The sequence below is a fragment of the Arthrobacter sp. UNCCL28 genome, from assembly GCF_900102805.1.
Classification (GTDB): domain Bacteria; phylum Actinomycetota; class Actinomycetes; order Actinomycetales; family Micrococcaceae; genus Arthrobacter; species Arthrobacter nicotinovorans_A.
Genome location: NZ_FMWE01000001.1, coordinates 114,675 through 161,881, shown reverse-complemented (window position 1 = coordinate 161,881; position 47,207 = coordinate 114,675). Strand labels below are relative to the sequence as shown.

The following is a 47,207-nucleotide window of genomic DNA, read 5'->3' as shown; positions in this document are numbered from 1 at the left end:
GCTTGAGCGTGACCCCCTTCCACCTCCCCCGGGCTTGAACCAAACCCTCTTCCACATCCCCCAAGGTGGCGGGCGTGGCGAAGCCAGGTGCCGTCGTCGTCGTGTTGTTCCTCCTGACTACCTTCAGGCGGAACGACGAAACGCCTTTCCCCATTGAAGGGGAAAGGCGTTTTGTCGTTGCTGCAAGAGGGACCGGCCAACCCGGGGGGATGTGATAGATGGACCGGCCCAAACCCGGGGGACGTGAGAGAGCGATCCCCCACACCCCACGGGACATGAGAGAGCGATCCCCCACACCCCACGGGACATGAGAGAGCGTCCCGCTCAAGTCCACGGGACATGAGAGAGGGCTACTTCTCCACGAGGGTGAGGACGTCGTACGTGGCCACGATTTCCTCGCTCTGGTTGGTCAGGACGGCATCCCAGGCCACCTCGCCGTACTCATCAGTCTCACGAGGCGTGATCTTTTTGGCCGTCAGGGTGACCCGGATGGAGTCGCCCGCAGCCACGGGGGTAGTGAAGCGCAGGTTCTCCAAGCCGTAGTTGGCCAGCACAGGGCCCGGAGCCGGCTCCACGAAGAGCCCGGCAGCCCAGCTCAGCAGCAAGTAGCCGTGGGCCACGATGCCCGGGAAGAACGGGTTGGCTTCGGCTGCTTCCTGGTTGGTGTGCGCGTAGAACGTGTCGCCTGTGGAGTTGGCGAAAGCCGTGATGTCCTCAAGCTTCACTTCGCGCAGTTCGGAGCGAATGGCATCCCCGATCCGCAGGGTCGCCAACGACTTCCGGAACGGGTGCTCGCCTTCGGTTTCCACCGTGAAGTTGCGGTCGGCGCCGGTGTGCCACTGGCCCGTGACGGCAGTCAGCATGTTCGGCGAACCCTGGATGGCGGTGCGCTGCATGTGGTGCAGCACGGAGCGGATGCCACCCAGCTCCTCGCCGCCTCCGGCCCGACCGGGTCCGCCGTGAACCAGGTGCGGCACGGGGGAACCGTGACCGGTGGAGGAGCGGGCATCTTCCCGGTTGAGCATGTGCACGCGGCCGTGGTGGGCGGCAATGCCAAGCACGAGCTCCTGGGCAACTGAAGGATCGTTGGTGCATACCGAGGCCACCAGGGAACCGGAGCCGCGGGCTGCGAGGCGGACTGCGTCGGCCAGGTCCGAGTAACCCATCACGGAGGAAACCGGGCCAAAGGCTTCGAGCGAGTGGACTTCTTCGGCTTCGGCGTTGGACCAGCTCAGGAGCACGGGCGACATGAACGCACCGTCCTCCACTACGCCCACGGCACCGCCAACCGAGGTGACCGACGGCGCATCGAGGGATCCGTACGCAAGTTCCCCACCGGCGTCGAGCATTGACTGCACTGCAGCGCGGACATCCGCGAGTTGCTCCAGGGATGCAAGCGCACCCATGGTGACGCCCTCGGCGCGGGGGTCACCTACGACGACGCGCTCGTTGATGCGGGCTCCGACGGCGGCAGCAACGTCTGCGGTCAGGGCCTGCGGAACGATGATGCGGCGGATGGCGGTGCACTTCTGGCCAGCCTTGACGGTCATTTCTGTGACCACGGCTTTGACGAAGGCGTCGAACTCGGGCGTGCCGGGAACAGCATCGGGCCCCAGAATCGCGGCGTTCAGGGAGTCGGTCTCAGAGGTGAAACGGACGCCGCCCTGAACCACGTTCCGGTGGCCCTTCAGCGAGTTCGCCGTGGACGCCGAGCCTGTGAAGGATATGAGGTCGCGGTAGTCGAGTTCGTCCAGGATGGTCCGCGCGGAACCGGAGATCAGCTGGAGCGAGCCGGCCGGAAGAATGCCCGATTCCACCATGGCTTTGACCGCAGCGGCGGCAACATAACCGGTCGGCGTCGCAGGCTTCACGATCGTGGGGACGCCGGCGAGGAACGCGGGTGCGAACTTCTCCAGCATGCCCCACACGGGGAAGTTGAAGGCGTTGATCTGCACGGCAACGCCCGGAATGCGGGTGTAAATGTGCTCGCCGGCGAACGAACCGTCCTTGGAGAGCACCTCCAGGGGGCCGTCCACCACCACCTGCGAGTTGGGCAGTTCACGGCGGCCCTTGGAGCCGAACGTGAAGAGCACGCCGATGCCGCCGTCGATGTCGATCATGTTGTCGATCTTGGTGGCACCGCTCTGCGACGAGGATTCGTAGAGTTCCTGGCGCCGCCCGTTGAGGTACTGGGCAAGCTCCTTGAGCTTGAGGGCACGCTGGTGGAAGGTCAGCTTCCCGAGTTCGGTTTGGCCCGTAGTCCGCCCGTAATTTACGACGGCGGCAAGGTCCAGACCGTCGGTGCTCACGTTGGCCAGGACTTCTCCGGTGCTGGCATCGCGGACCGGGACTTTCCTGGCGTCAGGGGCCGGCGTCCACCAGGCATCCTGAACGTAACTGGGCACGGTTGCAACGGCTGTGGTTTCCGGGGCGACTGCTGTAGTGGTCATCGTCGACGGGTCCTTCCAAGGCACGTGAAAGCGGCACGGTCCCTGCTGACTGGAGCCAACATTACTGACCGGCCGTTCGGTAATATATACAGGGTACATGAATGCCCGGAAGAGTACAGCAGGTATTTCGTGAGGGACCTTAGCTCCGGCCGCCCAGCTTCTTCGCCAGCAACAACGGCTTCTTCAGGAACTCCCCCACGCTCGTCCGCGAAATGACAGTCTGATTCAAGGCATCGAGCCGCTCCAGCACATGGTCAAGCTTGGCCCCGGTCTCGTCGAGGCGACGCTGCTGGTCCCGGATCAGCTCCTCCTGCTCAGCCAGGACGCGGGTCAGGTACAACATCCCGCCCAGCCCACCCTGGGTAACACCATCCCGGAGATGCTGGTCGCGGACCAAGGCATCGTAGCGGGCATGCTCCGCGGCCTTTGCGAAAATACTGTTGCCGTCATGCCCCTGGGATTCGGGGCGCTGCGACCAAAACGCAAGGGGTTCGCCGTCGAGGAAGCCGACACGCGAGTGGCTAAGGACGCGCAAGTGGAACTCCCAGTCGCCCACCACGGGAAGGTCTTCGTTGTAGTAGCCCACGGCGTCGTGCAGTTCCCGGCGGTACAGGAAGGAAATGGGAACGGCCCGGTTGATTTTCAACATGTCCGCAAGGGTGATCTGCTGCATGTCCGCCCAGAAGATCTCCCGGCGGATCGGCTCAATGCGATCCCCCTTCAGCTCCTCAATGACGATCTCGGTGCGGACCATCACACCGCTTTCGCCCCCATGGGCAGGCTCATCCAGGTACGCCACGGTGCTTTCGAGGAAGTTCGGAGCCCAAAAATCGTCGTCGTCGTGGATCACGATGAACTCGCCCGAACCGGCCTTGATTCCCGCATTCGACGCCGCCTCCATGCCAACGGATGCGGAATGGTGAAGCGTGGTGATGCGCTTCCGCTCGTCATCCGCCCGCTGGGCGGTGAGATGGTCGACGTCGGCCGGGTTGCCGCCGTCGTTCACAATCACCAACTCGAAATCCTGGAACGTCTGGGCGAAGATGTCATCCAGTGCCCTGGCCAGGAAGATTGGGCGGTTCTTGGTTCGGGTCACGATGGTGACGCGGGCACCGGCGTTCATGGCGGGTCCATTCCGTTGGGAAAGTGTGATCAATCCTGCATGTTAGCAGCGGCGATGGCCCCGGAACCGAGCTTGGACTTCAACGCGCCCACCTCGTGTTCCGAGACCCCGTTGGCCTTCAGGAATTCCAGGACATCCAGCCCTTCGAGGAACCTGAGCAGGCCCGCCCTCTTCTGTTCCAGGATGGCCTCGAGCTCGTCCTCAGGAAGGAACGGATCATGGGCATGCGGGGCTCCGTGCGTGCGATGCCGCTCATTGATTCCCCTGGCTGCGAGCTCATAGCCCCGCACAATGGCCTCGTCACTCATACCCGCAAGCCGCTGCAGCATCAGCGCGATCACCCCACTGCGATCCCGCCCCGCCGAGCAATGGACCACCACCTTGCCGGGCGAGGCCGCGATGGCTTTGAAGACCGGGGCGATCCTGTCCGCGAACAGGTCCACGTAATCGCCATATTGCGCCGGATCCTTCAGATACGGGCCGAACAGCTCGCTGAAGCGGCGATGGTCCGGATCCTCCGTAGGGCAATGTACGACGTCGATACGCGCCTTCACGTCTTCCGGCACCTCAGGATCGGTGTCGCGTTGGTGACGTTCGCGGTCGGCACGGAGATCGATCACGGTGCGGACGCCGTCGTCGTACATCTGCTGCCAACCGGCCTGGGTGACCCACTCGTGCCGGCCCATCCTGTAGACATCGCCGGCGATCCGCCACGCATTCACGGCGCCGTCCCAGTGGACGCTTTGTTGAGCTTCAGGTGTCCCCTCCATAGGAGCCAGCTAAGCACATGCGCGGGTGGGCGCGTGAGTGGTGGGGCGCGCCGAGGGGTTAGCTCTCACCCCTCCTGGCCGCCGAGGGGTCAGCTCTCACCCCTCCTGGTCGCCGAGGGGTTAGCTCTCGCCCCTTTGAGGCCCGCCGAGAGGTTAGCTCTCGGCACATCGAGGCCCGCCGAGAGGTTAGCTCTCGGCACATCGAGGCCCGCCGAGAGGTTAGCTCTCGGCACATCGAGGCCCGCCGAGAGGTTAGCTCTCACCCCTCCTGGCCGCCGAGTGGTTAGCTCTCGGCACATTCAAGCTCGCATATTGCCGAGAGCCCGCCCCTCGGCGAACGGAATGGCCTTACCGCTTCGTGAGTTGGGCGGGTTTGACCGTCGAGACCAATGCCGCTGCGTAGGCCTGGTGCCCGGCGACATTCGGATGGAAGTTGGCGTCAGGGAGCGGCAGCCGGAAGTCCAGCACTATCCATGGATCCAACGAATTCGCTGCATGCCCGGCGAACCTCTTGGTAACGTCAACAAACTTGGCGTTGGTCCGGCTGTCAGCGACTGCTTTGGCGATGGCAGAGTTGAGGGCGTCAGTGGCCCTGTTGACGTTTGCCTGGTTCTCAACGGGAATGACCGGCAGACCATTGACGGGATCGAAGAGACGCGGGTAACCCATCACAGCAATGGTTGCCCGTGGAGCAGAAGCGCGGATGGTTTGGTAGACGCCCTCAAGGCCGGCCTCCAGTACGGGAAGGTTGGCAATAATTGCGTTGACGGTGGCCGCGCAACCCGCATTATCCGTTGATGCGCACGCTTGGAGCGCCAAAAGGCTTCCCGCATCAATGGCACCGGCGGAGAGGCTCACCAATTCCGCTTCTCGGAGCACGGATTGGCCGACGGCGATCTGCTCCAGAACCGTTGGTGCGCCGTTATAGAAGGGACTCGGAAATTCCGGATCAAAGGTCAACAGTGCCCCGTGGCAGGCGAGGTTGGCCAGTAGATTGACCCGGCCAGTATCAGCAACCACGTCCACATAGCCAGGGTGGCTCTGCCAGCAAGGCGCGTCCCTGTACAGGCCACCAGCTCCCGTACCTGCAGTGTAAGAATCGCCAAGGGCCACATAGTCAACGGATGGCGGCGGAGCCGCGGTAGCCGGACTCCCCACGAACCCCAGCGAAAGTCCCAGGACAGCGAGCCCGCCCGCCAAAGCAGCCAGCCGTCGTCGTGCTTGATGAGTTGCCATGACGTTCCCCTTCATACTGCTCAAATGGGGCTCCGGCACTCCGAAAGTGCGGAGGTCACGGCTCGCCCCACCATTCGGCCGCATACCGGGGCAATGTGTGCCCAGAGTACGCCTGCGGGAGAGCTGCGAACAGACCTCCCTGGCCGCCGAGGGGTTAGATCCCGGCACAATCCCCTACCCCATAAAGGCGAGAGCTCACCCCTCGGCACACGTAAAAGGGCGAGAGCTCACCCCTCGGCACACGTAAAAGGGCGAGAGCTCACCCCTCGGCACACGTAAAAGGGCGAGAGCTCACCCCTCGACGTACAACCCCCTCCACGTGGCCGCCGAGGGGTTAGATCCCGGCACAATCCCCAACCCCATAAAGCCGAGAGCTCACCCCTCGGCGCACACAATCAGGCGAGAGCTCACCCCTCACCGCACGCACTCCCCCACCACGCTCGCCGAGGGGTTAGATCCCGGCACATTGAGCGCCAGGATACAGGCGAGAGCTCACTCCTCGGCGGGGTGGCAAGAACCTACGCGCCGTACTTGGCCAGCCGGAACTCCAACCCGTTGCGCACAGCGGGCCACTCGTGCTCGAGGATGGAGAACACCACGGTGTCGCGAAGGGCGCCGTCCTTGCTGCGGGAGTGGCTTCGGAGCACGCCGTCCTGCTTGGCGCCGAGCCGGGCAATGGCTTCCCGGGACTGCTGGTTCATCCAGTGCGTGCAGAATTCAACAGCTACACAACCCAGTGTTTCGAAGGCATGCCCCAGAAGCAGCAGCTTGGAGTCCGGATTGGTCCCCGTACCGTGCGCCGACGCGGCGTTCCAGGTGGAGCCGATCTCCAACCGCGGAGTGGCAGCGTCGATGTTCATGTACGTGGTCATGCCGATGACCTTGCCCGTGGCGTTGGATCGCGTAGCAAAAGGCAGCATGGACCCCTCCGCTTGGAGGCCCAGGCGGCGATCGATTTCAGCAGCCATGCCCTCCGGCGTCGGCACGGAGGTGTACCAAAGCTTCCAAAGGTCGCCATCGCGGGCCGCCTCCACCATCCCGTCATGGTGTTCCTGGCTCAAGGGTTCCAGTGTCACGAATTTTCCGGTCAGGGTGATGGGTTCAATTGAGGTCACCCGGCTAGCCTAACCGCCCGCGGCAAGCCGGAGGTCAGTCGTTCCAGCCGAAGAAACCCTTGCCCGTCTTGCGCCCGAGTTCACCGCGAGCCACTTTGTCCCGGAGGATCTGCGGCGGAGCGAAACGGTCACCAAGAGTCGAGTGCAGGTATTCGGCAATGCCCAGCCGGACGTCCAAGCCCACAATGTCCGTGGTCTTCAGCGGGCCCGTGGGGTGCTTGTAACCGAGGACCATGGCGGCATCGATGTCCTCGGCCGATGCCACGCCCTCCTCCACCATGCGCATAGCTTCAAGGGCAATGGCGACGCCGAGCCTTGAGGACGCGAAGCCGGGAGCGTCATTGACGACGACGGCGGTCTTGCCGAGTGCCTCAGTCCAGTTTTTGGCCGCAGCAGCGAGTTCGGGAGACGTCTCCTTGGCCAGCACCACCTCAATGAGGGTGGATGCGGGCACCGGGTTAAAGAAGTGCAGCCCCACAAAGTTGGCGGGCCGGCGAAGTTCGTTGGCCAGTCCAGTGACGGAAAGCGAGGAGGTGTTCGATGCAAGGAAGGCATCGGCGGATAGGTGTTCCTCCACAGCCTTCAGCGCCTTGACTTTGAGATCGTAATCCTCCGGCACCGCTTCCACCACCAGTCCGCAGTGGATGAACGAGGTGTAGTCCGTGGAGGTGCTGAAACGGGACATCGCCTGTTCATGAGTTTCATTCAGGGTGCCGCGAGCGGCGGACTTGGTGACGGCGTCAGCAACGCGATCCTGCGCTCCGGCTGCTGCCTCGTGGTCGCGTTCCACCACGATCACGGTGGCACCTTTAGTGAGGAATGCGTGTGCGATTCCGGCACCCATCCGGCCACCACCGAGGACTCCAACGACGTGCGGGATGGCGGGAACAACGGTCATTTCTGGGTCCTGTCGTGAGTCGGGTCGGCATCATCGGTTGCGGAATCTTGCGAAGCCTTGGCCGACTTTTTGTCGAGGAACGCCTGCATGCGGTCGAACTTGGCCTGGGACTCGAAGAGAATTCCCTGGGCGAGGGTGTCGATCAGGGGGTGGGCCTCGGCGGGGGCATGGAAGACGGATTTGGTGATGCGGACCGCCAAGGGATCCTGGCGGCCGATCCGGTCGGCCAGCTTGTGCGCCGCATCCATCAGCTCCGGAGCTTCATGAATCTCTGTGATGAGGCTGATCCGGAGGGCTTCTTCTGCCCGCAGCACAGTCCCGGCCAAGAGGATTTCCTTGGCTTTGGGCTCACCCACGAGCTCTTTGAGCCGCCAGCTGGCACCGGCTGCGGCGAGGATTCCGAGTCCCGTCTCCGGGTTTCCAATCCGGACACTCGGAGTACCAATGCGGAAGTCCGCTGCATAGGCGAGCTCAGCGCCACCACCCAGGCAATAGCCATCCAAGGCCGCGATAACGGGCATGGGAAGTTTGGCGATCCGCACAAAAATGGTGGAGTTGATTCCTTGCAGGGCGTCATCGCGGCGACGTTCGCGCAACTGCCCAATATCGGCTCCGGAGGCGAAAACACCGTCGGTCCCGGCGATGATCAGTACTTTGGGGTTCCGTTCCAGCTCGGCGCAGACCTGGTGGAGTTCGTCCACCATGGTCTGGTCGATCGCGTTACGGACCTCGGGGCGGTTCAGCAGAACCGTGAGGCGGTCTTCGCGGTCCTCGAGCAGGAGGGTGGTGAAGTCTTCCGGGTTCAGTGCCATTACATGCCTTCCAGCAGCATCGCGGTTCCCTGTCCGACGCCGATGCACATCGTCGCCAGTCCAAGCTTCGGTCCCGTAGTGGAGGTGAGCTCGCGTTCCATCCGGCCCAGCAGCGTGATCGCAATCCGTGAGCCGCTGGAACCGAGGGGGTGCCCCAAACTGATGGCACCGCCGTCGTTGTTCACAATCTCCGGGTTCAAGCCGAGGCGGCGCATGCTGGCAAGCGACTGCGTGGCGAAGGCTTCGTTGAGTTCCACGGCCCCCAGTTGGTCCACGGTGAGGCCGGTGCGGGCCAGGACCTTTTGCGTGGCCGGAACCGGGCCAATGCCCATGATTTCGGGCTCACACCCGGCAGATGCGCCGTCGATGATCCGTGCGCGCGGCGTCAGGCCGAACCTCTTGATGGCCGCTTCGGAGGCGACGATGATGGCTGAGGCGCCGTCATTGAGCGAGGAGGAGTTGCCAGCAGTGACCACGGATCCACCGGGGACAACGGGTCGCAACCCAGCCAGGACGTCCATGGTGGTGCCCTCGCGGGGGCCCTCGTCGGTGTCCACCACGGTCTCGGACTTCCTCGTCTTGACGGTCACGGGAACGATTTCATCCTTGAACCGTCCGCCGGCGATGGCTGCGAGGGCCAGCTGATGGGAGCGGACAGCAAAGGCGTCAGCGTCTTCCCGGGAGATGTTGTCCACGCGACCCACTTCCTCCGCCGTTTCGGGCATGGAGTAGGTCATCTTGCCGTCCCGGGAGAGCTCGCCCTTGCTGAAGAGCGGGTTGGCGAAGCGCCAGCCGATGGAGGTGTCGAAGATCTGGCCGGGCTTGGCGAACGCGGTGGTCGGCTTCTCCTGCACCCAAGGGGCCCGGCTCATGGACTCAACGCCACCGGCCACCACGATGTCCGCCGCTCCGGACTTGATCATGTGGCTGGCCATGATGATCGCGCTGAGGCCCGATGCGCAGAGCCGGTTCACGGTGATGCCGGGGATGTGGAGGGGAAGTCCGGCCAGGATCGTGGCCATGCGGGCAACGTTCCGGTTTTCCTCGCCGGCGCCGTTGGCGTTGCCGAGGATCACCTCATCGATGGAGTCAGGGTCGACGCCGGCACGCGCCACTGCTTCCCGGACCACCAGTGCAGCGAGGTCGTCGGGACGGACCGAGGACAGAGCCCCACCATAGCGACCTACAGGCGTTCGTGCGCCGCCAACAAGAAAAGCCTCGACCATGAGAACATCCTTCGCGAAAAGTGAAAGGGACCGGCGCGGAATAATATACCGACCGTTCGTTCTATAAAGGTTACACGGCCAGGCGGACCGGTCAACAGCTGGCGTCATCTGCTGCACCGGCCCACAGCCGGATCAAACCACCCGGATCCCCAGGTGGCCCGCCAAAAGGGGCGCCATGAGGCTCAGTTGATAGTCGTCAATAATGACGCCCGCCAACCCGGCCAGTCCGTTGATGCCCCGGAACCCGGAGGTCCGCAGATCCACGTCCTTCAGCTTGGCTCCCGTGACATCCAAGGTGCCGATGGTGCAGTTCTTCAGAGCGATTCTGGTCCCGGCGCAGGCACCGAGGTCCAACTCATTGATGATGCAATCGGAGATCTGCACATCCATCACCTTGGAGCCCCGAAGGTTTACATAGTCCAGCTTGCCGCCGTCGATCCGGACGGAGCGCCAGTTTCCCTCGTAGAGTTCGGCCGAACCCCATCGCGGGTTGCTGATCTCCACGTCCTGCCACGAACTCCGCGCCGCAGTGAAGATGGGCGCGTAAGGTTCGGCCAGAATGCACTCACGGAACGTGGCCCCGCGCAGCTGGGCTTCATTGAAGGAGACGCCGTTCAGCTCACACTCGATAAAGTCCGAACCACTCAGTTCCTCCCCGTCAGCGGAGACCTTGGTCCACCGGACACCGTCATACCGTTCGCCGCGCTGGAAGTCGGGGGCGTCGTCGTCGCGCAGTTCCTCCAGGCGGACAGGGGAAATTTTGGGTGCTGCAATCTTCGCAGCCGCCATCAGAGGGATACCGCCTTCGCAGAAGAGCTGCAGGGCAGGGCGCCGTTATTGTGTTGCGTCAGGGTGGTGGTGAGTTCCATACATCGAGCCTAGACCCGACCCCTGACAGTCCCCACCAAGGCAGTCAGCCAAGTGACAACGGCGCAGACTCCCACGCCCCAGAGGATATCCGTCACGGCCACCAGTGCAGGGAAGTCCTTAAGGATGGCGAGCGCAGTCAAAGCCCAGGTGGAGTAGGTGAAGAACCCGAACAGGGCTCCACCGAGGATCCTCCTGCGCAGGGTGATGTCAGCTTTCCCCGGCCTCACCCCGTAGTGGACAATGCCGGCGACGAAGACCAGATAGAACAGCACTGCCCCCACCGGGTGCGGGCTGGACGCCAGGAGGTGCCCAATCTGGCTTTCATATTGCCGCTGCGCCACAGTGAGGATCCAGACGACGTCGATCGCGGCAAAGACCACCGCGGCCAGGGCATAGGACAGAAGCCAGCGTTTCAGGCCCGCGTTCATCCTTGGCGCCGGGGGTCTGCATAGAGGTTGTCCACAATGTGCCTGGCGCGTTCGGTAAAGGCGCCACGTTTGAGCTTCATGGTGGGTGTCACGATCCCGTTGGCCTCCGTGAGGTCGGTCAGGAGCAGGACGAACCGCCTCACCTGCTCCGAGCGGGCAATTTTCGAATTGGCGTCACTAACGGCCTGGCCAATGAGCGCAAGAAGCCGGACGTCCTCTATTTGGACAGCGCCGCCGTCCTCTGGAATCCGCAACCCCTTGAGGTCGGCGATGCCCTCGCGCTCCGCCCACGCTGCCAACGATTCGGGGTCCAGCAGCACCAGTCCGCCCAGATAGGGTTTGCCCTCCCCCACCATCACGGCGTGGGCTACCAATGGATCGCCTTCAACGTAGCCTTCCCAGATGGATGGCGAAATGGTCTTTCCACCAGCGGTGACAATCACATCCTTGATCCGGCCTTTGAGGGTGAGCCTTCCCAAGTGATCCAGCTCGCCCAGGTCACCGGTCCGAAAATACCCGTCCACGAACGCTTCGGCGTCGTCCGACGCCCGGCGGTAGCCGGCGAAGACACCAACGCCGCGGGCCAGCACCTCCCCCTCAGCCGAAAGGCGCACGGTGGTTCCGGGCATCGGGACGCCCACGGATCCGGAATTGATGGACCCCGGCAGGTTTCCCGTCAACGGGGCCGTGGTTTCGGTGAGGCCGTAGCCCTCGATCACCGGAAGTCCCAGTCCACGGAAGAAGAGGGACAGTTCAGCATCGAGCGCACCGGCGCCGGACAGCAGGTAGTCGAGCCGCCCGCCCACCAGGTTCCGGAGCCGGGCATAGAAGAGGCGGTCGAACAAAGCCCGCCGGATGCGGAGGCCGGCGGTGGCACGCAGGCGAGGGTCGGCGTCGTGCGCTTCAGCGAACCGTCCCCACTCCACAGCGGTTCGCTGGGCCGCCGCCCACACACGGCCGAGCTTTTTCTGCGTGGCAGCGGCAGCGGCGGACGCCTGGATCTTCTGCAGCACGCGCGGGACCACCACCAGGAACGTGGGCTTAAGGGCTCCCAGCGCAGGGACGACGTCCCGGGGATCTGAAAGGTGCGCGATCCTCATGCCGTTGGCCAGGCAGATCAGTTGGAGCCCGCGCGCCAAAACGTGCGCCATGGGCAGGAAAATGATGGTGTTGCCGCCCTCGCGGACTACCTCGGTGTAGGCACCTGCCACGTTCAGCACTTGTCCCACGAAGTTGCCATGCGTGATGAGGGCACCCTTGGGCGCCGCGGTGGTGCCGGAGGTATACACAATGGTGGCCACGGAATCGAGGTCGGCCAGCAGGCGCCGATCCTCCACAACACTGTCCGGGACTTCAACACCGCGCGACACCAGGTCAGCGATGTCGGCGCCAGGGCTGGCATCGAGGGTCCATATCCCCAGCGGATGGATGCCTGCCTGGTTGAACCCTTGTTCCAGCAAGGCCGCGTGCTCTGCGCTGCCGCCCACGGCAAGGCGGACATCGGCATCGGCCAGGATCGCCGTTACCTGCGGGGCCGCTGAGGTTTCATATACAGGAACCACGACGGCGCCGGCGAACCAGGCTGCCATGTCGGCCAGTGCCCACTCGTACCGGGTGGGGGACATGATGGCCAAAGACTCACCCGGCTGGATTCCCGCAGCAATGAATCCCTTGGCCAGCGCCCGGACTTCGTCCACGAACTGCCCGGTGGTTACCTGCCTCCACGGCCCGGTGATCGCCGCCTCCCGGACCTCGAAGGCGATGTGGCCTGGATTGGTCCGGAAACGGTGCATCAGCAGTTCTGTGGCATTGCGGTGGTTGGCGGTGTCGACGAGCGGCGGCGATGTAAATTCCCTCAACGGGTGTCCGCCATGGAGAGGGACTGCAAGTGATCCTCCATAAGGTTCCGGACGGCGTCGAGGAATTCCGCGACGACGACCTGCTGGTCGGTGGGCAAAGCGTCCAGTTGGGCGTTGGCGGCAGAGAGGAGGGGCCGCATCAGGTCTTTGATCCGGCGTGATGCGGCCTCGGTGACGTTGACGTGCACTTGGCGCCTGTCCTCCGTGCTGCGGAGCCGTTCCACGTAGCCGTGGGACTCAAGGCGACTGACCAGGGCCGTGGTGGTGGCCGCCGTCGCACCCAGCTCCGAGGCGAGGGATCCGACCGTGACCGGGCCGGAGTCGGCCAGCACGGTGAGAGCCCTGTAATCGGTGAGGTTGAGCTCCAAGGCGCGGGCAACTTTCCGCTCGGTCTCATTGGCGAGCCCAAACAAACCCTGCAAGGTCCCGGCGGCTGGATGGCCGAACCCGCCGGTAGCCTTTTCATCGTTTTGCATGGTTATATAGTAATCAAATAAGTTTGAACATCAAACAGGCTAGGTATCAGCGTCTGCAAAAGGCAGCGCTTTCAGCCAGCGAAAGGGAGCCCCATCGTGAAGGATTCAGACAGGAAGGGCCTGATTGCCCTTCCCGTGGTGGTACTGCTGGGCGCGCTCGTCGCCGTGGCCGGAAGCCACCATGGGGCAAGCGTGGCCGGAATTCCGCTCTTTGCGGCAGCAGTCGCCGGAGCGTTCATCATTCAATGGCTGGTGTTCATCCCCTCCTTCAAAGCCCAGACGGAGAAGTACTTTGATCTCACCGGCTCCCTGACATATGTGGCCATCACCGTTCTTCTGGTGATTGCCACGCCCGGGATCGATGCCCGCTCGCTCCTCCTCGCCGCCATGGTTGCCGCCTGGGCGCTGCGGCTGGGCACCTTCCTCTCCCGCCGGATCCACAAGGCCGGCAAGGACGACCGCTTCGACGACATCAAGCCATCGTTGGTTCGCTTCCTCAACGTGTGGACCATCCAAGGACTCTGGGTAGTCTTCACGGCGGCTGCGGCATGGGTGGCCATCACCAGCACCAACCGGGTAGGGCTCGACTGGCTGGCGATCCTCGGATTCCTGTTGTGGGCCGCAGGATTCGCCATTGAGATCGTGGCCGACAAGCAGAAGAGCCGCTTCAAGTCCGACCCCGCCAATAAGGGCAAGTTCATCTCCACAGGGCTGTGGGCCAAATCCAGGCACCCGAACTACTTCGGAGAGATCCTCCTGTGGACCGGCGTGGCCATTATCGCCATCCCCGTGCTCCAAGGCTGGCAGTGGGTGGCACTGATTTCCCCGGTATTCGTCACCCTCCTGCTCACCAAAGTCAGCGGCATCCCCCTCCTGGAAAAGAAGGCCGACAAAACCTGGGGTGGCGAGGCCGGGTACGAGGAGTACAAGAAGAGCACTCCGGTGTTGATCCCCAAGTTCGGTTAGGCAGCACAGCAGGCCCCGCAACGCGAGGTCCGTTCCTTGCGAGGCCCACTCTGCCCGCATCACACCCCGTTTACCCAGCACAGCAGGCCCCACAACGCGAGTTCCGTTCCTTGCGAGGCCCACTCTGCCCGCATCACACCCCGTTTACCCAGCACAGCGGGCCCCACAACGCGAGGTCCGTTCCTTGCGAGGCCCACTCTGCCCGCATCACACCCCACTTACCCAGCACAGCGGGCCCCGCAACGCGAGGTCCCACCAACGCAAACGGCGCGTGCCCCCGGAAGGAGGCACGCGCCGTCGTACGTTTGAACGCAGGACCCAGCGGAGTCTTAGCTGAAAAGCTCGCTCTTGGGCTGGTTGTTCTTGACCTTCTGCCACCCGAGCCACAGGACCAGGGCGAAGAACGGAATGGTGGCGAGGGTCCACAGGCCCAGCAGGAAGACCTCGCCGGTGGCTTTGTCGGTCATGGTGTCGAACCCGATCAGCACCGTGATGGCCAGCAGCGCGATAAGTCCGAGCCAGCTGGTCCACGGCGAACCGGGCATCGGCAGGCTGGAGACATTGCCGCGCTTTTTCCGCAGGGCAATCTGGCTTGCGAAGATCGAACCCCACGTGAAGATCACGCCGATGGAGGCCGTGTTCAACGCGAGGTCGAAGGCGTGCGAACCACCCAGCCAGATGTTCAGCAGGATGCCCACGAGGTAGACGCCGCCGATCGCAAGAATGGCAGCATACGGCACATGGCGGGTGGACATTTTGGTGAGCCACTGGGGTGCATGGCCGTTGTTGGCCATGGTGCGGAAGATGCGGCCGATCGAGTACAGGCCCGAGTTGCAGGAGGACAGTGCTGCGGTGATGACGATCATGTTCATCACATCACCCATCCAGCCCAGGCCCATCTGGCCGAAGACGGTAACGAACGGCGAGGTGCCGGCAACGTACTGGTCAGAGGGCAGGAGCATGGCGAGCAGCGTCACCGAACCGACGTAGAAAACCACAATGCGGATCACGACGGCGCGGATCGCCTTGGGAACTTCGCGTTCCGGATTTTCCATCTCGCCTGCGGTAATGCCGACCAGTTCGATGGCGTTGTAAGCGAAGATCACGGCGTTCAGGACCAGGATCATCACCAGGCCACCCTTGGGGAACATGCCGCCGTCTTCGTGGAAGAGGTTGGCCACGGATGCATGGCCATCCCCCACCTTGGCGTTGGTGACCACCATGAAAGTGCCCACGGCAAGGAAAATCAGGATCGCGGCGACCTTGAGGCAGGACGCCCAGAATTCGAACTCGCCGAACGCCTTGACACTGAACAGGTTCACGGCCACCAGCAGCACCAGCGCAGCGATGGCGGACAGTTCAATGGGGACATTCGGGAAGAAGAACTGGAAGTACAGGCCAATGGCAATCAGTTCGGCGATGCCTGTCATGGCCCAGTTGATGAAGTACATCCAGCCTGAAAGGAACGCGCCCTTCTTGCCGAACATTTCACCGGCGTAGCTCACAAAAGAGCCCGAGGTCTGGCGGTACATGATGAGTTCACCGAGCGCGCGCATCAGCAGGTAAGCGATGACGCCGGCAATGGCATAGGAGAAGATCAGGGCAGGACCGGTGGAGGCCAGGCGCCCACCGGCACCCATGAAGAGGCCGACGCCGATGGCGCCGCCCATGGCGATCATGGTGACATGGCGGCGGCTCAGGGTCTTCTGGTATCCCTCAGCGCTGAGGGTTGAGCCCGAGGCGGCGGATGAGGCCTTGGAGCTCTGGAGATCTGTGGGAGTACTTTGCGGCACAGCTGTTCCTTGTGGGTTGGGGTATTGCTGTAGGTGTTACGCCCATGCCGGAACACAGGCGGCTTTGGCACACAAAATTCGAGTTTTCCCTCCTTTGAGGACCCGAAGTGTGACAAAGAACGCAGAACGCCGAAGCTTCGCGCAACCCGTCTATCTTACGGGATTAACCGGAATGCCCGTGACGCAGGCAACAGGGGGCTGTGGACAAAGGACGGAGGACCCGAGATACATCGAACGCCAATCCACGCCCGTGAGCTGGTCAGCCAGCACGGCGGCCTGCTCCCACACAGGTGCCAACTGCCCATAGACCTCACCGCGGTGCTGCGCGCACTCCCCCACAGCATGGATTCCTTCCTCATCCAAAACCCGCATATGGTCATCAACCACGATCCCCCGCTCCACTGCCAAACCGCTCACGACGGCGACATCGACCTTGGGTCTTTTCCCTGCGGCGAGCACCACCATGTCGCAGTCGAGGTCCGGCTGGTCGTTCAGGCCCACCCCGGTGATCCTGTCCGACCCCCGGATCGCGGTGGTCCGGCTTCCTCGGTGCACCCTGATTCCCAGCGCCTCAACGCTTCGCCGCAGTATTGCAGCGTCGTCGGGACCCAACTGCGCGCTCATCAGATGGCTGCCCGAGTGGACCACGCGGACATCCATGCCGGCTGCACGCAATCCCCGGGCTGCCGCCAGACCTGAAAAACCGCCACCAACCACCACTGCCCTGCTTTGCTCATCACTGCGCTGCCCGAGCCCGGCGAACTTCATGATCCTGCGGGTATCTTCCATGTTCCGGAAAGTAAAAATGCCCCGCCGGAGCGTTCCGCTGGGCGAATACAGCCCCTCCATGGATGGCAGGTAAGGGCGGCTGCCGGTAGCGATGATCAGGTGGTCGTACTGGACCACCCGGCCATCGGCGGCGAAGACGTGCCGGCTGAACTTATCGATCCGGTCCACCCGGACCCCGGCATGGAGCGTGATGTTGTTCGCCTGGTACCAGGGCAGGGAGTTGAGGAAAATGTCCGCCACGCTCTCCTCCCCCGAGAGGACATGGCTGAGCATGAGCCTGCTGTAGTTTCCATAGGGCTCCTCGCCGAACATGGTGATCTCAAAGAGATCGGCACCGCCCCTTGCCAGAATTTCTTCTACAACCCGGGCGCCGGCCATACCGTTTCCGACCACTACCAGTTGCTTCTTCATCAGTGCTCCACCATGCCAAGGTCCACCACCACGTAACCCCGAACGCCGGCCGGGGCCACGATGAACAGTTCGATCACCGAGCCGCCCTCAGTGTCCTCCACTACCCGCAGCGGAATGTGGACATCGCTCTTGGCCCCGATCGGAAAATAGCGCAGGGGAACGCGGTCGCGCATCAGCACCACGGTGATCAGTTCCGCGCTCGAATTACCGCCGCGGAAGTAGAGCGTCTGGTTGATCACGCCGTCCGGGACAAAGTGTGAGAGCTCGGCGTGCAGCGGAATCGGCTTATCCAGCCCCGCGCCTTCGAAGTTGTAGATGCCCTGCAGGAAGAGGTTCTGGATGATCACGGGACAAGTCCTTTCGGCCGGTGCCCTTTCCATGGTGCTCTGCCGATGTTTCAGGACGTCCGCCGCCGTGTTTCCGAAGGCAGGACAGAGGGTAACGATCACTTTGCCAACAGCTCACCGGCGCGGCAGGCCGGTGAGGGAACGCGCAGCACGGGACATACGGCAAGGAATGCGCCCTAGGAGACGCGCAGCACGGGACGCCCGGAAGGGAAGGAGCCCCACTGTGAAGCCAACCATAGCGGCTACCGCAGTTCGCCGCCCTGCATCCCGTAGCGGACCCATGAACCCGCCGAAGAGTTCCGGCCAGTCCCGCCAACGCGGGCGCAGTGATCGAACCACTCCCCGAGGGCACGGTCATGGCTCACGATCACCAAAGTCCCGGCAAACGAGGCCAGCGCGGACTCCAGTTGTTCCACCAGGACGGGCGCCAGATGGTTGGTGGGCTCGTCCACGATCATTGTTTCGAATCCGCCCAGCAGGAGCCGGGCGAGGGCGAGCCGGCGTTGTTGTCCTGCCGAGAGGCCACCGACGGGGACATGGAATTCGGCCGGCCGGAAGAGGCCCAGGCGGAGCAAACCCTCAGCGTGTTCATCGATGTTTCCGCCCAATCCTGCAGCGAACGCCGGAAGCAACCGCAGTGACGGGCGCGTCGGGACCTCCAACTCCTGCTGCAGATAACCCACGGTCCCGTTAACGGCTACGGAGCCGGTGGTGGGCTCCACGTTCCCCGTCAGCACCGACAGCAGCGTGGATTTACCTGCGCCGTTGGGCCCGGTGATGAGCACCTTTTGGCCGGTCTCCACCCTCAGGTCGGTGCGTTCGAGTCTTCCCGGGACACTGACGCCCCGGGCTTCGAGCGCAGGATCCCCTGTTTCCACGGCAGTGGCTCCCACAGGTGCCGCCAGCTTCAGTGGCACCGGTGGCCGGTCCACGGGGTTCTCTTCAAGCCTGCGGAGCCGTTCCTGGGCGTTGCGGACTTTACTGGAGACCGCGCTCTGCAATGTGCCGGCTTTGAACCCGAAAGCCATCTTGTCGTTGTCGCGTTTGCGTCCGTAGCCCATGCGGTCACCCACAGTGGCGGCCTGGAGGCGTTCGGCGGCCATGGCATCAAGCCATTCATCGTATTGCTGGATCCACCGCGCACGTTCGGCGGCCTTCTCATGGAGGTAGCCTTCATAGCCGTTCCCGTAACGGTTCACGGAGCGACGATCGGCGTCCACTTCGATGATGGTGGTGGCCACCTTCCGCAGCAGGACACGGTCATGCGAGACCACCACCACGGTGCCCCGGTGCGCGGCCAGCCGCGATTCAAGCCATGCGGTTCCGTTCGCATCCAGGTGGTTGGTTGGCTCGTCCAGGAGCAACGCCTCGGCGGGATCAGCCAGCAAGCAGGCCAGCGCCACGCGTTCCTGCTCGCCGCCGGACAAAGATCCAAGCGTTCGACGCCGGTCCAAGCCTCCCAGCCCCAACTTGTCCAGCGCTGCTTCCACCCGGGATTCGGCAGCGTAGCCCTCACGGAGTTGGTACTCCGTTTGCAGGCTTCCGTAGAGCTCAAGTTCTTCACTGCCGGCATCGGCGAGGCCTGATTCGAGGTCGAGGATTTGGGCTTCAAGGGAACGCAGCGAAGCCAGGGAGGAATCGATGGCGTCCCCAACGGTTACGGACTCGGAGAAGCCGTGGGTCTGGGCGAGGTAACCCACGCGATAGCCGGGGTTACCGCTCAAGCCGGCAGCGCCGTCGTCGGGGGTTTCCACCCCGGACAGCAGTCGCAGCAGAGTGGATTTTCCAGCGCCGTTTTCGCCGACGATTGCTACATGCTCGCCGTGGTGGATGGCGAGGTCAACGTTGTGGAGAAGTTCGCGGTCCCCATAGCCATGGGAAACGCCGGAAAGGTAAAGGTGGTCAGTCAAGAGGAATCCTCGCAAGTCCGCAGTGGGTGGCCTAAAGCCATGTGGGTACTGGGGATGCAGCCGCAGGAAGGGGGCTGCGCTCAAGACTTCATGGCTCCAGCCTGCCCATGGATCCCGGCCGCGTCAAGTTCGCGGCGGAGATGTCCCACGAAAACCGGATGCCCTAAATAAAACTTTTCGGTATGCCTAAATTTCGGTATTCTCAGAAGGAGAACCCCCAACGATGAGGATCCCCAATGGCTGCACCCGCACTGGAAAAACGTGCCACACCCGGCAAAGTATGGTCACGGCTTTTACTGCTGGGGCCCGCCTTCGTGGCCGCGATCGCCTACGTTGACCCGGGAAACGTCGCCGCCAACCTCACTGCGGGTGCAAACTACGGCTACCTGTTGGTCTGGGTACTGGTTGTGGCGAACGCCATGGCCGTCCTGGTGCAGTACCAGTCGGCCAAACTTGGCCTCGCTACCGGGATGAGCCTGCCGGAAATCCTGGGGAAGCGGCTGGGAAACACGCGCCGGCGCCTCTACTGGGTGCAAGCCGAAGTTGTTGCCGGAGCTACGGACATGGCAGAGGTCATTGGTGGGGCTGTGGCTTTGAACCTGTTGTTCGGGCTCCCCTTGTTGGCCGGCGGAGTCATAGTGGGCATTGCCTCCATGATGTTGCTGGCTCTCCAGTCCCGGCGCGGGCAACGGTCCTTCGAGTACGCCATTTTGGTGTTGCTGGGAGTGATCGCAGTGGGATTCGTCTCCGGGCTGTTCGTCAACCCGCCCGATGCCGCGAGCGCACTGGGTGGCCTGGTTCCGCGCTTTGAAGGCACCGACACCATCCTTTTGGCAGCCAGCATGCTCGGGGCCACGGTGATGCCCCATGCGATCTACCTCCACTCTGCACTGGCCCGCGACCGGCACGGGTTCTCACCTGACCCGCTGGTCCGGAACCGTTTGATCCGGGCCACCCGGACGGACGTTGTTGGCGCCCTGCTGCTGGCAGGGGTAGTGAACATCTCTATGCTGCTCCTTGCTGCCTCAAGCCTCCGCGGCATCGAAGGTACCGATACCATCGCAGGCGCCCATGCGGCGGTGACATCGGCCCTGGGCCCCTCGATCGGAGTCATTTTCGCGATCGGCCTGCTGGCCTCAGGACTGGCCTCCACGTCCGTTGGCTGTTATGCCGGGGCGACCATCATGGGTGGCCTCCTGAAAGTCCGCATTCCGCTGCTGACCCGGCGCGTCATCACCCTGATCCCCGCCCTGATAGTCCTGGGTGCCGGCATCGAGCCGACGCTGGCCTTGGTACTTAGCCAGGTTTTGCTCAGCTTCGGCATCCCGTTCGCCCTGATTCCGTTGATCCGCCTCACAGGCAAGAAGGAGGTCATGGGACTGCACACGGACTCCATGCCGCTTCGCATTGCGGGCTGGACCAGTGCTGTGCTGATCGTGGGATTGAACTGCGTGCTCATCACGCTGACTTTGACGGGCCAGTCCTGACTGGGCCCGCACTAATGCCGGGGCCACGCAAAGCTAGGCTGTTCACATGGGCACACCACTTTCCACCAAGGCACGTCTGTACAGGTTCACCGCCCTCGACGCCCTGGCAGTAGCGGTCTACCTCGGCTTCACTGCCTACTTCACTTTCGCGGGCGAAGCGGTGGAGCGGCTCATGCTCCAACTGTTCCCCGAGCCGGCCACCGCCTCCTATGCCGTCAATGCCCTCTTTTATGCCGGCGTCGGAATATTTGCAGTGGCCTCCGCGTGGCGCGTCGCAGGGCGCGACCTCAAGATCCTGGCCACCCGCCCTTGGTTCACCCTCGGGATGATCCCGCTGGCGATCGTGGTGATGCTGATCCTCACGGCCGTCCTGGTGGCGGCATTCGGTACGGCACAAAGCTCCGAAAACCAGTTGGGTATCCAAGGCCTGCTGCAGCAAGTACCGGCATGGCTGATGGTGCCGCTGCTGGTACTGCTGGGCCCGTTCGTGGAGGAGTACCTGTTCCGGCACCTACTGATCGGCAAGTTGTCGCAGTACGTGAACATCTGGATCTGCTGCGTGATCTCCGTGGTGGTTTTCGCCTCCATCCATGTGGTGGGCCGTGAAGGACTGGTGTTGTCCGCTTTGGCGCCGTACCTGGGAATGGCCGTGGTCTTGGTGGCGGTGTATGTCTGGACAGGGAAGAACCTGATGTTCTCCTACTTTGTCCATGCGGCGAAGAACCTCATGGCAGTAGTGCTCATCTACGCCATCCCGCCCGAAATGTTGCCCAACTAAGTCACCTTTTTGAGCCTGGCAAGCGCGCTTGAACGCGACTCAAACACGCTTGAATGCGCCCTAGGCGTGCAATCCGGACCAAAAATGACCGCATCCACCTACCGGCCACCCGTCGCCGGGAATAGCGTGGTGGGCATGACACTGAACATCCAGGTAGTAGTCGATTGCAACAAGCCGCATGAGCTCGCCGATTGGTGGGCCGAAACGCTGGAATGGAACGTGGAGCCCCAGGATGAGGCCTTCATCCGGTCCATGATCGAGCAGGGGTTCGCCACCGACGACCAGACCATCACCCACAACGGCAAGCTGGTCTGGGCCGAGGGCTGCGCGATCGTGCCTGCCGAGGACACCGATCCCAAGACCGGCCGCCGCATCCTGTTCCAGACAGACCCCAACCAAAAGTCCGTCAAGAACCGAGTGCACTGGGACGTCAGGCTGGACGGCCGGGACAAGGATGAGGTGCGCAAAGAACTTGAAGCCCGCGGTGCCAAACACCTGTGGACCGCCAATCAGGGACCCCACGAATGGCACACCATGGCAGACCCCGAGGGCAACGAGTTCTGCATCAGCTAAGGCCATTACTAGACTCGGAGTGTGAACAACCAACTCCCTGCCAAGGTTTCCGACGTCTTTGACCCCTCACGCTGGCGCACGGTTTCCGGCTTTGACGACTTCAAGGACATGACCTACCACCGGCAGGTAGAGCGCTCCGCTGACGGCACGGTCAAGGACCTCCCTACGGTCCGGATCGCCTTCAACCGCCCCGAAGTCCGCAACGCGTTCCGCCCGGGCACCGTGGACGAGCTGTACCGCGCCATGGACCACGCGCGCATGACTCCGGACGTCGCCACCGTGCTGCTCACCGGCAACGGACCTTCGGAAAAGGACGGCGGCCACTCGTTCTGCTCAGGCGGGGACCAACGCATCCGCGGGCGCGACGGCTACCGCTACCAAGTAGAAGGCGCTGCGGGTGACTCCGCTGAATTTATCGACCCCGCCCGCGCCGGACGGCTCCACATCCTGGAAGTCCAGCGGCTCATGCGGACCATGCCCAAGGTGGTCATCGCCGTCGTTAATGGTTGGGCGGCAGGCGGCGGCCACTCACTGCACGTGGTCAGCGACCTCACCATCGCCTCGCGCGAGCACGGCAAGTTCAAGCAGACCGATGCCACGGTGGGAAGTTTCGACGCCGGATACGGCTCTGCGCTGCTGGCCCGCCAGATCGGGCAGAAGGCCGCCCGGGAAATCTTCTTCCTGGCCCGCGAATATTCAGCAGATGACATGGTGCGGATGGGTGCGGTGAACGAGGCCGTGGACCACGCACGGCTGGAAGACGTCGCCCTCGAGTACGCCGCTGATATCGCCCGCCAGTCGCCGCAGGCCATCCGCATGCTCAAGTTCGCCTTCAACCTGGCCGACGACGGACTGGCAGGCCAGCAGGTCTTCGCCGGCGAAGCCACCCGCCTGGCGTACATGACGGACGAGGCCGTGGAAGGCAAGGAAGCGTTCCTCCAGAAACGCGATCCCGACTGGTCCAGCTTCCCCTACTACTTCTAGGACTCACCCTGTGGACATTGATCCCGTACTCAAAGCCCTGATGGCCGCCCTCCACGGCGAGGGTCCCGCCGTCGAAATCGTCCTGGACGAGAGCGGCGCGCCGCAAGCAGTGCCGGTGGAGACCGGCGTCGAGGACGCGGCAGTGGTGGTGCGCACCTCCGGTTCGACCGGGACGCCCAAGGCCACCATCCTGACCATCGACGCCCTTGCAGCATCCTCGGTCTCTACTGCCATGGCCCTGCGCGGTGAAGGCCAGTGGTTGCTGGCGCTCCCCCTGCAGTACGTGGCCGGTGTCCAGGTGCTGGTCCGCTCGCTCTATGCAGGCACGCGCCCGTGGGTGATGGACCAGTCCAACGGCTTCACACCGGAGGCCTTTACCGCTGCCGCGGAGGAACTCACGGACAAGATCCGCTTCACGTCCTTGGTACCCACGCAACTGCAGCGCCTCCTGGACTCCCCCGCGCCGGAAACCCTTGCCGTCCTGCGCCGCTTCAACGCGATCCTGCTCGGCGGCGCTCCCGCCTCCCCCGATCTCCTCGCCGCCGCGCACGCCCAGGGACTCAAGGTGGTGACCACCTACGGCTCAGCCGAGACTTGCGGCGGGTGCGTGTACGACGGCGAGCCGCTGGACGGCGTCGAGGTCCGGATCGGCGAAGGTGATCTGGAAGGACGCATCCTGCTCGGCGGCGACACCGTTGCTGCCGGTTACCTCGATGCGGCCCGGGCTTCCAAAGCAGCCTTCTTCGAGGAGGACGGCGTCCGCTGGTACGTCACCGGCGACCTCGGGGAGCTGTCCGACGACGGCAAGCTCACCGTCCTGGGACGGGCCGATGACGTGATCATCACCGGTGGCGTCAAAGCCTCCGCGGCCTACATCCAAGGCAAGCTGGAAGAGCTCGACGGCGTCACCGCGGCTTTCGTGACCGGCGTCCCGTCGCGCGAGTGGGGGCAGGCCGTGGCAGCTTACGTGGCGGTGACGGATCCGAGCCCCGAAGGCATCAAGGGCTTCACGTCCCGGCGCGAGGCAGCACTGGGCGTCCTGGCGCCCAAGACGGTGCTGGCGGAGAACGAGTTGCTCATGCTCCCCAACGGAAAACCGGACAGGCTGGCCATGATTGAACAGCTTTCCGAACTGCATCAGGGACAATAGACACGTTCTTCCCTCCCCGAACCGACTCAAGACAACCGCGAAATACACGAGGTACTACACGTGGCGACAGCTGCACAATGGATCCAAGGAGCCCGGCTCCGCACACTGCCCGCGGCGATCGCGCCCGTCCTGATCGGTTCGGCAGCGGCGTACGAGCTCCATGCGTTCCGGCTGCCCAACGCGATCCTGGCTGCGCTCGTCGCGCTGCTGCTCCAGATCGGCGTCAACTACGCCAATGACTACTCCGATGGCATCCGCGGCACCGATGAAGACCGGGTAGGCCCACTGCGCCTTGTGGGATCCGGGGCTGCGTTGCCTGAGCAAGTGAAGTGGGCAGCGTTCGGACTGTTCGGCGCCGCGATGATATGCGGCTTGATCCTGGTCATCATCACCCAGGCATGGTGGCTGATTCTGGTGGGCATCGGCTGCGTCCTGGCGGCCTGGGGCTACACCGGTGGCAAGAACCCCTACGGTTACATGGGGTTGGGCGATGTTTTCGTGTTCGTATTCTTTGGGCTTGTAGCCACGCTCGGCACCACCTACACCCAGGCCGGCCAGGTCAGCCTGGCCGCGGTGATCGGTGCGATTGGTACGGGGCTCATCGCATGCGCCCTGCTGATGGCCAACAATGTCAGGGACATTCCCACGGATACGGCTGCGGGAAAGCGGACCCTGGCGGTGCGTCTTGGGGACCGCCACGCCCGTGAAAGCTACGTGTTGATGCTGGCCGTCGCCATTTTGCTGGTCATCGTCCTGGCTCCCACCAAGCCGTGGATGCTGATCGTCCTGCTGCTGATCCCGGCATGCTTGATGCCGGCCTGGCTGATGGTGAACGGGAAGAAGCGCAAGAGCCTCATCCCCGTCCTCAAGCAGACCGGCATGATCAACCTCGGATACAGCCTGCTGTTCTCGCTGGGCCTGATCCTGAGCCGCGGCTTCTAAGTTTTTGTACAGCTAACGCCCCCAAGAAGGCTTCTTGGGGGCGTTAGCTGTACAAAAACTCCTAGAGGGAACCCGGGCGTTTGTCGTTGTTCACGGCGATGTCCGGGTTCTTTTCCACCAGGCCATCTTCCGCTTCGGCGTCCTCGACCTCGCCCGCCGTCCTGATGGGCTTGGCCCTCCCGGAGAAACGTTCGCGCATGGCTGCCGTGGCGGCGTCGCGCTGTTTCTGGAAGAACAAATAGCTGATGGCAAACGCCATCAAGCCGGCGAAGATCACCGCCGGGATCAGTCCGACCCCCAAAAAGTAGAAGAGTACGAGCAACGGCACGAACAGCGCCAGACGAATGAGGGAATACTTCAGGAAAGCCACCATCCAAGTTTAGCCGCCCCAATGGTTGCACTCTGGTCACGGGCAAAAGAGGGCGTCCAGCGAATGGCTTCCGGCGACTAGACTTGGTGCATGCTCCGCGTTGTAGGCGTCGTCGTTGTCCTGGTCATCTTCGTCTATGCCCTGGTGGATGTTATCCGCACGGACAAACACCAAACACGCGGTATTTCCAAACCCGCGTGGATCATCGTGATGATCGTCCTGCCGTTGCTGGGTGCCGTTCTCTGGTTCATCTTCGGCCGGCCCTATGGCAAGCCCACCGCCAAAACCGTTCGCCGCTATCCCACAGCACCGGACGACGACCCCGAATTCCTCCGCAACCTGGAAACCCGCCGCCGCAACCAGGCCGAGGATGATCGCCTGAAGAAGCTCAAGGCCGAGCTCGAAGCCAAGGAACGCGAACTCGGCGACAAGCCTTCCGATGGCTCCGGTGAGGCAACGGGCAACGGTTTCAAGCCTGGCGATGCCAAACGCAGTGAGCCGGATCCCCATGACACCGACGAGCTGAAGTAGGTAAACATGGCCCAACAAGCCGATGGTTCACGGCAGTCACCTTCCACCACACCATCAGCCAACGGGCCATCAGCGCCTCCCCCACCGCCACCCCGGCCGGGTATCTCCCTTTCCGTTCCACCGCCCATCGCCGCAACTGTCCAGCCACCCGGTATCGCACGGCTCGCCCGCTCCTTGTGGATTGCCGGCTTCGCGGCAGGAATCGCCGTGGTGGTCTTCGGCTTCCTTGACCGTGATGCACACTTTGAGCGCCTGAAGGGTGTCATTTCAGGCATGGTTGCCGACGGTGACGCCCAAGCCGTTGACGGGGCCACCGCCGTCGTATTCCTGGGCAGTCTGGCCATGATCGCCCTGGTTGTGGCCATGGAAGCGGTGCTGCTCGCGGTGCTTTTCAAACGCAGCGTCTGGGCACGGTGGGCTTTGGCTCCCCTGGTGCTCCTGCACGCAGTGGTGACCGTGATCACCGCCGACTTCGTGGTGGCTCCCGGAGCGGACGGCGTTTTGGCCACAGTGCTGTTGGCGGCCCAGTTCATCCTTGCTGCAGCGGGCCTGATCCTGCTGTTTTTCCCCTCCACCACCGTCTGGCTGCTGAGCGAGAAGTTCAGCGAACGGCTCGGTGAACGGCCGGCGTAGCAGCCAGCATCCCCTCGCAGCTTCGCGTCACTACACGGCAGGCCTCCAGCGCGGAGGACTCGGTCAGGGGATTCTCAGCGATCAGCCGCCAACGGTTCAGGCAGGTCCTGGCTGCCTCGCTGACTTCCCCGGGATCTGCGTCCGGCGCCAGGCCCAGCCTCAGCGGGGAAGTGCTGCCGCGGCCGCCCACCAACCGTTCCGCCTCAGCTTCCTGCTCCTCGTCCAGTCCCACGCCACCGGTACGCAGCGCGGCGAGGAGTTTCAGTTCCCGGAATTCATGGGCGCCGGTTTGGAGCCGTTCCAACGCAGCTTCCAGCGACGCCGCACGTTCCCGGGGCGCGCCGCGCACCAATGATTCCAAACCCACGACGACGGCCCGCGCCTTGAGTGCGTCGGCGCGGGTCTGGAACAGGTAACTGATGCTGTCCAGCAAGGTACCCAGCCCGCTGCGGCGGGCGAGCTCGTGGGCCAACTCCGTGGGATCCGTGGTTCCGCCCCTGATCAGGGCAACACCCAAACGGATCCCGAACAGCCCGAACCGTTGCACCAGGGAAGCCTTGATGGACGGCTGCAATCCCTCCGGTCCCGTACCGCGCACAAAACGGTCTGCGGACAACATCATCCGTTCCCGCTGGTTCCGGTCCATGTGCGCCAACAGCATCATGGCGTCACAGTCCCCTTGGCGCATGGTCCGTGAGCTTTGTGCCAGCAGACCGGCGACGGGCACCACTCCCAGTGCCAGTGGTTTGAGGTTCTGGTCCCGGCTGTACCTGTCGGCGATGACTGCTGCCGAAATCAGGGAATCGATCCTTCCGGCTCCGATCTCGTCGGCCCTGGACAGGACAGCCAAGGCATTGACAGTCCCGGATCGGCCGGCCGCAGTGTCCTTGAAGGATTCCAGGAACCTGACGTCGGAGGCGTGCATGTGCCGCATGAGATAGATGACGGCGTCCGCGGCCGTAGGTTCGTCCTCCGGCAGCAGGAAAGCCGTGGATCTCCCGGAGACATCCTCGGACAAGGAGGCTATGCCGGGGGTGTCGATCAACGTGAGTGGGCGCAAAGAGGCCGACGGCCATTCCACCACCAGCCGCTCCACGTCCTCGGCCGGCGTTTCACCCAGGGACAGGACCAGGCGGCCGTCTTCACGGGTCACCGGAAGGTTCCGGGGTCCGCCCCTGAACGGGTAGAGCGTGATTTTGGGCGCGTGTCCGTATTGGTACCACGTGACCACTCGGGTGCATTCCCCGGCGTCCGTCGGGGCAATCTCTTCACCGATGATCGCATTGAGGAGCGTTGATTTCCCGGCCTTGACCATCCCTGCAACGGCAATGCGCAGCGGCCCCTGAAGCCTGCGGTCCAGCTCGTCCACCACTGCGAGGGCAGCGGTGTCATCGCAGAAGACGTCCCGTGCGTGCCGGAGCAATTCCGAGGCTCCGGCGATTCCGGATTCCATCAGCCGGCGGGGACCGTCGAGGTGGAGGGCCCGGTTGGTTGCATATGCTGCGCTTGCTGTTTTTCCTGCAGTTGCTGCGCCTGCTGTGCCAGGGTGTCCAGGGCCTTGATGTGGTTCCGGATCTCCTTGATCCTCATGTCCCGCTCCGCTGCGTAAATGGCGGCGGCTTTTTGCGCGGCTGCAACGGATTCGGCCAAGGAACGATGGTGTTCTTCGGCGATCTCGGTGAAGTGGTCCCGGGTGGCGCGCTGGACCAGCCGCAGCCTGTCCTTGAGCTGTTTACCCACTTGGAACACCACATCGTCCACGTGCTTCCTGACGAGGATCTTGGCCTCTGCTTGCCGTTGTTTCAGCCGGGCTGCTTTGTCTTCCCGGTACGCCTTGCGCCCCAGCAGGAGTCCGGCCCCAACGGAGAGCGGGTTAATGAGGGCCATCCCGAAGATGCCTGTCAGGAGGCCAAACATCAGTACCCCTCCATAGGAACCCCGCATGCCGATCAAAACCTTTTGGAGTGGCCCAAGTCCGCCCTTGTCCATGTCCTGGATCCCGGCGACGGGGTCCAGGACCCCACCGGTATCGGCTACTTTCAGGGCCGGCAGGGCCACCTCTTCTTCGGAAAAGTGATCCGCAACCTGGGTGGCCAGCCACTGGGCCCGCTCGCTGGTCCAGACAAACGTATCCGAGACGGCAGCGGCGGTGCTCTGTTCCAGCCACTGGGTGAAGTGCTCCCAAGCGGGTCCGGGATCCCCCTGGTCAATGGCTGTTTCCGCTTCGCGCTGTATCCGGCGCAGCCTGTCCTTCAGGTCGTACTCCATGTCGGCGATAAGGTCCCCGATCCCATCGTTAAGGGTGATCTGCCAGCGGGCGGAACGCTTGCGCAACGCGTCGGCGTCCTCTTTGGCGGCGTTCAGGCCGGCAATCATCTGCGGCGTTCCTTCGGGATTCTCCAAGGCACCGAGCTCCGATTGCAGGGCGAGCTTCAGGTTTTCCGCAACGGACAAAAGATCGTGCCCGACTGAACGCCGTTGGATGGCCGCGGCCTCCCCCACGATGTTGTGCTTCAGGTGCTGGATCAGATCCGGAAATCCTGATTCGGCGTTCAATTCCGTATCCTGCAGCCGTGCTGCCTGGAGGCGCAGCTCGGACGAAACGGGGAACAGGGGAATGTCCGGTCCCACCTCGGCCAGGTGTTTGCGGTCAAGGTCCGCGATCTGCCGCCAGCTGGGGTAGAGGTCCGTCTTGGACAGCACGCACACCACGTTGGGGCTGATGCGCATGGCCTGGCCCAGGAAGCGCATCTCCGGTTCGGTGTATTCCTGGGACGCATCAGAGACGAACACCACGGCATGCGCCGAGGGAAGCGCCGTCAGCGTTGTCAGTGTGTGCGTTGACCCTAGCCCGCCGACCCCGGGCGAATCCACTACCGTCAGCCCACCGGCCAGCAGTTTCCTGGGCAAGGCAACTTCCGCTGCCACAATGTGCTTCGCGTTGCCGGGGTTCCCCTTCTCGGAGACATAGTGGGCCAGGTGGTCCAGCGGAACGGGCCGGCGTTCAAGGGTTCCCTCATGTCCAGCCACTTCGCTTGCGGGCTCCGACGGGTCATCCTCCGCAGCGGAAACCAGGACAACGGCCGACGCCGGGTCCCCCTGCCGCACCACGGTAGGCACAGTGGTGGAAATGTCGTCATCCACCGGGCACACAGGGGCATTGACCAGGGCGTTGATCAGTTGGCTCTTGCCCTGCTTGAACTCTCCGACGACGATCACCCGGACGCTGGGATCCTTAAGGCGGTCGCGGGTGCTTTCCAGCCGGCGTCGAAGATCGTTCCGATCCCCCACCAGCGCCATGGCCTGCTCCACCAACGTGGTCATCCGTGCTGCTTCGGTCACCGTAGGTCCTTTGTTCGTTCTGTTCCGATGCTGCCTTGTGAGGCCACGAAGTGCCCGGCAGACGGTGAACTGTCTGCCGGGCACTGCTGGGGGTACTTCGCGTCGCAGTCTTCGCTGCGGTGTCTGGATCTTCGGAGCTAGTCGATTTCTACGTCGTTGTCCGCTACGACAATGGAATCCGTGATCTCGTTGTACTCCACGTCCACGTCTTCGACCTCCAGGTTGGTGGAGTTGTCGAACTCGAGTTCGTTGTCCGCAACCACCACGTTGTCCTCGATGTTGGTGTATTCAACATCCAACTCGTTGTCCTGGATCACGGTGGAGTCGTAGTTGACCTGGACGTCCTCCACGTTCACCGTGGTGGAGTTGTCCGGCGAGTACTCAAGATCCAGCTCGTTGTCCTGGACCACCACGGAGTCGTTGATGAGCTGGACGTCCTCAACATCCACGTCCACGTCCGTGGAGTTGTCATTGAAGGAATCCGAGACGTTGACCGAGTTGTTCGAGTTGTCCGTGTGGGTGGAGTTGTCCTCGTTGAAGGAGTCCTCGATCTCCACGTCAACATCAACATCGGTGTTGTAGGAGTCCTTGGTCACCGAGTTGTCGGAATTGTCGTTGAAGGAATCCTTGACCTCGATGTCCGTGTTGCCCACCTCAACGTCCCCGGGGCCGGACTCGTTGATGGTCATTGAGTTGTCGGTCGAATGATCGTCGGTATTGGTGGTTGTAGTCGTGGTGGTGGTGTTGCCGGAATGGCTGACGTCGTCACCGGCTGCAATGGCACCGTCGCCCGATGCCGTAACGGCGTCCTGGTTGAAGAGCTGCGTGACGTCGCCGTCGGCCCAGATGTTCTGGTTGACCGATTGGTCCACAATCGTGTCGCGGTCATCAATGGTGGTGGTGTAGGAGTAGTTGTTCACCACGTGGACCAGCTGCTGAACGGCATGGGCATGGTCGTCGTGATCCTCATGGCCACCGCCGCCGCCACCGCCGTGACCGTGGTCCTCATCATCGTCGTCATGGCCACCCCAGCCACCACCGCCACCGCTACCGCCGTGACCGTGATCGTCATCGTCGTCGTGCTGGCCGCCCCAGCCACCACCGCCACCGCTACCGCCGTGATCGTCATCGTCGTCGTGCTGGCCGCCCCAGCTGCCACCGCCCGTGGAGGCGTGGTTGCCGCCGGTGTTGTATTCGCGGTCGAACGATGAACGGGCGTTGATGGGTGCGTAGTCCAGGACTACGGGACGAACAGCGTCGACGTCGGCGGATGAAACGTCACGGAGGCCCGCAGCGGCAAGTGCTGCTTCGGGATCCCGGACAAAGTCCTCTGCGGCGTCGGGATCGTTGAACAGGCTCATCAGGAACTGCACGAGCTGTTGTGCGAGTGTTGGCATTGGAGTGCTCCCTCAAATTCTGTGATGGGTGGTGAATGGCCCGGCGCCTTTGCCGGGCTCCCCTTCAAGCTATGACCGGGGCGGGGAACGGGGAATCGGGGGTGGTCCCCCTACTGCCGGCAACACCGTTAGGGGATCGCGGTGATTCCCGTTAGGGGGTTGAGGGGGTTGCCGGTCAGGGAGGCGGGTACCCCTCCCCCAATGCCAGGCGCAGACGGACCAGGAGTTCCGAGCGGTTTTCTGCCCCGAGGCGTCGCCGCATGCGTGCCACATGGTGCTCTGCCGTGCGTGGTGAAATGTAGATGGCTTCACCGATTTCCCGGTAGGTCTTCCCTTCCAGGAGAAGCCGCGCCACTTCACGTTCCCTGGCACTGAGCCCTGAAGCATCCCCTTGGTTGATGGTTTCCGGAGCAGTGGTTCCCGCAACGTCACGGTGGAGTTCTTCCGCCCGCTCGCTGCTCCCAGCCGACTGGACGCCCTGGGGATGGAGGTCCCTGGCACAGGCCAGCAACCGCACCATGTCGCGGCGTTCCTCTGCGTGCGCTGCAGCATGGCCGGCCAGCCTGGCCCCTTCCCAGGGCATCCCGACGGCGGCCAACCCGCGGGCCGCCGCTTCGACGTCGGGCGCTTCAAACCGGCCGGCCAGCACCGAAACCCACGCTTTACCACCAGCGGCCAGAACAGAGGCCAGGTGGCTGTGTTCGGAAGCCCGGACCAGCGCAGCAGCGTGCGGCGCGAGATCCGTGGGACTTTCGCTCAGCAGCGCAGCCTGGACCGCCGCCCAATGCAACGGCACCGACCACAGCGGCGGATTTCCCAGCCTCTTCAGGAGTTCCCACGCACCATCCAAATAGTGTGAGACCCGGTGGGCCTCCCTCAACCGCGCGGCGGAAATCATCAGCTCGCCCCATGGCAGCAGGCTGTACAGGTCCACCGATACGTGCATCATGGCTTCCTTGGCCCTGTCCCATGCCAGGACCAGCCCGTGCACTTCGGTGCCCCGCCGTGCCAACCCCACTTCCAGCGCTGTCAGCAGCAGCTCATCGCGGGGCGCCAGGGGCCAGTGGTTCGCCTTGACGGCCTCGTTGATGGCCAATCGTGCCTCGTCGGCGTTGTCCTGCTGCATGGCGGACCATGCTTGCAGGAGGAACAGCCGTGGACGCGCAACATCCCCGCCCTGGCCTGCGGCCAAGGCGGCGCGGAGCACGTTGTCCGCCACCGCAGGTTCCCCGCTGTGGAGAGCGCACAGTGCGGCCAAGGCAGCTGGAGTCTCCGGCAAGGGAATCGCGGCGGCTGAGGCATTCATCATGTCCGACGCCCTGATGAGCTCCGGCAGCGCCAAGTGGGGCGCGGGTCCAAGGGTCTGCCGAAGGCCTTCCTGGGTGAGGGTCAATGCCACCGCGAGGATGGTCGGGGACCCCCCAGTCCTGCCGGATGCCAGCATCTCTTCGGCTTGTACCGCGTTTCCGGAACCGATCAGGGCCACAGCGGCCAGCGGCGCAGACCCCTCCAGCCTGTCCGGGCCCAGCCAGCTGTACGTATCAGCACTCCGGTTCAACATGCCGCGCTGGGCCCATACCGCGGCCGCCACGTCCACCCCCAATCGAAGGTCAGGTGGCTCCGGCAGGGCAAGCAGCCTGTCCACAATCCTTCCGGCACCGTCCAGGTCTCCCGTGGCGGCCAACGCCTGGGCCCGTTTGGCGGCGTTCTCCAGCTTGCTGTTTCCTGCAAGTACAGCCTCGGCGTAGAGATCCACGGCAAGTCGCGGATCAGTGTCGAAGAGATCATTGGCGGTCGCTTCAAGTTCCGAAGCAACGCGGGCGTCCTGCAGCCCACTCCTGGCAAGGTCCCGTGCGAGGTCGCCCAAGGGCCGGCCTTCGTGGAGGTGCTTGTCCACCAGCTCCCTTTGCAGCGCCCGGATGCGGGTGGTCGGGGTCCCTTGGAGCAAGGCGTATTGCGCCGTACCCACCACTGAACCGTCGGCCAGCAGCAACCCTGCGTCCCTGGCTGCGGTGATGACCCCTTCCAGTCCGTTATGGGCTTCCAATCGCTCCGGCAGGGGCGCGGGAAGGGTGAACCCCACGGACAGGGCCAACAACAATTCGCGGACCATCGCAGACCCGCCGGACAACTCCGTCAGGTGCGGGGGGACTTCATCATTGGGGAGGGAATCCATGAGGGGGTGATCGTGGAGCCCGGGCGGAAAGTGCCGTGGCTGATGGTCATGTCCCGTCATGGGCTAGACCGCCGACAACAGCGCTGGATCCGCAACGGGGACGGTCTGCGTGGGTGCGGGATCAGCTGTGGCGGGCGGCGGTACCGGATCCGGCGCGGGCTCCGGTGATGCCGGGGGCGGGGCCTGGGTGATGCTCGGCTCAGGCTGGGGCAGCGTCGGCTCCGGCGATGGCGGTGGAGGTGGAGGTGGCGGCGGGCTGCCCGGGTCCGTGGGTGTGGCAGGCGGAATGCTGGGTTCAGTGACCGGAGGCGGAGTGGTGGGAGTCGAGGTGGGAGGAGGATCGGTGGGACCACTGGCAGCGCCGCCCGTAGGTGCGGGCGTAGGGGTGCCGGTTCCCGGAGTGCCGGGCGTCCCCGTGCCGGGTGTCCCCGTCGCGGGCGTCCCCGTGGCGGGGGTACTCGTTCCGGGTGTTCCGGTGCCCGGGGTTCCGGCTCCCGGGGCAGGAGTGGCGGTGCTGCCCGTTCCACCGGTAGCCGCACCTGGTGAGTTGCCAGAGCCCGCACCGGCTGGGTTGCCAGTGGCCGATCCCCCGGCGGATCCTGTGCCCGTCCCGGCGCTGCCGGTCTCAGGCCGGACGGGTCCCCTCCCCGTTCCGGCCCTCGTGGCGCCGTTCCTGGCGCTGGCTTCAAGTCCCGGTCCTGGGTTACGTACCACCGGTGTCTCACCGGTGCTTCCTGCTCCCGCTCCGCTGCCCCCGCCACCGGAGGCTGCCGGACCGCCGTCGCGCATGACATCGGCAGCCTGGTTGCCGAACATCGTTGCCAGCAGCCCGCCGGCGTCGGGGCTTTGCGCAGCAGTGGCCGTAGCAATGGTCAGCACCGCCGCAGCTGCTGCGGCTGCCGCAGCCATCCGAACGCGAGGCCGTGACGTTGTGTGCCGGGTAGGTGAGCTGGAGGCGTTCCTCAAGGCGGCCAAAGCCGGCGGTCGCATGATCCCCGACGGCCGGCGCAGCGCGTCATCGGACGGTACCGGCCCCACCGCCGGCGCTGTGGCAGCCGCCGACGCTACGGCAGCCGCCTGGCCTGTGGCTTCAACCATGCCCGCCGCAGCCGCCATGCCCGCAGCAGCCACTGCCGCGCCGAGGCAGATGGAGGACTTCGGATCAGCGTCGACGGCGATGGGCCGGCCAAGTTCGACCGAAATCATCTCAGCCACCAAGGGAATGCGGGATGAGCCTCCGATGAGCAGTACGGCACGCAAATCCTGCGCGTCCACGTTGATGCCCTGCAGGCTTCGTTCCAAGGCTTCCACCGTTTCCCGGAGGGGTGCCTCGATCAGCTCTTCGAATTCGGCCCGGACCAGGCGGACGGACTGCTGGGTTCCTGGAAGGGAAACGGCCACGCTGGACTCGCTGTCCATGGACAGCGCCTCTTTGGCTTCGCGGCATTCCCGCCGCAGCCGCGCCAGGGCTGCCAGGGTTTCCGGTGCCATCGGATCCATGTCCGCCGCAGGGCTCACGTGTCCCATGACGTGGCGCAGGACGGCTGCGTCAAAATCAGCCCCGCCAAGGGTTTCGATACCGTCGGGACGGCCCAGCAACTCAAAGTTCCCGGCTCCGGCTTTACGGAGGATGGCGGTGTCAAAGGTGCCGCCACCCAGATCGTACACAGCGATGATGCTGCCATCTTCCACGCGTGTCTGGGAGGCGTAGTGCAGGGCCGCCGCTTCCGGCTCGCTGATCAAGGTGATGTCCGGCAAGCCCGCCAAGTCCAGGGCGGCCAGGACTGAAGAGACCCGATGCGCGCCCCAGGCGGCGGGGTGCGTCATGATGATCGACGACGGTTCCGAACCCTCACGCTCCCGGGCCCTGTCCACTACCCACGCCGCCATGGTGGCGTACACGTCCTCGGCGGTAAGCCATCCCTCGCCAACAGCGAGGGGAACGGAATCCCCGATCCGGCGCTTGAATTCGCGAACCATGTGGTGGGGATCGTCCAGACCCCGACGTTCGGCTGCTTCGCCTACCAGCACGCGGCCGTCGTCGGTGTAGAACAGCACGGAGGGTACTGCACTGCCGTGCAAACCCAGCGGCAGGACTTCCGGTGGCGTGCCTTGATCGGGCCTGGCAAGGGCTGCAGCGGTAAAACTCGTCCCGACGTCAATGGCGAGAACATAGCTCATGGGTACCTCGAAAGAAACACGGCGCAACGCTGGCGGACTGCATCACAAGCGGGTTCTGAACAAGTTAGCACTAGCTTTGGACAGGAAAAAGGCTTGTTTAGTGCACCGTTTTGACGTTTCTCAAAGGTCCGGGCCCGAGCCGGGGACAACGCCCCTGCTCAGGCCCGGATTGGGACCCAGGGCCGGATTCGGATCCGGGCCCGGATTTAGGACCCCGGATTTAAAGCCCGGAGTAGGAATGCAGGCCGTTGAAGACCGTGTTCACCAAGGTGAAGTTGATGATCACGCATGCGTAGCCAACGATCGACAACCATGCAGCGCGGGTTCCCGTCCAGCCCCTTGTGGCGCGGGCGTGAAGGTAGCCCGCGTAGACCACCCAGATCACGAAGGTCCAGACCTCCTTGGGGTCCCAGCCCCAGAAGCGGCCCCAGGCCTTCTCGGCCCAGATGGCACCAAACATGAGGGTGAACGTCCAGCCGATGAAGGCGATGGCATTGATGCGGTAGGACAGGTTCTCCAGGCTCAGAGCGTTGGGAACCAAGCGCATGAAGCCCAGGTTGTCCGCACGGCCGGCGGCGAGGTTCTTCTGGCGGTATGACTGCAGCAACTGCAGCACGGACATCGCGAAAGTCAGGGTGAACAACGCTGAGGAGAGCACTGCGATGGAGACATGGATGATGAGCCAGTAGCTCTGCAGCGCCGGAACCAGGTGACCCACGGGGGTCCAGAAAGCAGCGGAGGCTGCAACGAGCATGATGATGGCCAGGCCGATCACGAACGTGCCCAGGAAGCGCAGGTCGCGGCGGATGAGGACAATCAGGAACACAGCAACGGCAACAAAGGCACCGGTGGTGAGGAACTCGTACATGTTGCCCCACGGCACACGTCCTGCACCGAAGGCACGCGTCACAACGCCGGCCCCGTGAATCAGGACACCCAGGACCGTCAGCGCTACCGCCACGCGGGCAGGTGCCCGGCGTTCGCCGCCGTATTTCATGTCGCCGGCGGCGGTTCCGCCCTCATAGGTGAGGCCCGACGTCGGGCGCTCGGCGCGGCCTGCCGGCCCACCGGCGTCGGAACCTCCCAGGCCTGACCTGACCCGGCCTGCTGAAACCGTTACCTTTTCCTCGACGGTGCTGGCCGCGGCCTTCAGGTCCACGGCGCGGAGCACCTTGCTGCTTTTGGCCAGGTCCCAGGCAAAAGCGATGAACGCCACGGTGTACGTGCCGGCGGCCAACAGCATGAACAGCTCGCTGTACTGGCCCAGGGTTTCGTTGATGGCTGGCATTACTGGTCCTTCGAGGTTGGGGAAGATCCTGCTGTTGTTGGAGCGGTGTCCTGCGCATCCGGGATGTTCCATTCCCGGGCAAAGATCTCGCGTAGTGCTGCTGATTCGCCGGCCAGGCGGTGGTCTTCACCGCGGGCCAGCAGTCCATACTCCACCATGGTGCGGCCATCGGCATGGGTTCCACTGCGGACCCAGACCCGGCGGCGGTTGATGTAGAGCGACATCACCAGGCCGGCGACCGCGAGGAATCCAAAGATCAGTGCGTAGAGCTGGCCGGGGTTGTGGTGGATGTCCACGCCGATGTACTTCTTGACGCCGTCAAAGGTGATGCTGCCCTTACCCTCGGGCAGGTTGGCGGTGGCGCCCGGGGTCAGGGTGATGCCACCGGCGGCGAGGTCGCGGGCGTTGAGGGGCTTGAGGTCCTTGACGTCCAGTTCGAACACGTTCTGGGGCACGCCTTTGTCCAAGCCGAGATCGCCGTAGAACGAGTTCAGGCTCAACTGCGGATTGAACAGCTCAGGTGAGGCACTGAATGACGTTCCGTTCTCGCTGACGAACGCCGTGGGAAGGAAGAAGCCGACAAAACCAAGTTGTTCCGGCTTGGCGTCGGGGACCTTGATGACCACGGACGAGTAATAGTTGTCGCCCTGGACCTTGGCCGTGACCGGGCCTTGGAAGGAGACGTTGCCCTCCCCGTCGCGGACCGTAATCATGGGGGCGTAGCCGTTACCGGTGAGGTAGAGGCTGGTACCGCCGAGCGACACGGGATCGTTGACCTTCAGGGTTTCCTTCTTGGCCGGTGAGTCCGGGCCTTCCTTGGTAGTCACCTCGGCCGTGTAATCGATCGGCTGGCCCGCTTTGCCCGGCGATTCGCGGTCGAACGTGGCCTGGAACTTATCCAGTTGCATGGAGTAAGGCTGGAGTGCGCTGCTCTGGAAGTTGGTTCCCGGCGTGAACTGGTCATAGCCCACCAAGGTGTTGACGAACGTCTCGCCCTCCACAAGGATCCGCTGGCCGCTGTATCCGTACAGGCCACCAATGGCCACGGACACCAGCACGCCGATCAAGGACGTGTGGAACACCAGGTTGCCCACTTCCTTCAGGAAGCCACGCTCGGCACCCAAGGACGGCAGGGCGCCGTCGACGTCCCTGACCTCCACGCGGTAGCCGCGTTTCCTGAGCAGCCCGGCGGCATCGTTGATGGCCTTCGACGCCGGGATCCCGGCGTCGGCGGGCAGCGCAAGGGTGCCGTACTCCGGCAGCCGCGAAAGGCGCTTGGGGGTGCGCGGCGGCTGCGACTTCATGGCCTTGTAGTGGGCGATGGCCCGCGGAGTGACGCAACCGATCAGCGAGATGAACAGCAGGATGTAGATGGCGGAGAACCATGCCGACGAGTACACGTCGTAAAGCTGCAGGGCGTCCAGGAGCTCACCGTAGGACGGGTTGTCCTTGATGTACTGCGTCACCACTGACGGGTTTGCCGGCCGCTGCGGGAACAGGGACCCCGGGACCGCGCCGACTGCAAGCAGGAGCAGCAGGAACAACGCAGTGCGCATGCTGGTCAGCTGGGTCCATGCCCACCGGAGCATGTCTTTGAACCCGAGGGCGGGCAGGGCTGCCTCGGACTTGGCCTGCTGGAGCTTGCCATCCGCTGCGTTCCCAGTGGCGCTTTCAGCGGACGGTGACTTCTTCTTGGCTTTCACGGACTCGCTCATCAGATTGGCAACTTCACATCGTTTTGGAACCAGTACTGCAACTCGGTCACCCAGGTTCCCCACACGCCGGTGGCCATCAGGATGCCGAGCAAAATCAGGATGCCCCCGCCAATCCGCTGGATGGCCAGCCGATGCTTCCGGAAGAAGGACATGACTCCCATGCCACGGCGGACGGCCAGGGCGATCAGGAGGAACGGGATGCCCAATCCGAGGCTGTAGACGAAGGCCAGGAGCGCACCCTTTGCCGCCGATGAACCACCGGACAGGCTCAGCAACTGTACCGCGGAGTACGTCGGGCCAATGCAGGGCGCCCAACCCAGGCCGAAGGTCAGCCCCAGGAGCGGTGCACCCCACAGTCCGGCCGGAGGCTTGGCATGGATCTTCGCATCACGCTGCAGCCAGCCGAAGCCACCCATGAACACTATGCCCATGATGATCACCAGGATGCCCAGCAGTTGGGTTATCCAGGCATTCTGCGGACCGGTCAGCAAGGTACCCAACTGCCCGAACGCGCCTCCCAGGAGGACAAAAATCACCGAGAAACCAAGGACGAACAACCCAATACCGGCAAGCATGCGGCCACGCCGCTGCTTTTGGAGGTCGACGCCGGTGAGTCCGGTGACGTAGCCAAGGTACCCGGGCACCAGGGGCAGCACGCACGGCGAAAGGAAGGAGACCAGCCCGGCCAGCAAGGCCACTGGCACAGCCAGCAGCAGCGATCCGTTGAGGATCGTCTCGGCGAAGGGACTGTTCATGGGGCGCTACTCAGCCACTGCTGAAGTGATGAGGGCTTTCAAGGTGCTCTTCTCAATCTCCCCGAGTACGCGGGAGGCAACCTTGCCTTCCTTGTCCAGGACAAGGGTGGTGGGTACCGCGCCCGGGGGCACAATGCCGGATACGGACAGCAGCACTGCCCCGTCCTTGTCGTTGAAGCTCGGGTAGGTGATGTTGAAGGTCTTGTCGAACGCTTCAGCCGTGGCTTGTTCGTCGCGGAGGTTGACGCCGAAGAACTGGACTCCCTGGTCCTTGAAGTCCTGGTGGAGGGCCTCGAGCTGGGGAGCTTCGATGCGGCACGGAGCGCAGGCAGCAAACCAGAAGTTCAGGACGGTGACTTTGCCTTGGAGATCCTCGGGCTTTACCGTTTGGCCGTTAAAGAGGGTGCCCTTAAGGGCCACGGGTGCGGCACGGTCAGCCTTGGCGAACTCTGTCACCGAGCCGTCGCCGGCCACGTAGTTCTTGTTGTCGCCGGCTTTGGCCTGCTTGGCCAGGGAATCCTCCTGCGCGCACGCGGACAGGCCCATGGTCAGACCTGCGAGGAGGACGCCGCCGGCAGCCAACGCGCCACGACGTGAAAGGTTGTTGTCCATTGTTTATGCCCCCGGGGTGCTGGCCGCGCCGGGAAGCAGGACGGCAGCAGGTTCGGTGTACTCGACCCGCACGATCTTGCCGTTCCCGTCCAGGGTCAACGACGTCAGGGAGGTAAGGGTGCACTCGCGCTTGCGGGGGTCGTGGGCCAGTCGGCGCCCTTCTGCGGTCAAACGAGTGGACCAAATAGGGAGCTGGTGGCTCACCAGGATGGCTTCGGCGCCATCACCGCCCAGTTCAATTGCCTTGGCCCTGGCGTCCTCAACGGCAGCCAGCATCCGCGCCGCTTGCTGTTTGTACGGCTCGCCCCAGGAAGGACGCAGCGGATTGCGGAAGTAGATCCAGTGCTTGGGCTTCAGGAACTCACTCTTGGTGGGGTGCAGTCCCTCGAAGTGGTTCTCTGCCTCGATAATGCGCGGCTCGGTAGTGATCTCCAGGTTCAAAGCCTCTGAAGTGGGCATGGCCGTTTCCTGCGCGCGGGTGAGCGGCGAGGCCACCAAATGGACGATCTTGGCGCCCTGGCCGGCGCGCGCCACAAAGTGGTCGGCCAGCATCCGGGCCATCTCCCGGCCACGTTCGGAGAGGTGGAATTCCGGCAGGCGACCGTACAGGACGCCGTCGGGATTATGGACCTCGCCATGGCGAAGCAGGTGGACAGTTGCTTGGGGCATGTTTACCAGTTTCTCAAAGAAGCGGGGCGATCCGAAATCTTCTACCGCTAGTAGAACTCAAAGTTTTTCCGAAATGTTCCCCGGAGTTGGAATAAAAGATGCATATGCATGTTTATACTGGACACGAAGCTCGGTTGACGTTTCAAGCAATCGACCAGACCGGGCAAGCACGCAGTACCTACCAATCGATATAGGAGCAACACCATGATGACTCTTCCCGCTTCCGTCACCACCGGCACCTGGACCCTCGACGCTTCCCACAGCGAGATCGGCTTCACTGTCCGCCACGCAGGCATCAGCAAGGTCCGCGGCCAGTTCAAGGACGCATCTGCCACCCTCGAGGTCGGCGAAACCCTGGCCGACTCCAAGGTCACCGCCACCATCCAGACCGCCAGCTTCGACTCCGGCGACGTCAACCGCGACGGCCACGTCAAGGGCGAAGACTTCTTCGACGTCGAGAAGTTCCCCGAGATCACCTTCGTTTCCCGCCACGTCAAGGCCAACGGCAACAGCTTCGACCTCGTGGGCGATCTCACAATCAAGGGCGTCACCAAGGAGGTCTCCATCGAGACCGAATTCAACGGCGTAGCAGTGGACCCCTTCGGTAACACCCGCGCCGGCGTCTCCGGCGAAACCACCATCAGCCGCAAGGACTTCGGCCTCACCTGGAACGCAGTCCTCGAAGCCGGTGGCGTCCTGGTCAGCGACAAGGTGGTCATCAACCTGGAACTCGCATTCATCGCACCGGCAGCTGCATAGTCTTCGGGCTTTCCGCACGGTTCCACCACGACGGCGCCACCCACAGTCCCCGCCTTTGGCCGGCTGTGGGTGGCGCCGTTTCGCATATCCGGAAGTCACCCCGCAATTGTTCGGCAAAAAGCCTGTATTCAGCTGCGAGTTGGCTGCGAAGTTCCTATGCAACCTTCAACCTGCGGTCTACAGTGATGCCATGAGTACCCCAGACGAAGCACCACAGCCACAGCAGCCCGGCTCCCAGCCTCCGCAGCCGGGCAATGTTCCTCCTGCGGGTTACCAGCCTCCGCAGGGCTACCAGCCACCCCAGGGTTACCAGCCGCCGTCGCAACCCGGGCAGTATTCACAGCCCAACCAAGGACAGGCCGGCCCACCCCCCGCGGGTCCAGGGCAACCCGGTCCCGGGCAGCCCGGATTCCACTTCGAAATGCCAACCGACGGTCCCCGCAACTTCAACGACGTCATGCCCCAGGGCGGCTTCTCGGGAATGTTCAAGACCCAGGGCCTTCCCACCGAACTGAAGGTTTCCTACTTCATCTGGGTGATCTCCGGGCTCCTGGGCCTGCTGTTTGGACTCATTGGGTTCTTCGCGATCATCGCCCTCTTCGCGTTCGCCCCCGGAGTTGCCGCGATCCTGCTGATCATCCTCATCCTCTCCCTCGCCGTGGCCGCTGCGCAGGTAATTCTGGCCATGAAGATGAAGGAAGGAAAAGAGTGGGCCCGCCTGGCATTGACCGTCGTGGCCGTCATCTCCTTGCTGCTCACCATCTTCAGTGCCGCCAGCGCCGGAGGGTCCAGTACAGGCCTCGGCAGCAACTGGTTCGGCTTCCTCGTCAGCGCGGTAGCCGTGGTGCTGATGTGGCTCCCCAATTCCCAACTCTGGTTCAAGGCAGTCAAGGGTCACGCATAGCGCTGACGCAACTGCCGTCGTCGTTCGCTGAACGGCCACCTGGAGCAGAAGGCCGCGGTAAATCCTCCGGATCGCCGCGGCCTTCATCATGCGCGGCCTTCATCATGAAGGCGTAAGCCAACATGATGATTTTTGCCGTCCGCCGGAAATACCTGCGTGGGATCACCTTCAGCGTCAGACCCGGAAGGTACGGTGGAAGCAGAACCACGCTGGGGGCAGGGTCATTTTGCTGATCCCGGCGGCCGCACCAGCAGTCGAACAAGCAAAGGAATGCCATGAGCAACCCTCCGTACCCGCCGTCAAACCCGGGCGATGCCAACCAGCCCCAGCAGCCGGACACCCAGCCCGCCGCTCCGTCCGCGCCCCAGTACGGCCAGCAGAGCCCTGCAGCACCGCAGTACGGCCAACAGTCTTCTCCCTACGGCCAGGCTCCTGCCGCACCGCAGTACGGGCAGGACACCAACTGGCCCAGCCAGCAGCCCGGCCCCACCGCCGTGCCGCCCATGGTCAACTACGCCTTCTGGATGATCATTGCCGCAGGCATTCTCTCCGCGATCAGCTCGCTGCTGCTGGCTACCACCGGTGCTGACGCCTTTATCAATGCCATGAACCAGCAGGCAGGCCAGCAAGGCACTGAGCTTCCCGAAGGGTCTCTGGAAGGCATGCGGGGCGTGATCGGTGTGAGCGCCATCGTCGGAGCAATCGTGGGCCTTGGCCTCTACGCACTGGTCGCTTTCCCCGTCCGCAAGGGCAAGAACTGGGCCAGGATCCTCGGCACCGTCTTCGCGGCGATCTCCGTCCTGGGCCTCACCAGCCTGTTCCAGTTCGGCGCCACCTACGGCATCTTGCAGCTCATCGTGATCCTGCTGGGTGTTGCGGCGATCGTCATGCTGTACCTGCCGGCGTCGGCCCCTTATTTCCGCAAGGCGCAGCCGTTCGGCAACACGTACCAGAACCCCTACGGCCGCTAAAGACGCAGCCTTAGAAAACCCTGCGGGCGCGGACCCGGCGAAGGCTATACAGCCTGGCCCGGTGTCTGCGCCCGTTGTGCGTGATAGGCCAAAATCTGCAGTTCCGTGGCCATATCCACTTTGCGGAGGTTCACGTGCGGAGGGACCTGCAACAGCACCGGCGCGAAGCTGAGGATGCTCCGGATGCCGGCGGCAATGACGCGGTCGCACACAGCCTGTGCCACGGTCGCCGGCAGCGCCAGCACCACCATGTTGGTGTGGGTACGCTCCAGGACCCGCTCAAGTTCGGCGGAGTCGCTGACACGCAGCCAGCCAACTTCATTGCCGATCACCATGGGGTCGGCGTCGAAAATAGCTACTACGTCGAAGCCCCGGGACTCGAACCCGCCATACCTGGCCAGGGCTTTGCCGAGGTTACCGGCGCCAACAATGGCGACCTTCCAGTCATGGGTCAGGCCCAGAGCGGCCGCAATGTGGCGGCTAAGGTATTGGACTTCGTAGCCGACACCGCGTGTCCCATAAGATCCCGCGTAGGAAAGGTCCTTGCGGAGCGTGGACGAACTGACCCCTGAGGCCTCCGCCAACGCCTCCGACGACACCCGCTCCACGCCCTCGGCCAGCAAAGAGTTGAGCGCGCGCAAATAGAGGGTCATCCGGGCCACAGCCGCGGGCGGGATCTGCTTGGCGGCAGGTTCGTTGTCCCCGGTTACAGCTTCCGGGGACGGTTCCAGCGCAGTCACGGTATTCTCCATTGCGTCGCTTTGTTGTTCCACTCTATGACCCCCGGCCGGACTCAACAAAAGCCATTACTTGCGGGTAATCCTGCTTTCAGCCCTCCAGGACCTTCTTCAGGGTGCGGGTAAGCCGGTCCTCGTCGATCTTCCAAAAATCGCGTTGGATACCATCAACCAGCACTACAGGAATCTCCTCGGCAAAGCGTTCCTGCAACCGGGGATCGTCGTCGATCCGTTGTTCAGTCCATTGCACGCCCAGGCTTGTGGTGACACGCTCGACGGCGGCACGCGCCTCCGTGCACAGGTGGCAGTCAGCTTTGGTGAGGAGGACGACGTCGGGAATAGCCATGCCTCAAAGGTACCGTCCAACCGTCTCCCACATCCCCCACCCACCGGACGCACCCTCTCTCACATCCCCCACCCACCGGACGCACCCTCTCTCACATCCCCCACCCACCGGACGCACCCTCTCCCACATCCCCCTCCCACCGGCCGAACCATCTCTCACATCCCCCACCCCCCGGCCAGTTCCTCTCTCACATCCCCCACCCTCCCGGCCAGTTCCTCTCTCACATCCCCCACCCTCCCGGCCAGTTCCTCTCTCACATCCCCCCACCTTCACGCGGTTCACCCGTGCGCCCCCAACGCGGTTCCTGACGATTGACTAGACTCAAGACATGCCCGAGGAGAAGAACGCCGCCGTGGTCGCAGATGCCTTGGTGCAGAAGCACACTGTGCAGAAGGACGCTGTGCAGAAGCGCACGGGCGAAGCCGCCTTCTTCGACGTCGACAACACTTTGATGAAGGGTGCAAGCCTCTTCCACGTTGCCCGCAAAATGTACGAACGTAAGGCCTTCACACTTTCGCAAGCTGCTGGATTCGCGTGGAAGCAGTTCAAGTTCGTCATGCGCGGCGAAAACATGGAAGACGTCCACTCTGTCCGCGACTCCGCGCTTACCCTTGCTGCCGGCATCACTGTTGATGACATCAAGGCCCTGGGCGAAGAGGTCTACGACGAAATGATCGAGTCGCGGATCTGGCCGGGGACCAAGGCACTCGCGGAACAGCACCTCAGGGTTGGACGCAAGGTCTGGCTCGTCACGGCTACACCCATAGAGGTAGCCACGGTCATTTCCACCCGGCTCGGACTAACCGGCGCCCTTGGCACCGTGGGTGAAGTGGAAGACGGCATGTACACGGGAAAACTCGTGGGCGACATTCTTCACGGGCCTGCAAAGGCAGTGGCGGTCCAGATTGTGGCCGATCGGGAAGGCCTGGATCTGGATCACTGCTGGGCCTACAGCGATTCCGCCAACGATATCCCTTTGCTCACCATGGTGGGGCACCCAGTCGTGATCAACCCGGATGCAAAGCTGCGCCGGCATGCTCGTGAGAACAACTGGCCGGTGTACGACTTTCGTTCCGGCCGTCGCGCGGCAACCTTGGGGCTGAAAGCCGCAACGGTGGGCGGGGCGGTCTACGGCCTCTGGCGCGGATTTTCACGGTTCCGCGGCCCCCGCATCTGACCTTCTCTCACATCCCCTGCCCCAAACCCAAACGCTCACTCACATCCCCCGGGCCACAACCCAAACGCTCACTCACATCCCCCGGGCCACAACCCAAACGCTCGCTCACATCCCCCGGAGGCCCCAACGAGCCTGTGGATAACTTCCGATGACACAAGCGTTTCTGGGCAAGAATGCCAAGTATGCAGAACGCCATGCCTCTTCCGGCCAAACTCACCAACGCACCGTTCACGCTCGAAGAAGCGAAGGCTGCGGGCGTGGGGCCAAGAAATCTCTGGAACCGCACCACGGTAGATGGGGTCAGCCGTGGCATTTACCGGCCATCGGATTGGAATTTTGAGCTGTCAGCCGCTGCGAGAACGCTGTCAGCTATAAGTCCTGGCGCCTGGATTTCCCATGTAACGGCAGCAAGGTTACAAGGTGCATGTCTTCCGCCGTGGTTGTCGGACTCCAATGAACTGCACCTCAGCAAGCCGAGGCAGCTGCCATCTGTGCGGCGCAAGGGAGTGATCGGACATACTGTGGTTGCCTTCGATGACGAAATCGAGTGCGTCGAAGGCATCTGGATGAGTACTCGGTCCCGGACTTGGTTGGATCTGGCAAGGCGCCTGCCGGTCCGCGATCTCATCTGCATGGGCGACGAACTCATCCGCAGGCCCAGACTGGAATTCGAAGAACGAGACACGCCTTTCACCACCCTGGAGGCTCTTCGACAGTTGGTGGACAGACACAAGAACCTGCAGGGCGTTGTTCGGGCCAGGGAAGCTTTGGACCTGATGCGTGTCGGGGCGGACTCTGCGCCCGAGTCGTTGCTTCGCTTGGCGATGCTGGACGCCGGCATTCCCGAACCCGAGCTCCAAGTGCAGCTCCGCCCTAACGACCCGTTCTCGCCGTCGGCAGACTTGGGCTTCCGTGATCGTCGGATAGCAATACAGTACGACGGCGGTCATCACCTTGGGCGGGAACAGATGTTCAGCGATCGGAGACGCGACAAGGCGTTCGAGGCAGCGGGCTGGACCGTCCTCAAATTCGGGAAAGACGATTTGGCGGACAACTTTACGTCCGCCACTCGGCAGATTAAAGGCGCTCTACGATCAGCATGGCAGGATCCCGCGGTTGCTTCGGGCTTTTCCCCGGGGACGTGAGGGAACGTTCGGTCCAAACCCCGGGGGACGTGAGAGAACGTTCGGTCCAAACCCCGGGGGACATGAGAGACCGTCCGGTCCAACCCCGGGGGACATGAGAGACCGT

43 protein-coding genes are annotated in these 47,207 nt (G+C 63.5%); 14 read left to right on the top strand and 29 right to left on the bottom strand.

Features of this window, described 5'->3' with window-relative positions; genetic code table 11:
- Positions 1-350 precede the first annotated feature (350 nt).
- The 12 genes from paaZ to BLQ01_RS00655 form a co-directional block, all read right to left on the bottom strand.
- Positions 351-2,450 (bottom strand): phenylacetic acid degradation bifunctional protein PaaZ, encoded by a 2,100-nt coding sequence (gene paaZ, locus BLQ01_RS00710; protein WP_091549736.1) that lies wholly within the window; start codon positions 2,448-2,450, stop codon positions 351-353.
- A gap of 139 nt (positions 2,451-2,589) precedes the next feature.
- A complete protein-coding gene (locus BLQ01_RS00705) occupies positions 2,590-3,606 on the bottom strand; it encodes a glycosyltransferase family 2 protein (RefSeq protein WP_254779085.1) in 1,017 nt (338 codons plus the stop codon).
- Positions 3,603-4,343 (bottom strand): tyrosine-protein phosphatase, encoded by a 741-nt coding sequence (locus tag BLQ01_RS00700; protein ID WP_091549734.1) that lies wholly within the window; start codon positions 4,341-4,343, stop codon positions 3,603-3,605. Before BLQ01_RS00700 ends, BLQ01_RS00705 begins: the two co-directional genes overlap by 4 nt.
- Positions 4,344-4,691: 348 nt before the next feature.
- Positions 4,692-5,579 carry an SGNH/GDSL hydrolase family protein gene (locus tag BLQ01_RS00695; protein WP_026546486.1) on the bottom strand — a complete coding sequence of 296 codons (888 nt, stop codon included), beginning with the start codon at positions 5,577-5,579 and terminating at the stop codon, positions 4,692-4,694.
- A gap of 518 nt (positions 5,580-6,097) precedes the next feature.
- Positions 6,098-6,694, bottom strand: coding sequence for a GNAT family N-acetyltransferase (locus BLQ01_RS00690; RefSeq protein WP_091549733.1), 597 nt, complete (start codon positions 6,692-6,694; stop codon positions 6,098-6,100).
- Positions 6,695-6,728: 34 nt separating this feature from the next.
- Positions 6,729-7,592, bottom strand: a complete 864-nt coding sequence (locus BLQ01_RS00685; RefSeq protein ID WP_091549732.1) for a 3-hydroxyacyl-CoA dehydrogenase family protein — start codon at positions 7,590-7,592, stop codon at positions 6,729-6,731.
- Positions 7,589-8,404: an enoyl-CoA hydratase/isomerase family protein gene (locus BLQ01_RS00680; RefSeq protein ID WP_026541284.1), complete on the bottom strand. Its 816-nt coding sequence runs from the start codon at positions 8,402-8,404 to the stop codon at positions 7,589-7,591. Before BLQ01_RS00680 ends, BLQ01_RS00685 begins: the two co-directional genes overlap by 4 nt.
- The gene (locus BLQ01_RS00675; RefSeq protein ID WP_026541285.1) at positions 8,404-9,630 is read right to left on the bottom strand and encodes a thiolase family protein; all 1,227 of its coding nucleotides are present in this window, start codon (positions 9,628-9,630) and stop codon (positions 8,404-8,406) included. Before BLQ01_RS00675 ends, BLQ01_RS00680 begins: the two co-directional genes overlap by 1 nt.
- Positions 9,631-9,762: 132 nt before the next feature.
- Positions 9,763-10,419: a pentapeptide repeat-containing protein gene (locus BLQ01_RS00670; protein WP_091549731.1), complete on the bottom strand. Its 657-nt coding sequence runs from the start codon at positions 10,417-10,419 to the stop codon at positions 9,763-9,765.
- 89 nt (positions 10,420-10,508) lie between these two features.
- Positions 10,509-10,928: a DUF2177 family protein gene (locus tag BLQ01_RS00665; RefSeq protein WP_091549730.1), complete on the bottom strand. Its 420-nt coding sequence runs from the start codon at positions 10,926-10,928 to the stop codon at positions 10,509-10,511.
- On the bottom strand, positions 10,925-12,787 hold the full coding sequence (locus tag BLQ01_RS00660; RefSeq protein ID WP_091549729.1) for an AMP-dependent synthetase/ligase: 1,863 nt from the start codon (positions 12,785-12,787) through the stop codon (positions 10,925-10,927). Before BLQ01_RS00660 ends, BLQ01_RS00665 begins: the two co-directional genes overlap by 4 nt.
- Positions 12,784-13,263, bottom strand: coding sequence for a MarR family winged helix-turn-helix transcriptional regulator (locus tag BLQ01_RS00655; RefSeq protein ID WP_091549728.1), 480 nt, complete (start codon positions 13,261-13,263; stop codon positions 12,784-12,786). Before BLQ01_RS00655 ends, BLQ01_RS00660 begins: the two co-directional genes overlap by 4 nt.
- 96 nt (positions 13,264-13,359) lie before the next feature.
- Here BLQ01_RS00655 and BLQ01_RS00650 point away from each other — a divergent pair, with 96 nt between their 5' ends.
- Positions 13,360-14,229: a DUF1295 domain-containing protein gene (locus BLQ01_RS00650; RefSeq protein ID WP_091549727.1), complete on the top strand. Its 870-nt coding sequence runs from the start codon at positions 13,360-13,362 to the stop codon at positions 14,227-14,229.
- Positions 14,230-14,558: 329 nt separating this feature from the next.
- Here the strand turns inward: BLQ01_RS00650 and BLQ01_RS00645 are convergent, their stop codons facing one another.
- From BLQ01_RS00645 to BLQ01_RS00630, 4 genes are all read right to left on the bottom strand, one after another.
- Positions 14,559-16,022, bottom strand: coding sequence for an amino acid permease (locus BLQ01_RS00645; RefSeq protein ID WP_026541290.1), 1,464 nt, complete (start codon positions 16,020-16,022; stop codon positions 14,559-14,561).
- 150 nt (positions 16,023-16,172) lie between these two features.
- Positions 16,173-17,222 (bottom strand): NAD(P)/FAD-dependent oxidoreductase, encoded by a 1,050-nt coding sequence (locus BLQ01_RS00640; protein ID WP_091549726.1) that lies wholly within the window; start codon positions 17,220-17,222, stop codon positions 16,173-16,175.
- Complete coding sequence (locus BLQ01_RS00635; RefSeq protein WP_091549725.1) at positions 17,222-17,569, bottom strand: molybdopterin oxidoreductase; 348 nt, start codon at positions 17,567-17,569, stop codon at positions 17,222-17,224. Before BLQ01_RS00635 ends, BLQ01_RS00640 begins: the two co-directional genes overlap by 1 nt.
- A 242-nt stretch (positions 17,570-17,811) precedes the next feature.
- Complete coding sequence (locus BLQ01_RS00630) at positions 17,812-19,479, bottom strand: ABC-F family ATP-binding cassette domain-containing protein (RefSeq protein ID WP_091549724.1); 1,668 nt, start codon at positions 19,477-19,479, stop codon at positions 17,812-17,814.
- Positions 19,480-19,715: 236 nt separating this feature from the next.
- Here BLQ01_RS00630 and BLQ01_RS00625 point away from each other — a divergent pair, with 236 nt between their 5' ends.
- The 6 genes from BLQ01_RS00625 (at position 19,716) to BLQ01_RS00600 (ending at position 25,393) form a co-directional block, all read left to right on the top strand.
- Positions 19,716-20,966, top strand: a complete 1,251-nt coding sequence (locus BLQ01_RS00625; protein WP_091549723.1) for an Nramp family divalent metal transporter — start codon at positions 19,716-19,718, stop codon at positions 20,964-20,966.
- A gap of 46 nt (positions 20,967-21,012) precedes the next feature.
- Positions 21,013-21,744, top strand: coding sequence for a CPBP family intramembrane glutamic endopeptidase (locus tag BLQ01_RS00620; protein ID WP_091549722.1), 732 nt, complete (start codon positions 21,013-21,015; stop codon positions 21,742-21,744).
- Between the two features lie 135 nt (positions 21,745-21,879).
- The gene (locus BLQ01_RS00615) at positions 21,880-22,317 is read left to right on the top strand and encodes a VOC family protein (protein WP_091550312.1); all 438 of its coding nucleotides are present in this window, start codon (positions 21,880-21,882) and stop codon (positions 22,315-22,317) included.
- A 21-nt stretch (positions 22,318-22,338) separates the two neighbouring features.
- Positions 22,339-23,301, top strand: coding sequence for a 1,4-dihydroxy-2-naphthoyl-CoA synthase (locus tag BLQ01_RS00610; RefSeq protein WP_091549721.1), 963 nt, complete (start codon positions 22,339-22,341; stop codon positions 23,299-23,301).
- Positions 23,302-23,311: 10 nt separating this feature from the next.
- On the top strand, positions 23,312-24,451 hold the full coding sequence (locus BLQ01_RS00605; protein WP_091549720.1) for an AMP-binding protein: 1,140 nt from the start codon (positions 23,312-23,314) through the stop codon (positions 24,449-24,451).
- 60 nt (positions 24,452-24,511) lie between these two features.
- A complete protein-coding gene (locus tag BLQ01_RS00600; protein ID WP_026541299.1) occupies positions 24,512-25,393 on the top strand; it encodes a 1,4-dihydroxy-2-naphthoate polyprenyltransferase in 882 nt (293 codons plus the stop codon).
- 61 nt (positions 25,394-25,454) lie between these two features.
- Here BLQ01_RS00600 and BLQ01_RS00595 read toward each other — a convergent pair whose 3' ends face one another.
- Positions 25,455-25,766 carry a DUF4229 domain-containing protein gene (locus BLQ01_RS00595; RefSeq protein WP_026541300.1) on the bottom strand — a complete coding sequence of 104 codons (312 nt, stop codon included), beginning with the start codon at positions 25,764-25,766 and terminating at the stop codon, positions 25,455-25,457.
- 87 nt (positions 25,767-25,853) lie between these two features.
- Between BLQ01_RS00595 and BLQ01_RS00590 the strand changes: the two genes are divergently transcribed.
- Complete coding sequence (locus tag BLQ01_RS00590; RefSeq protein ID WP_026541301.1) at positions 25,854-26,294, top strand: PLDc N-terminal domain-containing protein; 441 nt, start codon at positions 25,854-25,856, stop codon at positions 26,292-26,294.
- A 6-nt stretch (positions 26,295-26,300) separates the two neighbouring features.
- Positions 26,301-26,927 carry a hypothetical protein gene (locus BLQ01_RS00585; RefSeq protein WP_091549719.1) on the top strand — a complete coding sequence of 209 codons (627 nt, stop codon included), beginning with the start codon at positions 26,301-26,303 and terminating at the stop codon, positions 26,925-26,927.
- On the opposite strand, the gene BLQ01_RS00580 is transcribed toward BLQ01_RS00585, so the two are convergent.
- The 10 genes from BLQ01_RS00580 to BLQ01_RS00535 all read right to left on the bottom strand — a co-directional run bounded on the left by BLQ01_RS00580 (position 26,896) and on the right by BLQ01_RS00535 (position 41,062).
- On the bottom strand, positions 26,896-28,383 hold the full coding sequence (locus BLQ01_RS00580; protein WP_026541303.1) for a dynamin family protein: 1,488 nt from the start codon (positions 28,381-28,383) through the stop codon (positions 26,896-26,898). The two genes, BLQ01_RS00585 and BLQ01_RS00580, sit on opposite strands and share 32 nt — an antisense overlap.
- Entirely contained in the window at positions 28,380-30,251 is a 1,872-nt protein-coding gene (locus tag BLQ01_RS00575; RefSeq protein ID WP_217638346.1) for a dynamin family protein, read from the bottom strand. Before BLQ01_RS00575 ends, BLQ01_RS00580 begins: the two co-directional genes overlap by 4 nt.
- A gap of 155 nt (positions 30,252-30,406) precedes the next feature.
- Complete coding sequence (locus BLQ01_RS00570; protein WP_091549718.1) at positions 30,407-31,666, bottom strand: IniB N-terminal domain-containing protein; 1,260 nt, start codon at positions 31,664-31,666, stop codon at positions 30,407-30,409.
- A 175-nt stretch (positions 31,667-31,841) separates the two neighbouring features.
- Positions 31,842-33,902 carry a LuxR C-terminal-related transcriptional regulator gene (locus tag BLQ01_RS00565; RefSeq protein WP_091549717.1) on the bottom strand — a complete coding sequence of 687 codons (2,061 nt, stop codon included), beginning with the start codon at positions 33,900-33,902 and terminating at the stop codon, positions 31,842-31,844.
- A gap of 3 nt (positions 33,903-33,905) precedes the next feature.
- Complete coding sequence (locus BLQ01_RS00560) at positions 33,906-36,023, bottom strand: Hsp70 family protein (protein ID WP_091549716.1); 2,118 nt, start codon at positions 36,021-36,023, stop codon at positions 33,906-33,908.
- 220 nt (positions 36,024-36,243) lie between these two features.
- Complete coding sequence (ccsB, locus tag BLQ01_RS00555; protein ID WP_026546507.1) at positions 36,244-37,311, bottom strand: c-type cytochrome biogenesis protein CcsB; 1,068 nt, start codon at positions 37,309-37,311, stop codon at positions 36,244-36,246.
- Entirely contained in the window at positions 37,311-39,026 is a 1,716-nt protein-coding gene (locus BLQ01_RS00550) for a cytochrome c biogenesis protein ResB (RefSeq protein ID WP_091549715.1), read from the bottom strand. Before BLQ01_RS00550 ends, ccsB begins: the two co-directional genes overlap by 1 nt.
- On the bottom strand, positions 39,026-39,781 hold the full coding sequence (locus tag BLQ01_RS00545; RefSeq protein WP_026541310.1) for a cytochrome c biogenesis CcdA family protein: 756 nt from the start codon (positions 39,779-39,781) through the stop codon (positions 39,026-39,028). The genes BLQ01_RS00550 and BLQ01_RS00545 overlap by 1 nt, the downstream gene beginning before the upstream one ends.
- 6 nt (positions 39,782-39,787) lie before the next feature.
- Positions 39,788-40,393 carry a TlpA family protein disulfide reductase gene (locus BLQ01_RS00540; RefSeq protein ID WP_026541311.1) on the bottom strand — a complete coding sequence of 202 codons (606 nt, stop codon included), beginning with the start codon at positions 40,391-40,393 and terminating at the stop codon, positions 39,788-39,790.
- 3 nt (positions 40,394-40,396) lie between these two features.
- The gene (locus BLQ01_RS00535; RefSeq protein ID WP_091549714.1) at positions 40,397-41,062 is read right to left on the bottom strand and encodes a histidine phosphatase family protein; all 666 of its coding nucleotides are present in this window, start codon (positions 41,060-41,062) and stop codon (positions 40,397-40,399) included.
- A 207-nt stretch (positions 41,063-41,269) separates the two neighbouring features.
- Here BLQ01_RS00535 and BLQ01_RS00530 point away from each other — a divergent pair, with 207 nt between their 5' ends.
- The 3 genes from BLQ01_RS00530 to BLQ01_RS00515 all read left to right on the top strand — a co-directional run bounded on the left by BLQ01_RS00530 (position 41,270) and on the right by BLQ01_RS00515 (position 43,696).
- Positions 41,270-41,821, top strand: a complete 552-nt coding sequence (locus BLQ01_RS00530) for a YceI family protein (protein ID WP_026541313.1) — start codon at positions 41,270-41,272, stop codon at positions 41,819-41,821.
- A gap of 190 nt (positions 41,822-42,011) precedes the next feature.
- Positions 42,012-42,725: a hypothetical protein gene (locus BLQ01_RS00525; RefSeq protein WP_081733343.1), complete on the top strand. Its 714-nt coding sequence runs from the start codon at positions 42,012-42,014 to the stop codon at positions 42,723-42,725.
- 275 nt (positions 42,726-43,000) lie between these two features.
- Complete coding sequence (locus BLQ01_RS00515; RefSeq protein WP_091549713.1) at positions 43,001-43,696, top strand: hypothetical protein; 696 nt, start codon at positions 43,001-43,003, stop codon at positions 43,694-43,696.
- A gap of 44 nt (positions 43,697-43,740) precedes the next feature.
- Here BLQ01_RS00515 and BLQ01_RS00510 read toward each other — a convergent pair whose 3' ends face one another.
- Together BLQ01_RS00510 and BLQ01_RS00505 are read right to left on the bottom strand one after the other, a co-directional pair.
- Positions 43,741-44,436, bottom strand: coding sequence for a redox-sensing transcriptional repressor Rex (locus tag BLQ01_RS00510; protein WP_026541316.1), 696 nt, complete (start codon positions 44,434-44,436; stop codon positions 43,741-43,743).
- Positions 44,437-44,524: 88 nt separating this feature from the next.
- Positions 44,525-44,779: a glutaredoxin family protein gene (locus BLQ01_RS00505; protein WP_026541317.1), complete on the bottom strand. Its 255-nt coding sequence runs from the start codon at positions 44,777-44,779 to the stop codon at positions 44,525-44,527.
- Between the two features lie 328 nt (positions 44,780-45,107).
- Here BLQ01_RS00505 and BLQ01_RS00500 point away from each other — a divergent pair, with 328 nt between their 5' ends.
- Both BLQ01_RS00500 and BLQ01_RS00495 read left to right on the top strand, forming a co-directional pair.
- A complete protein-coding gene (locus BLQ01_RS00500) occupies positions 45,108-45,956 on the top strand; it encodes an HAD family hydrolase (RefSeq protein ID WP_026541318.1) in 849 nt (282 codons plus the stop codon).
- A gap of 506 nt (positions 45,957-46,462) precedes the next feature.
- Entirely contained in the window at positions 46,463-47,101 is a 639-nt protein-coding gene (locus BLQ01_RS00495) for an endonuclease domain-containing protein (protein WP_368086109.1), read from the top strand.
- Positions 47,102-47,207: the final 106 nt, after the last annotated feature.

Bases quoted from the DNA above. Each gene is read 5' to 3' on its own strand.
- BLQ01_RS00655 (WP_091549728.1), bottom strand. From the start codon at position 13,263: ATGCAAAACGATGAAAAGGCTACCGGCGGGTTCGGCCATCCAGCCGCC.
- BLQ01_RS00575 (WP_217638346.1), bottom strand. From the start codon at position 30,251: ATGACCACGTTGGTGGAGCAGGCCATGGCGCTGGTGGGGGATCGGAAC.
- BLQ01_RS00695 (WP_026546486.1), bottom strand. From the start codon at position 5,579: ATGGCAACTCATCAAGCACGACGACGGCTGGCTGCTTTGGCGGGCGGG.
- BLQ01_RS00590 (WP_026541301.1), top strand. From the start codon at position 25,854: ATGCTCCGCGTTGTAGGCGTCGTCGTTGTCCTGGTCATCTTCGTCTAT.
- BLQ01_RS00665 (WP_091549730.1), bottom strand. From the start codon at position 10,928: ATGAACGCGGGCCTGAAACGCTGGCTTCTGTCCTATGCCCTGGCCGCG.
- BLQ01_RS00640 (WP_091549726.1), bottom strand. From the start codon at position 17,222: ATGAAGAAGCAACTGGTAGTGGTCGGAAACGGTATGGCCGGCGCCCGG.
- BLQ01_RS00680 (WP_026541284.1), bottom strand. From the start codon at position 8,404: ATGGCACTGAACCCGGAAGACTTCACCACCCTCCTGCTCGAGGACCGC.
- BLQ01_RS00535 (WP_091549714.1), bottom strand. From the start codon at position 41,062: ATGCCCCAAGCAACTGTCCACCTGCTTCGCCATGGCGAGGTCCATAAT.
- BLQ01_RS00515 (WP_091549713.1), top strand. From the start codon at position 43,001: ATGAGCAACCCTCCGTACCCGCCGTCAAACCCGGGCGATGCCAACCAG.
- BLQ01_RS00530 (WP_026541313.1), top strand. From the start codon at position 41,270: ATGACTCTTCCCGCTTCCGTCACCACCGGCACCTGGACCCTCGACGCT.
- BLQ01_RS00625 (WP_091549723.1), top strand. From the start codon at position 19,716: ATGGCTGCACCCGCACTGGAAAAACGTGCCACACCCGGCAAAGTATGG.
- BLQ01_RS00550 (WP_091549715.1), bottom strand. From the start codon at position 39,026: ATGAGCGAGTCCGTGAAAGCCAAGAAGAAGTCACCGTCCGCTGAAAGC.
- BLQ01_RS00540 (WP_026541311.1), bottom strand. From the start codon at position 40,393: ATGGACAACAACCTTTCACGTCGTGGCGCGTTGGCTGCCGGCGGCGTC.
- BLQ01_RS00675 (WP_026541285.1), bottom strand. From the start codon at position 9,630: ATGGTCGAGGCTTTTCTTGTTGGCGGCGCACGAACGCCTGTAGGTCGC.
- paaZ (WP_091549736.1), bottom strand. From the start codon at position 2,450: ATGACCACTACAGCAGTCGCCCCGGAAACCACAGCCGTTGCAACCGTG.
- BLQ01_RS00525 (WP_081733343.1), top strand. From the start codon at position 42,012: ATGAGTACCCCAGACGAAGCACCACAGCCACAGCAGCCCGGCTCCCAG.
- BLQ01_RS00595 (WP_026541300.1), bottom strand. From the start codon at position 25,766: ATGGTGGCTTTCCTGAAGTATTCCCTCATTCGTCTGGCGCTGTTCGTG.
- BLQ01_RS00500 (WP_026541318.1), top strand. From the start codon at position 45,108: ATGCCCGAGGAGAAGAACGCCGCCGTGGTCGCAGATGCCTTGGTGCAG.
- BLQ01_RS00670 (WP_091549731.1), bottom strand. From the start codon at position 10,419: ATGGCGGCTGCGAAGATTGCAGCACCCAAAATTTCCCCTGTCCGCCTG.
- ccsB (WP_026546507.1), bottom strand. From the start codon at position 37,311: ATGCCAGCCATCAACGAAACCCTGGGCCAGTACAGCGAGCTGTTCATG.
- BLQ01_RS00700 (WP_091549734.1), bottom strand. From the start codon at position 4,343: ATGGAGGGGACACCTGAAGCTCAACAAAGCGTCCACTGGGACGGCGCC.
- BLQ01_RS00545 (WP_026541310.1), bottom strand. From the start codon at position 39,781: ATGAACAGTCCCTTCGCCGAGACGATCCTCAACGGATCGCTGCTGCTG.
- BLQ01_RS00505 (WP_026541317.1), bottom strand. From the start codon at position 44,779: ATGGCTATTCCCGACGTCGTCCTCCTCACCAAAGCTGACTGCCACCTG.
- BLQ01_RS00615 (WP_091550312.1), top strand. From the start codon at position 21,880: ATGACACTGAACATCCAGGTAGTAGTCGATTGCAACAAGCCGCATGAG.
- BLQ01_RS00620 (WP_091549722.1), top strand. From the start codon at position 21,013: ATGGGCACACCACTTTCCACCAAGGCACGTCTGTACAGGTTCACCGCC.
- BLQ01_RS00565 (WP_091549717.1), bottom strand. From the start codon at position 33,902: ATGACGGGACATGACCATCAGCCACGGCACTTTCCGCCCGGGCTCCAC.
- BLQ01_RS00585 (WP_091549719.1), top strand. From the start codon at position 26,301: ATGGCCCAACAAGCCGATGGTTCACGGCAGTCACCTTCCACCACACCA.
- BLQ01_RS00570 (WP_091549718.1), bottom strand. From the start codon at position 31,666: ATGCCAACACTCGCACAACAGCTCGTGCAGTTCCTGATGAGCCTGTTC.
- BLQ01_RS00560 (WP_091549716.1), bottom strand. From the start codon at position 36,023: ATGAGCTATGTTCTCGCCATTGACGTCGGGACGAGTTTTACCGCTGCA.
- BLQ01_RS00685 (WP_091549732.1), bottom strand. From the start codon at position 7,592: ATGACCGTTGTTCCCGCCATCCCGCACGTCGTTGGAGTCCTCGGTGGT.